48 protein-coding genes and 3 rRNA genes (1 of these 51 only partly in view) are annotated in these 57,671 nt (G+C 64.9%); 36 read left to right on the forward strand and 15 right to left on the reverse strand.

Annotated features, from left to right (window positions below; all coding sequences use genetic code 11):
* The 7 genes in view from IDT60_RS06835 to IDT60_RS06865 are tightly spaced (at most 59 nt apart) and all read left to right on the forward strand, a layout consistent with a single transcriptional unit that may run on beyond the window.
* Window positions 1–853: the 3' portion of a histidinol-phosphate transaminase gene (locus tag IDT60_RS06835; protein WP_191081355.1), read on the forward strand. Its footprint begins 266 nt before the window's first position; only the last 853 of its 1,119 coding nucleotides appear in the window; its start codon lies off the left edge, out of view; the stop codon is at window positions 851–853.
* 59 nt (window positions 854–912) lie between these two features.
* Entirely contained in the window at window positions 913–1,539 is a 627-nt protein-coding gene (hisB, locus tag IDT60_RS06840; RefSeq protein WP_164201063.1) for an imidazoleglycerol-phosphate dehydratase HisB, read from the forward strand.
* Complete coding sequence (gene hisH, locus IDT60_RS06845) at window positions 1,536–2,267, forward strand: imidazole glycerol phosphate synthase subunit HisH (RefSeq protein ID WP_164201061.1); 732 nt, start codon at window positions 1,536–1,538, stop codon at window positions 2,265–2,267. The genes hisB and hisH overlap by 4 nt, the downstream gene beginning before the upstream one ends.
* Window positions 2,268–2,426, forward strand: a complete 159-nt coding sequence (locus tag IDT60_RS06850; protein ID WP_191081356.1) for a hypothetical protein — start codon at window positions 2,268–2,270, stop codon at window positions 2,424–2,426. It begins immediately after the preceding gene.
* A 53-nt stretch (window positions 2,427–2,479) separates the two neighbouring features.
* Window positions 2,480–3,226 (forward strand): bifunctional 1-(5-phosphoribosyl)-5-((5-phosphoribosylamino)methylideneamino)imidazole-4-carboxamide isomerase/phosphoribosylanthranilate isomerase PriA, encoded by a 747-nt coding sequence (priA, locus tag IDT60_RS06855; protein WP_191081357.1) that lies wholly within the window; start codon window positions 2,480–2,482, stop codon window positions 3,224–3,226.
* Between the two features lie 8 nt (window positions 3,227–3,234).
* Window positions 3,235–4,131: an SseB family protein gene (locus IDT60_RS06860; protein WP_191081358.1), complete on the forward strand. Its 897-nt coding sequence runs from the start codon at window positions 3,235–3,237 to the stop codon at window positions 4,129–4,131.
* Between the two features lie 59 nt (window positions 4,132–4,190).
* A complete protein-coding gene (locus IDT60_RS06865; RefSeq protein WP_191081359.1) occupies window positions 4,191–5,510 on the forward strand; it encodes an MFS transporter in 1,320 nt (439 codons plus the stop codon).
* A gap of 178 nt (window positions 5,511–5,688) precedes the next feature.
* On the opposite strand, the gene IDT60_RS06870 is transcribed toward IDT60_RS06865, so the two are convergent.
* Window positions 5,689–6,075, reverse strand: coding sequence for a DUF1844 domain-containing protein (locus tag IDT60_RS06870; RefSeq protein ID WP_191081360.1), 387 nt, complete (start codon window positions 6,073–6,075; stop codon window positions 5,689–5,691).
* Between the two features lie 388 nt (window positions 6,076–6,463).
* On the opposite strand from IDT60_RS06870, the gene infC reads away from it, so the two are divergent.
* The 4 genes from infC to IDT60_RS06890 all read left to right on the forward strand — a co-directional run bounded on the left by infC (window position 6,464) and on the right by IDT60_RS06890 (window position 9,320).
* Window positions 6,464–7,516: a translation initiation factor IF-3 gene (gene infC, locus IDT60_RS06875; RefSeq protein ID WP_370590727.1), complete on the forward strand. Its 1,053-nt coding sequence runs from the start codon at window positions 6,464–6,466 to the stop codon at window positions 7,514–7,516.
* Window positions 7,517–7,631: 115 nt separating this feature from the next.
* The gene (gene rpmI / locus IDT60_RS06880; protein WP_009358635.1) at window positions 7,632–7,826 is read left to right on the forward strand and encodes a 50S ribosomal protein L35; all 195 of its coding nucleotides are present in this window, start codon (window positions 7,632–7,634) and stop codon (window positions 7,824–7,826) included.
* Between the two features lie 118 nt (window positions 7,827–7,944).
* Window positions 7,945–8,328, forward strand: a complete 384-nt coding sequence (gene rplT, locus IDT60_RS06885) for a 50S ribosomal protein L20 (RefSeq protein WP_164201051.1) — start codon at window positions 7,945–7,947, stop codon at window positions 8,326–8,328.
* 50 nt (window positions 8,329–8,378) lie between these two features.
* Entirely contained in the window at window positions 8,379–9,320 is a 942-nt protein-coding gene (locus tag IDT60_RS06890) for an RNA methyltransferase (RefSeq protein WP_191081361.1), read from the forward strand.
* A 76-nt stretch (window positions 9,321–9,396) separates the two neighbouring features.
* Here the strand turns inward: IDT60_RS06890 and IDT60_RS06895 are convergent, their stop codons facing one another.
* Together IDT60_RS06895 and IDT60_RS06900 are read right to left on the reverse strand one after the other, a co-directional pair.
* Window positions 9,397–9,672: a GlsB/YeaQ/YmgE family stress response membrane protein gene (locus tag IDT60_RS06895; RefSeq protein WP_164201047.1), complete on the reverse strand. Its 276-nt coding sequence runs from the start codon at window positions 9,670–9,672 to the stop codon at window positions 9,397–9,399.
* A gap of 228 nt (window positions 9,673–9,900) precedes the next feature.
* Window positions 9,901–11,109, reverse strand: a complete 1,209-nt coding sequence (locus IDT60_RS06900) for an MFS transporter (RefSeq protein ID WP_164201045.1) — start codon at window positions 11,107–11,109, stop codon at window positions 9,901–9,903.
* Between the two features lie 216 nt (window positions 11,110–11,325).
* Between IDT60_RS06900 and IDT60_RS06905 the strand changes: the two genes are divergently transcribed.
* Window positions 11,326–11,793, forward strand: a complete 468-nt coding sequence (locus tag IDT60_RS06905) for a (deoxy)nucleoside triphosphate pyrophosphohydrolase (RefSeq protein ID WP_191081362.1) — start codon at window positions 11,326–11,328, stop codon at window positions 11,791–11,793.
* A gap of 17 nt (window positions 11,794–11,810) precedes the next feature.
* On the opposite strand, the gene IDT60_RS06910 is transcribed toward IDT60_RS06905, so the two are convergent.
* From IDT60_RS06910 to IDT60_RS06920, 3 genes are all read right to left on the reverse strand, one after another.
* Entirely contained in the window at window positions 11,811–12,926 is a 1,116-nt protein-coding gene (locus IDT60_RS06910) for an Rv2578c family radical SAM protein (RefSeq protein WP_191081363.1), read from the reverse strand.
* A gap of 84 nt (window positions 12,927–13,010) precedes the next feature.
* Window positions 13,011–13,655, reverse strand: a complete 645-nt coding sequence (locus IDT60_RS06915; RefSeq protein WP_191081364.1) for an SIMPL domain-containing protein — start codon at window positions 13,653–13,655, stop codon at window positions 13,011–13,013.
* Between the two features lie 2 nt (window positions 13,656–13,657).
* Entirely contained in the window at window positions 13,658–14,155 is a 498-nt protein-coding gene (locus IDT60_RS06920; protein WP_191081365.1) for a hypothetical protein, read from the reverse strand.
* A 236-nt stretch (window positions 14,156–14,391) separates the two neighbouring features.
* On the opposite strand from IDT60_RS06920, the gene pheS reads away from it, so the two are divergent.
* Genes pheS through IDT60_RS06935 form a run of 3 tightly spaced genes read left to right on the forward strand, consistent with a single transcriptional unit; the run spans window position 14,392 to window position 18,806 of the window.
* Window positions 14,392–15,453: a phenylalanine--tRNA ligase subunit alpha gene (gene pheS / locus IDT60_RS06925; protein WP_191081366.1), complete on the forward strand. Its 1,062-nt coding sequence runs from the start codon at window positions 14,392–14,394 to the stop codon at window positions 15,451–15,453.
* A gap of 2 nt (window positions 15,454–15,455) precedes the next feature.
* Window positions 15,456–17,999 (forward strand): phenylalanine--tRNA ligase subunit beta, encoded by a 2,544-nt coding sequence (gene pheT, locus IDT60_RS06930; RefSeq protein ID WP_191081367.1) that lies wholly within the window; start codon window positions 15,456–15,458, stop codon window positions 17,997–17,999.
* Between the two features lie 12 nt (window positions 18,000–18,011).
* Entirely contained in the window at window positions 18,012–18,806 is a 795-nt protein-coding gene (locus IDT60_RS06935; RefSeq protein WP_223883915.1) for a 4'-phosphopantetheinyl transferase superfamily protein, read from the forward strand.
* Here IDT60_RS06935 and IDT60_RS06940 read toward each other — a convergent pair.
* The 4 genes from IDT60_RS06940 to IDT60_RS06955 form a co-directional block, all read right to left on the reverse strand.
* Window positions 18,709–20,088: a M1 family metallopeptidase gene (locus IDT60_RS06940; RefSeq protein WP_191081368.1), complete on the reverse strand. Its 1,380-nt coding sequence runs from the start codon at window positions 20,086–20,088 to the stop codon at window positions 18,709–18,711. The genes IDT60_RS06935 and IDT60_RS06940 overlap by 98 nt on opposite strands.
* 52 nt (window positions 20,089–20,140) lie before the next feature.
* Window positions 20,141–24,016, reverse strand: coding sequence for a Pls/PosA family non-ribosomal peptide synthetase (locus IDT60_RS06945; RefSeq protein WP_191081862.1), 3,876 nt, complete (start codon window positions 24,014–24,016; stop codon window positions 20,141–20,143).
* A gap of 186 nt (window positions 24,017–24,202) precedes the next feature.
* On the reverse strand, window positions 24,203–25,165 hold the full coding sequence (locus tag IDT60_RS06950) for a quinone oxidoreductase (RefSeq protein WP_191081369.1): 963 nt from the start codon (window positions 25,163–25,165) through the stop codon (window positions 24,203–24,205).
* 143 nt (window positions 25,166–25,308) lie between these two features.
* Window positions 25,309–26,400 carry an acyl-CoA desaturase gene (locus IDT60_RS06955; RefSeq protein WP_191081370.1) on the reverse strand — a complete coding sequence of 364 codons (1,092 nt, stop codon included), beginning with the start codon at window positions 26,398–26,400 and terminating at the stop codon, window positions 25,309–25,311.
* 173 nt (window positions 26,401–26,573) lie between these two features.
* Here IDT60_RS06955 and argC point away from each other — a divergent pair, with 173 nt between their 5' ends.
* The 10 genes from argC (at window position 26,574) to IDT60_RS07005 (ending at window position 36,803) form a co-directional block, all read left to right on the forward strand.
* The gene (argC, locus tag IDT60_RS06960; protein WP_191081371.1) at window positions 26,574–27,605 is read left to right on the forward strand and encodes an N-acetyl-gamma-glutamyl-phosphate reductase; all 1,032 of its coding nucleotides are present in this window, start codon (window positions 26,574–26,576) and stop codon (window positions 27,603–27,605) included.
* Window positions 27,602–28,768: a bifunctional glutamate N-acetyltransferase/amino-acid acetyltransferase ArgJ gene (gene argJ / locus IDT60_RS06965; protein WP_191081372.1), complete on the forward strand. Its 1,167-nt coding sequence runs from the start codon at window positions 27,602–27,604 to the stop codon at window positions 28,766–28,768. The genes argC and argJ overlap by 4 nt, the downstream gene beginning before the upstream one ends.
* 31 nt (window positions 28,769–28,799) lie before the next feature.
* The gene (gene argB / locus IDT60_RS06970; RefSeq protein WP_164201021.1) at window positions 28,800–29,753 is read left to right on the forward strand and encodes an acetylglutamate kinase; all 954 of its coding nucleotides are present in this window, start codon (window positions 28,800–28,802) and stop codon (window positions 29,751–29,753) included.
* The gene (locus IDT60_RS06975) at window positions 29,750–31,030 is read left to right on the forward strand and encodes an acetylornithine transaminase (protein WP_191081373.1); all 1,281 of its coding nucleotides are present in this window, start codon (window positions 29,750–29,752) and stop codon (window positions 31,028–31,030) included. Before argB ends, IDT60_RS06975 begins: the two co-directional genes overlap by 4 nt.
* On the forward strand, window positions 31,027–32,055 hold the full coding sequence (gene argF, locus IDT60_RS06980) for an ornithine carbamoyltransferase (RefSeq protein ID WP_191081374.1): 1,029 nt from the start codon (window positions 31,027–31,029) through the stop codon (window positions 32,053–32,055). The genes IDT60_RS06975 and argF overlap by 4 nt, the downstream gene beginning before the upstream one ends.
* A complete protein-coding gene (locus IDT60_RS06985) occupies window positions 32,055–32,594 on the forward strand; it encodes an arginine repressor (RefSeq protein ID WP_164201015.1) in 540 nt (179 codons plus the stop codon). Before argF ends, IDT60_RS06985 begins: the two co-directional genes overlap by 1 nt.
* A gap of 93 nt (window positions 32,595–32,687) precedes the next feature.
* Window positions 32,688–33,893, forward strand: coding sequence for an argininosuccinate synthase (locus IDT60_RS06990; RefSeq protein ID WP_191081375.1), 1,206 nt, complete (start codon window positions 32,688–32,690; stop codon window positions 33,891–33,893).
* Window positions 33,894–35,309, forward strand: a complete 1,416-nt coding sequence (gene argH, locus IDT60_RS06995) for an argininosuccinate lyase (protein ID WP_191081376.1) — start codon at window positions 33,894–33,896, stop codon at window positions 35,307–35,309.
* Window positions 35,310–35,512: 203 nt separating this feature from the next.
* The gene (locus tag IDT60_RS07000; RefSeq protein ID WP_191081377.1) at window positions 35,513–36,049 is read left to right on the forward strand and encodes a pyridoxal 5'-phosphate synthase; all 537 of its coding nucleotides are present in this window, start codon (window positions 35,513–35,515) and stop codon (window positions 36,047–36,049) included.
* 10 nt (window positions 36,050–36,059) lie between these two features.
* Window positions 36,060–36,803, forward strand: a complete 744-nt coding sequence (locus tag IDT60_RS07005) for a maleylpyruvate isomerase family mycothiol-dependent enzyme (RefSeq protein WP_191081378.1) — start codon at window positions 36,060–36,062, stop codon at window positions 36,801–36,803.
* 4 nt (window positions 36,804–36,807) lie between these two features.
* Here the strand turns inward: IDT60_RS07005 and IDT60_RS07010 are convergent, their stop codons facing one another.
* Both IDT60_RS07010 and IDT60_RS07015 read right to left on the reverse strand, forming a co-directional pair.
* Entirely contained in the window at window positions 36,808–37,329 is a 522-nt protein-coding gene (locus IDT60_RS07010) for a methylated-DNA--[protein]-cysteine S-methyltransferase (RefSeq protein WP_191081379.1), read from the reverse strand.
* Window positions 37,326–38,873, reverse strand: a complete 1,548-nt coding sequence (locus IDT60_RS07015) for a DNA-3-methyladenine glycosylase 2 family protein (protein WP_191081380.1) — start codon at window positions 38,871–38,873, stop codon at window positions 37,326–37,328. Before IDT60_RS07015 ends, IDT60_RS07010 begins: the two co-directional genes overlap by 4 nt.
* Before the next feature lie 78 nt (window positions 38,874–38,951).
* Here IDT60_RS07015 and IDT60_RS07020 point away from each other — a divergent pair, with 78 nt between their 5' ends.
* The 6 genes from IDT60_RS07020 to rrf all read left to right on the forward strand — a co-directional run bounded on the left by IDT60_RS07020 (window position 38,952) and on the right by rrf (window position 49,376).
* Window positions 38,952–39,641 carry a DNA-3-methyladenine glycosylase gene (locus tag IDT60_RS07020; RefSeq protein WP_191081381.1) on the forward strand — a complete coding sequence of 230 codons (690 nt, stop codon included), beginning with the start codon at window positions 38,952–38,954 and terminating at the stop codon, window positions 39,639–39,641.
* A gap of 85 nt (window positions 39,642–39,726) precedes the next feature.
* Entirely contained in the window at window positions 39,727–41,955 is a 2,229-nt protein-coding gene (locus IDT60_RS07025; protein WP_191081382.1) for an AAA family ATPase, read from the forward strand.
* Between the two features lie 81 nt (window positions 41,956–42,036).
* Window positions 42,037–43,350 carry a tyrosine--tRNA ligase gene (gene tyrS, locus IDT60_RS07030; RefSeq protein WP_191081383.1) on the forward strand — a complete coding sequence of 438 codons (1,314 nt, stop codon included), beginning with the start codon at window positions 42,037–42,039 and terminating at the stop codon, window positions 43,348–43,350.
* Between the two features lie 506 nt (window positions 43,351–43,856).
* Window positions 43,857–45,380, forward strand: a 16S ribosomal RNA gene (locus IDT60_RS07035).
* Between the two features lie 504 nt (window positions 45,381–45,884).
* Window positions 45,885–49,023: ribosomal RNA gene (locus tag IDT60_RS07040) — 23S ribosomal RNA — on the forward strand.
* Between the two features lie 236 nt (window positions 49,024–49,259).
* Window positions 49,260–49,376 (forward strand): 5S ribosomal RNA (gene rrf, locus IDT60_RS07045).
* The 16S, 23S and 5S rRNA genes sit together here, the layout of an rRNA operon.
* A gap of 459 nt (window positions 49,377–49,835) precedes the next feature.
* Here the strand turns inward: rrf and IDT60_RS07050 are convergent.
* Entirely contained in the window at window positions 49,836–50,006 is a 171-nt protein-coding gene (locus tag IDT60_RS07050) for a dihydrofolate reductase family protein (protein WP_223883916.1), read from the reverse strand.
* A 225-nt stretch (window positions 50,007–50,231) separates the two neighbouring features.
* Between IDT60_RS07050 and IDT60_RS07055 the strand changes: the two genes are divergently transcribed.
* From IDT60_RS07055 to IDT60_RS23510, 3 genes are read left to right on the forward strand one after another with little or no spacing between them, the layout of a single operon-like run.
* Complete coding sequence (locus IDT60_RS07055; protein ID WP_223883800.1) at window positions 50,232–50,678, forward strand: hypothetical protein; 447 nt, start codon at window positions 50,232–50,234, stop codon at window positions 50,676–50,678.
* Window positions 50,642–51,496 carry a DDE-type integrase/transposase/recombinase gene (locus tag IDT60_RS07060; RefSeq protein WP_191081384.1) on the forward strand — a complete coding sequence of 285 codons (855 nt, stop codon included), beginning with the start codon at window positions 50,642–50,644 and terminating at the stop codon, window positions 51,494–51,496. Before IDT60_RS07055 ends, IDT60_RS07060 begins: the two co-directional genes overlap by 37 nt.
* Window positions 51,445–51,684, forward strand: coding sequence for a hypothetical protein (locus tag IDT60_RS23510; RefSeq protein ID WP_370590728.1), 240 nt, complete (start codon window positions 51,445–51,447; stop codon window positions 51,682–51,684). Before IDT60_RS07060 ends, IDT60_RS23510 begins: the two co-directional genes overlap by 52 nt.
* A 49-nt stretch (window positions 51,685–51,733) precedes the next feature.
* Here IDT60_RS23510 and IDT60_RS07070 read toward each other — a convergent pair whose 3' ends face one another.
* Window positions 51,734–52,990, reverse strand: coding sequence for a D-arabinono-1,4-lactone oxidase (locus IDT60_RS07070; protein ID WP_191081385.1), 1,257 nt, complete (start codon window positions 52,988–52,990; stop codon window positions 51,734–51,736).
* 149 nt (window positions 52,991–53,139) lie between these two features.
* Here IDT60_RS07070 and IDT60_RS07075 point away from each other — a divergent pair, with 149 nt between their 5' ends.
* Window positions 53,140–54,495, forward strand: a complete 1,356-nt coding sequence (locus tag IDT60_RS07075) for a glycoside hydrolase family 27 protein (protein ID WP_191081386.1) — start codon at window positions 53,140–53,142, stop codon at window positions 54,493–54,495.
* A 48-nt stretch (window positions 54,496–54,543) separates the two neighbouring features.
* On the opposite strand, the gene IDT60_RS07080 is transcribed toward IDT60_RS07075, so the two are convergent.
* Complete coding sequence (locus tag IDT60_RS07080) at window positions 54,544–55,998, reverse strand: glycoside hydrolase family 43 protein (protein ID WP_191081387.1); 1,455 nt, start codon at window positions 55,996–55,998, stop codon at window positions 54,544–54,546.
* Window positions 55,999–56,307: 309 nt separating this feature from the next.
* On the opposite strand from IDT60_RS07080, the gene IDT60_RS07085 reads away from it, so the two are divergent.
* Window positions 56,308–57,639, forward strand: a complete 1,332-nt coding sequence (locus IDT60_RS07085; RefSeq protein WP_191081388.1) for a sugar ABC transporter substrate-binding protein — start codon at window positions 56,308–56,310, stop codon at window positions 57,637–57,639.
* Window positions 57,640–57,671 lie beyond the last annotated feature (32 nt).

Raw genomic sequence — 57,671 nt, forward strand, 5'->3', positions numbered from 1 at the left:
CATCTGGGCAGCGAACGGATCAAACGAGGTACTCCAGCAGATCCTGCAGGCGTTTGGCGGTCCCGGCCGCAAGGCCCTGGGTTTCCCGCCCACGTATTCCATGTACCCGCTGCTGGCCAGCGGCACCGACACCGAGTACATCGTGGGGAAGCGGGCCGAGGATTACGGGCTCAGTGCCGAATCGGCGGCTTTGCAGGTCAAGGAACTCCAGCCCAACATCGTTTTCCTGTGTTCGCCCAACAACCCCACGGGTACCGGCCTCGGCCTGGACGTTGTGGAAGCGGTTTACGCTGCCGGCGAAGCCAGCCAGACCATCGTCATCGTCGACGAGGCGTACCACGAGTTTGCCCACGACGGCACGCCCAGCGCCCTGACCCTGCTCCCCGGCCGGGAACGACTGATTGTTTCCCGCACCATGAGCAAGGCCTTCGCCCTCGCCGGTGCGCGCCTTGGCTACATGGCAGCCGCGCCCGAGGTCACGGACTCCCTTCGCCTGGTCCGGCTGCCGTACCACCTCTCCGCCATCACGCAAGCGACGGCCCTCGCCGCACTTCAGCACCGGACTGCCCTGATGGCAGACGTCCGCGACATCAAGGAACAGCGGGACCGCATCGTCACGGAGCTGACCCGCATGGGCCTCAAGCCCGCGGCTTCCGACTCCAACTATGTCTTCTTCGGAGGGCTCGATAACCCGCACGATGTCTGGCAGCAGTTGCTTGACGCCGGGGTGCTGATCCGGGACGTCGGGATCCCCGGGCACCTGCGCGTCACGGCGGGAACTGAGACGGAGACCACAGCGTTCCTGACCTCCCTGAAGGGCATCCTGGCCCGCCAGGCCAAGCTCCCAGCCTAAACTTGAAGTACCGGCGCCCCGCGCGCCCCACCACTCCTGCGCTTAAAGGACATATGACCATGAGTTTCACCGGATCGAACACTGCCCAGTCCCGGACTGCCCGCATGGAGCGGGCCACCAGTGAATCGTCAGTGCTCGTGGAGATCAACCTCGACGGCACGGGCGTCTCGGACATCGACACCTCCGTCCCGTTCTACGACCACATGCTCACGGCGCTGTGCAAGCACTCGCTCATTGACATGACGGTCAAGGCTACCGGTGACATCCACATCGACGTCCACCACACGGTGGAGGACGTCGCCATCACCCTCGGTGAAGTCCTGCGCACGGCGCTGGGCAACAAGGCCGGCATCCGCAGGTTCGGCGAGGCCACCGTCCCCCTCGACGAAGCACTCGCCCACGCTGTTGTGGACGTCTCGGGGCGCCCCTACCTGGTGCACGGCGGCGAGCCCGCCGGCCAGGAGTACCACCTGATCGGCGGCCACTTCACGGGATCGCTGACCCGGCACGTCTTCGAGGCCATCACCCTGCACGCCGGCATCTGCCTGCACATGAACGTCATCGCGGGCCGGGACCCCCACCACATCGTCGAGGCCCAGTTCAAGGCCTTCGCCCGCGCCCTGCGCGCCGCCGTCGAACCCGACCCCCGCGTGGAGGGAATCCCCTCCACCAAGGGTGCCCTGTGACCGGCCAGATCCTCCGGGACGGTGCCGTGATCGATCCGGCTACCGGCAAGAAGCCCGTCTCGCCCGAAGGCAAACCCACAGTGACCGTCCTCGATTACGGGTCAGGCAATGTCCGCTCGGCCGTGCGGGCCCTCGAACGGGCCGGAGCCGAGGTTCTCCTCAGCTCCAAAGCCGAGGACGTGCTCAACGCTGACGGCCTCGTGGTGCCCGGTGTCGGTGCTTTCGAAACGGTGATGCGCGAGCTCAAGGCTGTGGACGGAATCCGGCTGATCGGCAGGCGCGTGGCCGGCGGCCGGCCCGTCCTGGCCATCTGCGTGGGCCTGCAGGTGATGTTCGAGGCCGGCGTCGAGCACGGAACGGAAGCCGAAGGCATGGGCGAGTGGCCCGGCAAGGTGGAGCTCCTTCCTGCCGAGGTGGTCCCGCACATGGGCTGGAATACGGTGCAGGTTCCGGAAGGCTCGAAGCTGTTCGCCGGCGTCGAGGACGAGCGTTTCTACTTCGTCCACTCCTACGGCGTCCAGGACTGGAATTTCGACGTGATCCAGCCCAGGATGACCGCGCCGCTGGTGACCTGGTCTGAACATGGTGCCCCCTTTATCGCCGCGGTGGAGAACGGTCCGCTCTGCGCCACGCAGTTCCACCCGGAGAAATCCGGTGACGCCGGTGCCCGGCTGCTGCGAAACTGGGTGGACGGTCTTCGCAAACCGGCCCCCGCTGGTACTGCCTAGATGTGGTCCGTCGTTCTGATGGGCCTGGCCGGGCTCCTGGTGGGCGGTGCCTGGGCCTTCAGGCAGCAGCAGAAACCACTGTGGACCCAAATCAGTTTCTGTGTCCTGGCGCTGATGTCGCTGATCGCCGCTTACCTGCTGACCCTCCCCGGGAACTAGCCCACCCACCCCCCCCAGCCTCCCCGGCACCCCACCACCGAACAGGATTTGAGATGACCTCCGCAACCGATTTGCCGGTACTTGAACTGCTGCCCGCCGTCGATGTCGTCAACGGCCAGGCCGTCCGGCTGGTCCAAGGGGAGGCCGGCAGTGAGACAAGCTACGGCACGCCGTTGGAAGCCGCACTCAACTGGCAGCAGCAGGGCGCCGAATGGGTGCACCTGGTTGACCTTGATGCAGCCTTTGGCCGCGGTTCCAACGCCGAATTGCTCCGCGAAGTCGTCGGCCGGCTGGACATCAAGGTGGAGCTCTCCGGCGGGCTCCGGGACGATGAGTCACTAGAGGCGGCACTCGGCCTCGGCGTGGCCCGCGTCAACCTGGGCACCGCAGCCCTGGAAAACCCCGACTGGACCCGCAAGGCCATCGACCGCTTTGGCGACAAGATCGCCGTCGGGCTTGATGTCCGGGGAACCACCCTGGCCGGCCGGGGCTGGACCAAGGAAGGCGGGGACCTCTGGGAGGTCCTGGGCCGGCTGGAAGAGGCCGGGTGCTCCCGGTACGTTGTCACCGACGTCACGAAGGACGGCACCCTGCAGGGCCCCAACGTGGAACTGCTGCGTCAGATGGTGGAGAAGACCGGCAAGCCGGTGGTCGCCTCAGGTGGTATCTCCAGCCTCGACGACCTGAAAGTCCTCCGGTCGCTGGTGCCGCTGGGCGTTGAAGGCGCGATTGTGGGCAAGGCGCTGTACGCCGGTGCCTTCACGCTGCCTGAAGCCCTCGACGTCGCCGGACGCCGCTAGCCGGCCCGGTGGACAGCACGCACAGCGCGGACGCAACTGGCGGGACGCCGGTCACGCGCCACCTCCCCGGACACATCGCCGCCGCCCTAGCCGGCGCAGGCGGCCCGGCCGATTCGGCCGGGCAGCCCTGGGAGGGCCGTAGCCTGGCCGGGGACGACGGCAAAATCCACAACTTCGAGGACGACGACGGCTCGGCCGATTCCGGCTACCTCGCCGCTGTCGGGGCGTTGGTTGACGGCAGCGGCGACGAAGCGGCCGTCGTGGCGTCCCTCGCGACCGCCCGGGTCTTTATCCCCATCATCGCCCGGCTTGGCGCGGAGGCGGAGGGTGTGGACGGTCTGGCGGTGGACAAACAGGCAGACATGGCCCTGGTCACGTTGAAGGCAGCGGACGGCCGGACTGCCATGCCCGCCTTCTCTTCGGCGGATCAACTGGCTGCCTGGCATCCCGAAGCCCGCCCCGTTGCCGTGTACGCCGCCCGGGCCGCCCTCTCGGCGGTCGCCGAGGGAGCCGAGCTGCTGGTCCTCGATCCCGGCTCGGACGTCACCCTGGTAGTCCGGCGGCCGGCCGTCTGGGCGCTGGCGCAGCAGCAGGACTGGGTTCCTTCGTACACCGACTCCACGCTGGCGGGAGAAATGGCCGCAGCAGCGGCCGGATTCCCAGCCGTCCGGAACATCGAACTCCGCCCCGGCGCCGGAGTGGCGGCCGTCACCCGCGGGGGAGTCGTGCTCTCCGGCGGTGGCGCAGGACCGGAACTGCAGGTGGTGCTCTACCTCGAGGACGGCCTCGATGCAGCCGCGGTGCAGGAACTGGTGTCCGGGCTGCAGTCTGCCTGGTCACGGAATGTATTGTTTGGAGAGCGTGTCGACTCGATCGAAATCAAGTTGCGGCGCGCAGTTCAGTAGCTGACGGTCAGCGGGGAGGACCCCTCGGGCTGCCCGCAGCAGACCCAAAGGATTTTTCCGTGAATTTCGCCCTTTACCGGGAGCTGCTCGCCGTCCAGCCCATCAGGCGGCTCCTGTTCGTGGGCATGGTGGCCCGCATACCGCACTCCGCCGCGGGGGTTCTCCTGACCCTGCACATCGTCCTCACCCTCGACAAGGGCTATGCCGCCGCAGGTGCGGCCGCTGCGGTGATGACCGTCGGCATCGCGGTTGGAGCACCATGGCGCGGGAGGCGGGTTGATATCGTAGGCCTGCGCAGGGCGCTCATTCCGTCCGTGGTATCCGAAGCGGTGATCTGGTCCGTCGTACCGCATGTCAGCTACGAATGGCTCCTGCCGCTGGTGTTCGTCGGCGGCCTGCTTACTCTCCCCATCTTCAGCGTGATCCGCCAGTCCCTCGGCGTCCTCGCAGACGGCGACCAGCGGCGGACGGCCTTTGCGCTGGACTCCATCGCCACCGAGATGGTGTTCATGATCGGGCCCGCAGCCGGAGCCGTCGTGGCCACCAGCGGTTTCACCGTCCTGGGGCTGACCGTCGTGGGCGTCTCCACGTCCCTGGCGGGGCTGTTCCTCATCTGGTTCAACCCGCCCACCCGTACCGCAGCCCAAACCGGGGAAGGTGAGGCGGACCAGCGCCACGCGGCCGAAGTGGCCGTTATTTCCGCGGCTCCGGCCCACCTCCAGGAAGCAGCGGCAGACCTTGTGCCCGCCGGTGCCGCCCGGGCCGGTGCCGCCCGGGCCGGCGGCGGCCGGGCGGGCATGCGGGGCAGGGTGGCCCACAACTTTGCGTGGTTGACGGCCACGGTGGCGGCGGTCTTCGCAGTGGCGGCCGGAACCGGCATGGTCCTCAGCGGCACCGACGTCGGCATTGTTGCCGCACTGGAGACCGGCGGGCATCAAGGCGAAATCGGCATCGTATTCCTCTTCTGGTGCGCCGCGTCGGTGATCGGCGGACTGGTGTACGGTGCCATGCACCGGCCGGTGTCGCCCATTCTGCTGCTGCTGGGCATGGCTGCCCTGACCATCCCGATGGGGTTCGCGCACGATACCTGGACGCTCGCGTTCGTATCGATTCTGCCGGGCCTCCTATGCGCACCGGTGCTGTCGTCGGCCTCCGAAAAAGTGGCTGACCTCGTGCCTGAGGAGCGCCGCGGGGAGGCCATGGGCTGGTACGGTTCCGCGCTGACCGCGGGCGTAGCGCTCGGGGCGCCCCTTGCGGGCGTCTTCATTGACGGGACGGGGCCGTCCGGCGGATTTGTGGCGGTGGGCGCGGCGGGCGTGGTGCTCTGCCTGGTAGGACTGCTGCTCAAGGCCGTGCGGCGCCGCCGGGTGGCCGTCTAAGCTGCTTCTTCCCCGTCGATTGCTCCGTAAGTGCCGTTTAGAACCCTCAATACGGCTGTTACGGAGCAACCGATCGTCACGGAAGGTGCGCGCAACTGCCTAACTAACGACGACGGCGGGCGGACCTTTGTGGTCCGCCCGCCGTCGTCGTGATTGATTTATGCAGTTGCCGTGCCGATCAGTTGACCGCGCCCGTGTACTTTTCGCCGGGGCCCTTGCCCGGGGCGTCCGGAATGACCGACTCTTCGCGGAAAGCCAGCTGCAGTGACCGCAGGCCGTCACGCAACGGTCCGGCGTGCTGGGAGCCGATTTCGGGGGCAGCAGCCGTCACCAGGCCGGCGAGGGCGGTGATGAGCTTGCGGGCTTCGTCCAGGTCCTTCAATTCCTCCGCGTTGTCCTCGGCGGCGAGGCCAAGCTTCACTGCTGCGGCGCTCATCAGGTGAACGGCGGCGGTGGTGATGACCTCGATGGCCGGAACCTCGGAGATATCGCGGATTTGCTGGCTCACGTCAGTCTCGGCAGGGGCGGCCTCGAAAACGTGTGAATTGCTGTCTGGGGTACTCATACTGGTAAGCTTGTCACAGACCGACTGAATGTCGTTATTTTGCTATGTAGAGGTCCCGCCTGCGCCAAGCTGCGTTGTGAGGGATTTTTTCTGTAGAATGACATGCAGTTTGCAAGCGGAGTTCTCTCCCACCCGCGTCAGCCGTTTTCCCACCGGAAGCTTTTCCAGGGAAGCAAGGTTGCCGGGTACCGGTCGGACAGTGCATCACGGCGTAAGCCGGATTAACTGCGCACCGCCTCTTGTCGAGGCCAGTGTTATCCGACCATCGAGGCCTTCGATTGCTCCGGCAATTGGGGGCCTTCTCTATTTGCCGGTGGAATATCATTTCAATCACAGGAGCTTTAACATTAGCGAGCCAAGAATCAATGAGCGTATCCGCGTCCCCGAGGTGCGGCTGGTCGGCCCTGCAGGTGAACAGGTAGGAGTCGTCCGTATTGAGGATGCCCTGCGTTTGGCTGCTGAATCCGATCTTGATCTCGTTGAAGTAGCACCTCAGGCCAAGCCTCCGGTGTGCAAGCTGATGGACTTCGGCAAGTACAAGTACGAGGCCGCAGTCAAGGCACGTGAGGCCCGGAAGAACCAGACCAACACGGTTCTGAAAGAAATCCGCTTCCGCCTGAAGATCGATACCCACGACTACGAGACCAAGCGCGGACACGCCCTGCGCTTCCTCGGCGCCGGTGACAAGGTCAAGGCCATGATTCAGTTCCGTGGCCGCGAGCAGCAGCGCCCGGAGATGGGCATCCGCCTGCTCCAGCGCTTCGCCGACGACGTCGCCGAAGTGGGCGTTGTTGAATCCAGTCCCCGTATTGACGGCCGCAACATGGTGATGGTGGTCGGGCCGCTGAAGAACAAGGCTGAAGCCAAGGCTGAGGCACGCCGCGCATCGCAGCGTGCAGAGGCCAAGGCTCAGAACGAAGCCAAGGCTTCTGGCCGGATCGATGTCACCGGTGACGACCAGGCGCCGCTGACCCAGTCGTTGGCTGATCTTCTTCCGGAAGGGTTCGCCATCACCACGGAGCCCGAAACGGCTGCTCCGGAAACTGAAGCCACTGAGGCGGAGGCTCCGGAAACGGCAGCTCCGGCCGCGGCTGAGGCACCCGTTGCAGCTCCTGCCGCTGAAGCCCCGGCGAAGGAAGCTCCCGTAAAGGAAGCTCCGGCGAAGGAAGCAGCAGCACAGGAGGCGCCGAAGCAGGCCGCCCCGAAGGCCGCTGCTCCCAAGCGGGAAGCCCCCAAGGCAGCTCCGGCTCCGGCCAAGGCTCCCGAAGCCAAGCCCGCCGAGGCAGCCAAGCCCGCTGAAGCAGCCGCTCCGGCAGCGCCGGCAGCTCCGAGGCCGCCGGTACCGATGCCTAAGCCGGTAGCCCGGCCTGCGGCTCCGAAGCCTGCTGCAAGGCCTGCCCCCAAGGCAGCCCCGAAGCCGGCCGGTAAGAAGACTACCTAGTTCAAAGCTGCGGAAGGTTTCCTTCCGCAGTACGCAACCAGCACGCCGCCTGCAGGGGTGGCTGCTCGAAAGAACTGCAGACAATGTCTGTGGACACGTAAGGAGATCGGTTCCCATGCCGAAGATGAAGACCCACAGTGGTGCTAAGAAGCGCTTCAAGCTGACCGGCAGCGGCAAGCTGCGCCGCCAGCAGGCCAACCGCCGCCACTACCTGGAGCACAAGTCCTCCAGGCTGACTCGTCGTCTCGCCGGCGACAAGATTGTCTTCAAGGGTGACGCAAAGGTCATCCGGAAGATGCTCGGCATCTAAGTTCCAAGTTCTCTGACTGATGCCACCTGGCAGCAGTCAACTACCAAAAAGGCTTCTCAGGCCAGCCGGTTGTTCCGGCAGTAGATGCTTGGGATCAGATTTTCGAAGGAGTACGCACGTGGCACGTGTGAAGAGGGCGGTCAACGCCCACAAGAAGCGCCGGGTTATCCTTGAACGCGCAAAGGGCTACCGTGGACAGCGTTCACGCCTGTACCGCAAGGCCAAAGAGCAGCTGCTGCACTCGTTTGTGTACAGCTACGGCGACCGCAAGAAGAAGAAGGGTGACTTCCGCCGCCTGTGGATCCAGCGCATCAACGCTGCATCCCGCGCCAACGGCCTCACCTACAACCGCCTGATCCAGGGCCTGAAGGCCGCTGAGGTCGAGGTTGACCGCCGTATGCTGGCCGAGCTGGCCGTCTCCGACGCCAACGCTTTCGCCGCACTGGTAAAGATCGCCAAGGACTCCCTGCCTGCTGACACGTCGGCTCCGGCTGCCAAGTAGCATCTGAAGGCAGTTCAAGAGCTGGTGGCTGAAGCCACTAAGGTTCTTATATGAACGAAACCGGGCGCCCGCAAGATATTCCACTGTCCAACCCCCGAGCTGATCGGGTGAGGAAGGTGGCGCAACTTGCCGGGCGCCCGGCCCGTTTAAAGCGCAGCGAGTTCCTGGCGGAAGGTCCACAGGCTGTCCGTGAGGCCCTGACGCTGCACCGGAAGAGGATCGCGGCGGGGGAGCCGGGCGTCGTTTACGAGGTCTACGCGAGCGAGGCCTGCCTCGACCGGCACCCGGACCTGGAGGCCCTCGCCGAAGGCATTGACGCCTACCTAACCACCGATGAAGTCCTTGCTGCGATGGCGGACACCGTTACCCCGCAGGGTATTCTGGCTGTCTGCGGTTTCCTGGACGTGAGCCTTGAGCAGGTCCTCGACGCCGGCCCGCGGCTGCTTGCCGTGCTGTGCCAGGTCAGGGACCCCGGCAACGCCGGCACCGTGCTCCGGGCCGCCGACGCGGCCGGCGCGGACGCCGTTATCCTGACCTCATCCAGCGTTGATATCTACAATCCGAAGGCGGTCCGTTCCACGGCCGGCTCCCTGTTCCATCTGCCCGTTGTCCTGGGCGCGGATATCGAGGCCGTGGCAGCCGCCTGCCGGGCGCGCGGGATCGGGATCCTGGCCGCCGACGGCAACGGGGACGTCAACCTGGACACGCTCCAGGACCAAAACGCCGCCCGCCGCATTGCGGCCCCCGGGGTGGAATCGGTTTTTGCATTGGAGGCGCCAACCGCGTGGCTCTTCGGCAACGAAGCCCAGGGGCTCTCCGAGGCCGAACTCGGCCTGGCCGACCATCGGGTGGCTGTGCCGGTCTATGGGGCCGCGGAAAGCCTCAACCTCGGCACGGCGGCAACGGTGTGCCTCTACGCCAGTGCCCGGTCGCAGCACGAGTCCGGTGCGTTGTCCGGGCAGGGCCGTGCCGGTAAGACCCAGGCCGGGTAAGGCCCGCCACAACTTAAAAAGACAGGGCCCCGGTTGTTCCGGGGCCCTTGCTGTATGAATCAGAGATGAGAGGCAATCAGGGTGCGCGGGTGGATCCGCGGCGTCCGGTGATGGCGCCGTAGACGCCGGCAACTACCAGGCCGCCTACGATGGCGAGGATCCAGGTACCCAGATCAAAGAAAGCAAGGTCGCCCTTGCCGAACAGGAGGCTGCCAATCCAACCGCCTACAATCGCGCCGACTACGCCCAGCACGAGGCTCGTTACCCAGCCGCCGCCGACCTTGCCGGGCATCACGGCTTTAACGATGGCCCCCACTATGAGGCCGAGAATAATCCAAGCAAGAAAACCCATGTCTCCTCCTTCATATTCGTCGGGATTTAATTGTCCCGATTAGTGTTCAAGCTAACATAAGGGCGCCCCCTTGTCAGCAGGCTTAGTGCCTGTTTACGGTGCGTGTTGCGAGGCAAAAAGGGACCGGATTTTCGGGCTCAACCCGTGCAGGGCCGCGGTTTGCGCCTGCGGGGTTTGTGGCTTTGTGAAGGAGAACAGGCCGTGGCGGGCAGGTCCGGGTGATTCGGATCAGGCGGCCAATGGTTTTTTGCGTTCCAGCAGGCCGCTGACAATTGCCACCGCAAGCCCCAGGACAGCCAGGACAGCCCCCACAAGTGCGGGCGCCACGAAGCCCCACCCCCAGGCGATCACCACGCCACCCAGGAACGCGCCCAAAGCGTTGGCAACATTGAGTGCCGCATGGTTAAGGGAGGAAGCCAGGGAAGGGGCATCCGGCGAGGCGTCCAGGAGGCGGGTCTGGAGGGCAGGGATCAGCAACGAGCCGGATGCTCCCACCACAAAGACCATCACGAATGCCGACCACGGCCAGTGCACTGCCACGGCGTAAACCACCAGGGCGACTGCGATGCCGGGCAGGACCCAGTAGAGGGTCCCCATCACGGATTTGTCAGCAAGCCTGCCGCCCACCATGGTTCCGGCGACCATGCCCAGACCGTACAGGGCCACCACGATGGGCAGCAGTGATGCGGGAATGCCGGCCACCAACGTCATGGTGTGGGCGATGTAGGTGTAGGTGGCGAAGAAGCCGCCAAAGCCAACGATGCCAATGAGGATCGCGAGCCAGACCTGCAGTCGCTTGAGGGCACCGAGTTCGCGGCGGATGCTCGCGTCCGGATGGGGTGCCTGGTACGGGACGAATTTCCAGAGCAGGACCAGGGTCAGCACGCCGATGGCGCCTACAAGGACAAAGAGGAGCCGCCAGCCGAATGTCTGGCCCACCCAGGTGGCCGCGGGCACGCCGATCACGTTGGAAACCGACAAGCCGGCCATGACCATCGAGATGGCCCAACCGCGCCGGCTGGGCGGAACCAGGGAAGCGGCAATGACGGCGGCGACGCCAAAGAACGCGCCGTGCGGCAGGCCGGCGGCGAACCGGGACACCAGCATGGTGCCGTAATCGGGAGCGATGTAGGACACCAGGTTTGCCAGGGTGAAGAACAGCATGAGGCCGAGCGCGAGGTGCTTGCGTGGCAGCTTGGCTCCTACTGCGGCGAGCAACGGTGCCCCCACCACCACACCGAGGGCATAGGCGGAGATGAGGTGCCCGGCCTCCGGGGTGCTGATGTTGAGGCCCTGCTCCACTTCTTTGAGCAGGCCCATCATGGTGAATTCCGTGACGCCGATTCCGACGCCGCCCATTGCCAGAGCGAAAATGGCCGCACCGATATTGGGCGCCTTGACTGAAGGCGCGGTGGGGGTCTGGACGATGCTGCTCATGTGCCTGCTTTTCACGGGGGGATGCTGGGTTGGTGCCGGGGGCGGGCTGCCGGCCCCTGTACGGAACCTCCAAACGAGTGCAGGTATTCCTGTCCGGCCGGCGGAAAGGCCTGCCGTCCATTGTCCCCTATCCAGGAGGCGGCGCAGCAGGATGCTGTGTGCCTGCCCGGTGCCCAATGCTCTCCGGGGGTCGGGCCTCCCTCATAGACTGGGGCGGTGAGTGAACAGATACAGGTAGTAGGCGCAGCAATACTGGACTCGATGGTGCACCCGGCCCGCATGCTGGTGGCGCGGCGTACGGCTCCCGAGCAGTTTGCCGGCCTCTGGGAATTTCCCGGCGGAAAAGTGGATGCGGGCGAAGAGTGCGAGGCGGCGCTGCACCGTGAGCTCAAGGAAGAACTCGGCGTGACAGCCCGGCTGGGGCGGGAGTTGGAGGCGGCGGAGCCGGCAGGGTGGCGGCTGAACGAACGGGCCAGCATGCGGGTCTGGCTGGCCGAAGTCACCGAGGGGGAGCCGCGCCCTCTTGAGGACCACGATGAACTGCGCTGGGTGGAACTGGCGGACCATCAGGGTGTGCTTGACCTCCCTTGGATTCCTGCTGACTTCCCCATAGTGCAGGCCCTGCTGCACTCCCTCAGCTCACAAGTGAGTACAGGCAACGCGGCACAGGCCCTGAACCCCTAGGGCCTCCGACGCAGGGGTCAGAACAGGGTTGGCTGGCCCGGCGGCGCCACGGTGCCCTGCCGTGTGTCCCGGCCTCCTGTACCGGAGACGGGGAGGATGCCCTCGGGATACTGTGCTTCTTCTGTGCGGGGATCGTCCTCAAGATCGCGGTGGCTGAAGCCGTGGCCGCTTGTGAAGCCGTGCCGCTGCTTGAAGAAGCGGACCTTCGCCGCGAGCCAGCTGCGGTATTCCTTGGAGGCATACGATCCGGTCCCGTACAGGCCACGGTAGCGGCCCGTGAGCTCCGGGTGGTTCCTGGCGATCCACTGCATGAACCATTCCCGGGTGCCCGGCTTCAGATACAGGGCGCCTGCGGTTACTCCGGTGGCGCCGGCTGCGGCCAGCGAGCCGAAGAGGGCATCGAGCGCGTCGTCGCTGTCGGAAAGCCAGGGCAGGATGGGCATGGCCATCACGCCGCAGGGGAGCCCGGCGTCGCGGAGGCGGGAAACCAGCTTCAACCGTGCCCGAGGCCCCGGCGTGCCCGGTTCAACTGCCTCGGAGAGTGCCTCGTCCGTCATGGCGATGGAGATGCCTACGCCCACCGGGACCTGGGTGGCCGCAGATTTGAGCAGCGGGATGTCCCGTGCCAGCAGGGTGCCCTTGGTGAGGATGGACAGCGGAGTTCCGGAGTCCGCCAGCGCTGTAATGATTCCGGGCATGAGCTGATATCTGCCCTCGGCCCGCTGGTACGGATCTGTGTTGGTGCCCAGCGCCACCTGATGGCGGCCCCACGACGGTTTGGCAAGCTCCTTTCGGAGCACCTCCGCGGCGTTGACCTTGACAACCACCTGGCTGTCGAAATCGAGTCCGGCGTCAAAGTCCAGGTACGTGTGGCTCTTGCGGGCAAAACAGTAGACGCAGGCGTGGCTGCAGCCACGGTAGGGGTTCACGGTCCATTCAAACGGCATGCGGGAACCGGCAACCACCTTGTTGAGCACCGATTTGGCGGTGACCTCATGGAAGGTGATGCCGGCGAATTCGGGGGTGGTGACCGAGCGGACCAGCCCGGCGAGGGGCAGCAACGCGGGTGATGCGACGTTTCCGCCGCCGTCGCCGGCAGGCCGCTGCATCAGTGCTTGTGCATCCCATCTCATGCACTCTATTCGAAGATATGTTCGAACTTAAGTCAAGGGCCCGCGCCGTGGTGTGGCGCGGTTTGGCTGAGTCCACGCGCCGGATCAGGCCTGCAGTTCCCAGACCACGGTGACGCTCGCGCCGAGGCTCGCGTGCCCAGCCTCCACGGTGATGGCGTCGGCTGCCACGGCCCGCTCGAGCCTCGCCACGGGAACCGGTCCTGCTGCGAGGGGGCGCTCGGCAACGGACACCACCGCGCCAAGCGTGGCTGATGCGAGGGCGGCGTACTGTTCGGCGGCGGCTGCGGCGTCCTGCCACGCAGCGGCCCGGGCCCGGGCCAGCACGGCCGATTCATCCGCGAAGCCGAGCTCAAGGCCGTTCAGCCGGACGTCGTCGCCGCCCGCCTCAACCACGGCCGCGATGACGGCGGACGCAGCGGCCATCTGCCGGACGCGCACGGTGAGCATGCTGGACGCCACATAACCCGCCACATGCTGGCCCTCACCGTCGCGCCAGACGAGCTCCGGGCGGACGTTCAGCCCGGAAGTCCGGATGTCCGCGTCAGCCACGCCGTACTGGCGGAGCGCACCGGATACGGCAACGGACGCTGTGCCCGCATCAGCGTAGGCGGCACCCACGCCCGCCCGGCGGCATTCGACGCCCACAGAGAGAGTGAGCAGGTCCGGCGGCGCTTCCGCCGTTCCCGTACCTGTCACGGTGACGGTCCTCGTGCTGGATTCGTCTGCCATAATCAGACCTCGATTCCGCCGGGTCCGCTGGGAGCCGGCCTTGGTGTCCTGATGTCAACGTAACCGCCGGCGGCCAGGCCGGCGCGCCGTTCAAAGAAGTTTGCCGACGCCGGGTTGCCTGTCCTGAGCTGTGACCAGCCGGCGGCCAGGAAGTACAGCGGAAGGAAGGGCGCGCCCAGGCACCAGGCATATTGGGTACAGTGCTTTTCCTCGTGCCCCAGGAGAGCCGGGTTGGCCAGAAGCTGTTCAGCCGGCAGCCGGCAGATGACCACGTTCCCCAGGACGAAGGCGCCGGCGAAGGGGACGCGCCACGCATAGCCGGAAGCGATGATCAGCCCGCGTGGCCCCCTGCTGACAGCAGTGCGCGCAGCGCGGGCCACCGCGAGGCCGAGCAACGTGCTGCCGTTAGCTGCGTTCGCGAACTGCCGCAACCGTTGTCCCGCCGATACGTGCACGGAGGAAAGCGGCCGTGATCCTCCCGGGTGCCGCCGTTCTGCCATGAGGCCATGGTAGCCGGAGCGTTCAATTAGACTGGAGGATAGTGGCCGCCGGTATTTCTCCAGTCGGTATTTTCCAACCGGTAATTCCCAGTGGCCCTGACCTGGTCATCGAGTGCGTTCGTTGTGGATGCACGGAATGACCTGCCAGTGACGGATGAGCCGCCGGGAAACCGCGCAGGTCTGCCCTGGTCTTTTGAGGAAATTCATCAGCCCCGACTCGTAGCTAAGAACAGTAGATGACTGAAACTTTGCCGGGCGCCGCCATCCCGAATCCCACGGATGAAGCCGCCATCACTGCCGCTGTAGACCAGGCCATCGCCGCCATTGCCGGCGCGGGCTCCCTTGACGAACTCAAGGCGGTGAGACTGGCGCACACCGGTGAGAAGTCACCGCTGAGCCTCGCCAACCGCGAAATCGGCAAGCTTGCCAAGGAGCAAAAAGCTGTAGCCGGCAAACTCATGGGCTCGTCCCGCGGCAAGGTCAACAAGGCGCTCGCGGACCGGACAGCCGAGCTGGAAGCACAAAACGACGCCCGGATCCTGCTGGAAGAGACCGTTGACGTTACAGCGGCGCCCCGCCGTCGTCGTGCGGGCGCACGTCACCCGCTTTCCACGCTGCAGGACCGTGTGGCGGACATCTTTGTGGGCATGGGCTGGGAAATTGCCGAAGGCCCCGAGGTGGAATCCGAGTGGTTCAACTTCGACGCACTGAACTTCAAGCCGGACCACCCGGCCCGCGAAATGCAGGACACGTTCTTCGTGGAGCCGCCCGAGGCCCACCTGCTGATGCGTACGCATACCTCCCCGGTGCAGGTCCGCTCCATGCTGGAACGCGACGTGCCCATCTATGTGCTGTGCCCCGGGAAGGTGTTCCGGACCGACGAGCTGGACGCCACCCACACCCCGGTGTTCCACCAGTTCGAGGGCCTGGCCATCGACAAGCACCTGAGCATGGCGGACCTCCGCGGCACGCTGGAGCACTTCGCCCGGCAGATGTTCGGCGACGAAGCCCAGATCCGCCTGCGCCCCAACTACTTCCCGTTCACCGAGCCGTCCGCCGAGCTGGACATCTGGCACCCGGGCGCCAAGGGCGGTCCGCGCTGGATTGAATGGGGCGGCTGCGGCATGGTCAACCCCAACGTGCTCCGCGCCGCGGGCATCGATCCGGACATCTATTCAGGTTTCGCTTTTGGCATGGGCATTGAACGCACCCTCATGTTCCGCAACGAGGTAGGCGACATGCGCGACATGATCGAAGGCGACGTACGTTTCAGCGAGCACTTCGGGATGGAGATCTAACAGTGCGTATCCCACTTTCCTGGCTGCGTGAATTCGCAGCAGTACCGGCCGGAGCAACGGCCGAAGACGTGATGGCCGAACTGGTCAAGGTCGGTTTTGAAGAAGAGGACGTCCACCGCCCCACGGACACCCTGCAGGGCCCCGTCGTGGTGGGCCAGGTCCTGAGCATCGTCAAGGAACCCCAGACCAACGGCAAAACCATCAACTGGTGCCAGGTCCGGGTTGTCCCCGAAGGCCAGGCGCAGACCCTGACCGGCGACGGCATCGACCCCTCCGGCGTGCAGGGCATCATCTGCGGCGCCCACAACTTCGTGGAGGGCGACAAAGTAGTTGTCACCCTGCCCGGCGCCGTCCTGCCCGGCGACTTCCGCATCTCCGCGCGGAAGACCTACGGCCACCTGTCCGCCGGCATGATCGCCTCCGTCCGTGAACTGGGCATTGGCGAGGACCACGACGGCATCCTGGTGCTGTCCCGGATCGGGCTGGACCCGGAAATCGGCACTGACGCCATGGACCTGCTGGGCCTGTACGACGAGGCAGCCGAGATCAACGTGACGCCGGACCGCGGCTACGCCTTCTCCATCCGTGGTGTGGCCCGTGAGTACGCCCATGCCACGGGAACCGTCTTCACCGATCCTGCCACCAGGGTGCAGGCCCCGGCGGAGCTCTCCGGCGGCTACGGCGTCAAGCTCAACGACGACGCACCCATCTACGGCAAGCCGGGCTGCGACCGTTTCGTGGCCCGCACGGTCCGCGGCGTGGATGCCACCCGGCCCACCCCGCCGTGGATGACCTCGCGGCTGAGGCTGGCCGGCATCCGCTCGATCTCGCTGCCGGTGGACATCTCCAACTACGTCATGCTGGAGCTCGGCCAGCCCACGCACTGCTATGACCAGGACAAACTGTCCGGTGACATCGTGGTCCGCCGGGCCGTCGCAGGGGAGAAGATCACCACCCTGGATGGCAAGGAACGCACGCTCGACGTCGAGGACCTGCTCATCACCGACGGCTCCGGCGCGATCGGCATCGCAGGTGTCATGGGCGGCGCGGCAACCGAGGTGAGCGGTTCGACGTCGGCCGTCCTGGTGGAGGCGGCCCACTTCGACGAGGTGTCCATCGGCCGTTCCCGCCGCCGCCACAAGCTGCCGTCCGAGGCGTCCAAGCGCTTCGAGCGCGGCGTGGACTGGCATGTGGCCGACATCGCCGCCCAGCGCGTGGTTGACCTCCTGGTGGAGCTCGCCGGCGGCGTCGCTGACCAGGCGGGGACCGACGTCGGCACCGCACCTGACGCCGTGACCATCACGTTGCCTGCGGCCTTCGCCGCCCAGCGGATCGGCATCGACTTCACCGAGGACCAGATCGTCACCTCGCTGGTGGACCTCGGTGCCGTGGTGGACAAGGCCGACGGCGGCTGGACCGTCACCGCCCCCAGCTGGCGCAGCGACCTGGAAACCAAAGAAGACCTCTCCGAGGAAATCGCGCGGCTGGTGGGTTACGACAACATCCCCGCGACCCTCCCCGTGGCCCCTCCGGGACGTGGCCTGACGCGCGTGCAGCAGCAGCGCCGCCGGCTCATCCAGGCGCTGGCTGACGCCGGGCTGACCGAAGTCCTGGCCTACCCGTTCGTCTCCAAAGCGGCCAATGACACGTTCGGCGTCGCGGAGCAGGGCACGGCCCGGAGCGCGGTCAAGCTGGCCAACCCGATCAGCGAGGAACACGGCTACCTGCGGACCTCCATCCTTCCCGGGCTCATCGAGGTGGCCAAGCGGAACCACTCCCGCGGCTTCCGTGACCTGGCGCTCTTCGAATCCGGCCTTGTCTTCCTGCCGGACGGCACCGTGGGAACGCCGTCCATCCCGCCGCTGGGCGTCAAGCCTGCAGACGAGGTACTGGATGCACTGTACGACGGCGTCCCGGACCAGCCGCTGTACGTCGCCGCCGTCCTCACGGGCCACGATTCTCCCGCTGCCGCCGGCCATACGCCGCGCCTGTGGGACTGGTCCGATGCGCTGGACATTGCCCGGCTCGCCGGGGATGTCCTGGGCGTGGAGGTAGTAGTAAGCCAGGGTGCGCACCAGGCGTTCCACCCGGGCCGCGCCGCGCAGCTCTCGCTGCGGACCGGCGAGGTGGTGGGATACGCAGGTGAGCTGCACCCGAAGCTCCTGGCCGCCCACGATATGCCGGCCCGCTCGGTGGCGGTGGAGTTCAACGCCGATGCGCTGTTCGAGGCTGCCGCGGACGTCATTGTGGCCCGCCACATCTCCACGTTCCCCGTCGCCACCCAGGACGTTGCCCTGGTTGTGCCGCAGGACATTCCGGCGGATCAGGTCCTCGAGGCGCTCCGCGAGGGCGCCGGCGAGCTGCTGGAGGATGTTGCGCTGTTCGACGTCTACGCCGGCAAGGGCATTGAGGAAGGCAAGAAGTCGCTGGCCTTCGGCCTGCGGTTCCGTGCGACGGACCGCACGCTGACGGCCGACGAGGCGTCGGCTGCCCGTGAGGGCGCCGTGGCACTGGCTGCCGAGCGCTTCGGCGCCGTCCAGCGCTAGGCGCTGATCTCCGTGGCGGGGCCGGCGGCACTGCGTCCGGTCCTGCGTTCCTGCCCTCCCGGTCATCCGGGAGGTCAGGACGCGGAGCTGCTGGGGCCCACCGAGCTGGAGCGGGCTGCCGCCCTGGCACTTGGTCCCCGGGCAACTTTCGTGGCCGGCCGGCTGGCGCTGCGAAGCTTCGCCGCAGACCTGCTGGGTGTCCCGGCGTCAGAGCTCGCCACACACTTCAGCTGTCCCCGGTGCGGTACCGGTCCCGGGTTATCCCATGGCCGGCCAGGGTACTCTTTGCGCGGGAAACCGGTACCGCTGGCCTTGAGCCTGGCCCGGAGTTCCGGCTGGATCCTGCTCGCAGCCGTGGTGGAACCGCCTGAAGGCCTAACCATCGGCGTGGACCTGGAGGACCCGGCCCGCCTGGATTTTGACGGGTTCGATGCTGTAGCCCTGACCGAGGCAGAACGTGGAGCCCTCGCCGGACTGTCCGGGCAGGCCTTGGTCCAGGAACGGGCGCGACTGTGGGCGCGCAAGGAAGCCTGGCTCAAGATGACCGGAACCGGCCTGACCACCGCACCGGACACCCTGGACGTTCTTCGCCGCCCCGAAATCCGTGACCTGGCGGCAGGCGAGGCGGGCCTGCCGCGGAACTTCCGCGCCGCCGTCGCGCTTTCACCTGCCGGGTATCAGCGCCCGGAACTAACGCAGCACAGCCCCGCTAGCGCACAGGCAGCGGCGGTAGCGCCGTCTCGTGGAGCCAGGGATGCAGCAGTGCCTCGGAGTCCAGCCCCGTGGTTCGGTCAGCGGCCAGGATAAAGGCGGCGGTGGACACCGACCCATGCCGGTGGGTGCTGGTCCAGTCGTGCAGCAGCGCGAAGAATGCGAGGTCGCCGCACTTGACCCGCAGGGCATGCAGGGCCAGGGCTCCGCGTTTGTACACGCGGTCATCAAACATCAGCTCCGGACCGGGGTCGCCCACAACGATGTCCTGGCTGCCGACGGCGAGCTTCCGCCAGGCCGCGGCAGCCCGGTCAGCCACGGTCATAACGCCGGCCTCCTCGGACCAGATCCACTCCGCGTAGCAGGCGAACCCCTCGTGGAGCCAGATGTCCGCCCACGAAGCGGCCGTGAGGGAGTTGCCGAACCACTGGTGGGCGAGCTCGTGGGCGATAAGCCGCTGCGACTCCCACTCCTGCGTCAGGTGGTTCCGGCCCAGAATGGACAGCGTCTGTGCTTCAAGCGGGATCTCCAGCTCGTCCTCAGTCACCACCACGGTGTATTCGGGGAAGGGGTAGGGCCCGAAGCAGCTGGCGAACGTACGCATCATCTCCGGCTGCCGGGCCAGGCCTTCACGGGCCGTTTCGGCCAGGAGCGCAGGGACGGCCGCAAACTGCGGGACCTGCCCTGCTGCGTGGGCCGGAGCCAGGCTGAGGAGCTCGTAGCGGCCGATCTGAACGGTGGCCAGGTAGGTTGCCATGGGCTCCGGCTGCTCGTAGACCCAGGTTTCGCGGCTGGCCCTGGTGCTATGGGAAACCAGCTCCCCGTTGCACACGGCCCGGTAGCCGGCATCGGTGGTCACGCCGATGCGGTAGCTGGCTTTGTCTCCCGGATGGTCGTTGCAGGGGAACCAGGAGGCCGCGCCGTTAGGCTGGCCAGCCACGAGGACGCCGTCGGTCAGTTCCTCCCAGCCCACCTCGCCCCAGAAGCCGCGACGGGGGACAGGGTTGCCCTCGTACCGGATGTCGAGGGTGAAGGCCTCGCCCGCGGGCAGGGCGGCGTCGGGAACTATGACCAGCTGCTCCGCACGCTGGCTGTACTTGCGCACCTTGCGCCCGCTGAGTTGGATCTTGGTGGCCCGCAGCCCGGTCAGGTCCAGCACCAGCGCCGCCGTCGCGTACTGGGTAACAGCGTGCAGGACGGCGCGCCCGCTGAGGCGGTTACTGCTGAGCTTGTAGTCCAGATCCAGTTCGTAACGGGTCACACGGTAGGCGTTGGTGCCATGGCCGGGCATGTAGGGATCGGGCGCCGCAGCGCCTTGCTCCGAGGTGCGTGACGGGCCGGTACTGGCGGCCGTTGGGCTCGGTGCGGGGGAACTCATAAGACAGTATTTCCGATCAACAGAGGCGGCAGTGACAACTGGTGCTGCGGGGCTACCTTGGTTTCGGCGCCGGCACTGCGGGGCCGCTCCAGGGGCTTACCGGGTTGCCCATCCAGTAGGTCGAGGCGGGAACCGATTCGCCCCGCATCACCAGCGACGCGGGTCCTACCGTTCCGCCACGTCCGATGCTTGCCTGGGGAAGGATCACGCCGTGGGGCCCCATGGTTGCTCCGTCTTCGAGGGTAACAGTGTCCAGGCTCATGACCCTGTCGTGGAAGAGGTGCGTTTGGACCACACAGCCACGGTTGACGGTGGAATTCCGTCCCAGGGTGACCAGATCCGCTTCCGGGAGCCAATAGCTTTCGCACCAGGTGCCGCGGCCGATTTTCGCACCGAGCGACCGGAGCCACCAGACCAGTGCGGGTGTGCCCGTTGCCGCCCGGGCGAACCATGGGGCGCTGACCATTTCAATAAACGTGTCCACCACCTCGTTGCGCCAGATAAAGGAACTCCACAGGGGGTGCTCGCCTTCACGGATCCGGCCCACGAGGATCCATTTTGCGACGACGGCGCTGCCCGCTGCCACCGCTCCGGCCACCAGCATGACCACTCCGCCCACCGCGGCGGCAATCCCGTAGTTGTACGTGGCCGCCAGCCAGTCGAAGGCGAGCATCACGCCCGCGGCGATGGCCACCGTGGTCACCACAGGGACGAACCGGCCCAGTTCCCAGAGGCAGCGGGCGAACTTGAGCCGCAGCGGGGGCTCGTACGTGCGGGTGTCGTCCGAGGCGATCGCCGTGCGGCGGAGCCGCACGGGCGGGCTGCCCAGCCAGGATGTTCCGGACTTGGCCTTGGCCGGCGTGGCGGACAGGACGGCGACGAGTGAATTCTTGGGGACGTTCCGGCCGGCCGCGGTCATGCCGGAGTTGCCCAGGAAGGAGCGTTTGCCGATTTTTGCCGGCGCAATCCGCAACCACCCGCCGTCGAGCTCGTAGGACGCCACCATGGTGTCATCCGCGAGGAAGGCACCCTCGCCCACCGTGGTCATCTTGGGGATGAGCAGGACGGTGGAGGCTTCGACGTTTTTGCCGATCTTCGCCCCGAGCAGGCGGAGCCAGACCGGGGTGAAGAGGCTGGCGTAGACAGGGAAGAGCAGGTCACGGGCCAGGTCCAGGACCCGTTCGGTGGCCCAGACCTGCCAGCCGATCCGGCTGCGGACGCGGTAGTAGCCCTCCTTAAGGCCAATGCCAAGCAGCCGCGTGGTGGCCAGGATGAGCAGCAGGTTGACCACGAACCAGACCAAGGCCGCCGGCGCGAGGGCAAGCAGGAGCTGGGGGACCGCCGCGGACAGCGAGTCGCTTCCCCGGATGAAGGTGAAAACCACCACGGCAGCGGCCGCGGCCGAGATATAAGGGATGAGTGCGAGGATGGCCGAGGCGAGGGCGAATCCGGTGAACCAGAGCCTGCCAATCAGCCGGTGTTCAGCGGGCATGTCCGGCACCGTGTGTTTGGCCTTGCCGCGGCGGACGGCCGGCGAGCCGGCCACGTGGTGCCCGGCCTTGACTTTGCCAAGCACGGCCGAGCCCGGCTCCACCTGGGCTCCGGCGCCGATCGAGGCGCCGGGCATCAGCGTGCTGCGCGCCCCGACACTGGCACCTGAGCCGATGCGCACGGCACCGATGTGGACAACGTCACCGTCAATCCACCAGCCGGAAAGATCCACCTCAGGCTCCACGTTGGAGCCGCTGCCGAGGGAAAGCAGTCCGGTGACAGGCGGGAGCGAGTGCAGCTGGACGTTGTTGCCGATCGTGGCACCCAAGGCCCGGGCGTAGTACGGCACCCACGGTGCGCTGGCCAGGCTGATGGCGCCGGCCAGGTCCTGGATCTGTTCCGCCAGCCACAGGCGCAGGTGTACGCGTCCGGAGCGCGGGTACGTGCCCGGCACCACCTTGCGGAGCAGGATCCGGGCGGCAGCGATGGAGATCAGCATGCGGCCGGCAGGAGAAACGAACACCAGCCAGGACGCGGCCACCCACCACCAGGACAGAGTGGGGGCAGCGCTGAAGCCCGCGAAAGCGGACAGCAGGTTATTGGCCACCATGAGATAGGTCAACCAGCGCATCCCCACGAGGATGTGCAGCGGAATGCCCATCAGCGTCTGGAAGACCTGCGACTTGAACGCGGTGGGGCGGACCGTCCTATCCGGCACCGGCCCGGCGGCCATCCCTTCCGGAAGGGATTGGCGGGCCGTATCAATCAGCGCACCGATTCGGGGCGTTGCATAAATGTCCGCCACCGTGATGGTGGGATAGCGCACCCTGAGGGCCGAAACCAGCTGGGCGGCCGACAGGGAACCGCCGCCGTACGCGAAGAAGTCGGCGTCGAGGCTGGTGACCGGGCTGCCCAAGACGGCGGCCCACTGCCCGGCAACCCAGGCGGCGTCCTCGGGGAGGTTCAGCGGTGCGGCGTCCGCATCTGCTGCACCGGACCCGGTCAGCGGCCAGGGCAGCGAGTGGCGGTCCACCTTGCCGCTGGTCTTGGTGGGCAGCGATTCCACCACAGTCAGCAACGGGATGAGCGGGGCCGGCAGGCTTGCCGCCAGGTGTTCGCGGGCAGCCACCAGGTCCAGGTCCGCGTCGGCGGCGGCCAGGTAGCCCACCAGGATCTGGTTGCCGGCCGCGGTGGTCTTGACGGCCGCGGCAGCTCCGGCGACATGGGGGAGGGCCTGGAGGGCAGCGTCAATTTCACCCAGTTCGATCCGGCGTCCGCCGAGCTTGACCTGTTCATCGGCGCGGCCCATAAAGATCAGGCCTTCGGCTTCGTAACGGACAAGGTCGCCGGAACGGTAGGCGCGCGCCCAGCCGAAGGTGGGCATCGGCGCGTACTTCTCCCGGTCCTTTGCCGGGTCCAGGTAGCGGGCCAGTCCGACGCCGCCGATGATCAGCTCACCGATTTCGCCTTCACCGACCGGCAGGCCGGCGGTGTCCACCACGGCCAGGTCCCAGCCGTCCAGCGGCAGGCCGATGCGAACGGGACCAGGGCCGCCCAGGGGAGCGGCGCAGGCCACCACCGTGGCCTCGGTGGGGCCGTAGGTGTTCCAGACTTCGCGGCCGGGGACGGCAAGGCGCTCCGCGAGTTCAGGCGGGCAGGCCTCGCCGCCAAAGATCAGCAGCCGGACATTCTCCAGGGATTCGGCCGGCCACAGGGCGGCAAGGGTGGGGACTGTGGACACAGCCGTGATGCCGTGGTTAATGAGCCAGGGACCGAGGTCCGTGCCTGTCCTGACCAGCGCACGCGGGGCGGGCACCAGGCAGGAGCCATGGCGCCAGGCCAGCCACATCTCTTCGCAGGAGGCGTCAAAGGCAACGGAGAGTCCTGCCAGTACCCTGTCCTGCGGGCCGAGTGGTTCCTCCTGGAGGAAGATCCTGGCCTCGGCGTCGACGAAGGCAGCGGCGGAACGGTGCTGGACCGCGACACCCTTGGGAGTGCCGGTGGATCCGGAGGTGAAGATGATCCACGCGTCATCGTCCGGCCCGGCGGAACGGCGCGGCGCTGCTGTGCCCCGGGCGGTGGCGGGGTCTGTTGCGTCCTTGGGCTCGGCAAACGTGACGGCGTCCCCGCCGGTCAGAACTGCTGCAACACGGGCCTCACCGAAGACCAGCCGGGCACGCTCCTCGGGGTCGTCGGCGTCGACCGGCACGTAGGCGGCGCCGATGTGGAGGATGGCCAGGATCGCGATGTAGAGCTCGTTCGTCCCGGAGGGGATACGCACGCCGATCCTGTCGCCGGCCCCCAGTCCTGCCGCCTGCAGCTCACGCCCCTTGGCCCGGATGGCGGCCATCAGGTCTGCGTAGCTCAGGGACCGCCGGCCGTCGTCGAGCGCGGACGCCTCAGGAAAACGGGCAGCCGAGCCTTCCAGGATGGCCATCAGGGTCCGCTCGGGCGGTGCCAGGCGCAGGCCGGCCAGCTGGGGGCGGTACAACTCTGCCGGCAGGGATGCTACGACGTTCGACAAGTGCTCACTCACCGTCAGATTGTGCCCGGTCAAGGTGAACGGAAGGTGTCCCCAATTTGTTGAAGGTTCACATTCCGTTCACCTTGACCCGCGCGGATGTCAGGGAACCAGCAGCACCTTGCCTGTGGTTCGCCTGCCTTCGAGGTCTTCATGCGCGCGCCGGGCTTCGGCCAGGGGATAGGTTCCACCGATCCGGACGTCCAGGCTGCCGTCCGCCACGGCGCCGAAAATCTCGCTGGAACGCCACACCCGTTCCTGCGGATTGCCGAGGAAATCGGCCAGCTTGGGCCGCGTCAGGGACAGTGATCCGCCGGCGTTGAGCCGTTGGGGATCCACCGGTGGCACCGCGCCGGACGCCGCGCCGAACAGGACGAGGAAGCCCCGGGTGCGCAGGCTGGCCAGCGAGCTGTCGAACGTCTCCTTCCCCACGCCGTCGTACACCACATCCACGCCCACGCCGTTGGTGAGTTTCCGCACCTCGTCCGCAAATCCCTCGTAGCGGAGCACCTCGTCCGCGCCGGCGGCACGCGACAGGTCCTCCTTTTCGGCGGTGGAGACGGTGGTGATGACGCGTGCGCCCCGGATTTTCAGGAGCTGGGTGATGAGCAGCCCCACGCCGCCGGCGCCGGCGTGGACCAGGACGGTATGCCCGGGCTCCACCCTGAAGGAGGAGTTGATGAGGTAGTGGGCGGTCATGCCCTGCAGGGGCAGTGCCGCGGCGGTGTGCAGGTCAACGCCGTCGGGGACAGGCAGCGCTTTGTCCGCGTCCAGGACGGTGTATTCCGCGTAGCATTTCTGGCCCTCGGCGGTGGCGACACGGCTGCCAACGGCGAAGCCGTCGACGCCCTCGCCCACTTCCTCAACGGTGCCTGCTGCTTCCGAGCCGGGCGTGAAGGGGTAGGCAACTTTGTACATGCCGCCGCGCTGATAGGTCTCGATGAAGTTGACGCCTGTGGCCGCCACTTTGACCAGCAGCTGGCCCGGTCCGGGCGTCGGACGCTCAACCTCTGCGAACTCGAGGACTTCCGGACCGCCGGACTGGCGGGCAAGGATGGCATGCATAAAGGGTCTCCTCTCCGGGGCGGGGATTTCCCGGGCCGGTTTCTCTGACCATCCTAGGGATACCGCTACCGACGACGAAGCGACGGCCGGTAGCCGGCCGTCGCTTCAGGTCATGCGGGGTGTCGCGAAGTGTTCAGCCGGCGCTAGTAGCGCCGGGTCACCGTGGCCATGGGGCACTCGAAGTGGCGTCCGGCGGAGAGGCCTACGTTGTTGAGGTAGCGGACGATGATGCCGTAGGACTGGAGGAGCGTGGTTTCCGTGTAGGGAACCTGGTGCTTTGTGCAGTACTCACGGACGATCCTGGCGGCCTTGTCCAGCTGGGGCCGCGCCATGTCCGGGAACAGGTGGTGCTCGGCCTGGCGGTTCAGGCCGCCGAGGAGGATGTCCATAAAGCGGCCGCCGGAGATGTTCCGGGAGGTCAGGACCTGGCGGCTGAAGAAGTCCACCCGGCTGTCTGCCGGCAGGACGGGCATGCCCTTGTGATTCGGCGCAAAGGAAGCGCCCATATAGAAGCCGAAGACGGCCAGTTGCACACCGATGAACGCGAACGCCATTCCCAGCGGCAGGAAGGTGAAAGCCAGGACGGGCAGGGCGCTGAGGCGGACCAGCAGGATGGGCAGTTCCACCCAGCGGTGGGTCACCTTGGCGCGGCGGAAGACAAACTTGACCGAGTCAATCTGGAGTCCCAGGCCAACCAGGAACAGGAGCGGGAAGAAGAACCAGCCCTGCTTGCGGGTCAGGAACGAGAACCGGCCCTGGCGGTCGGCAACGGCTTCGGTGTGGAACGCGATGGGGCCGGGGGCGATGTCCGGATCCTTGGAGATGACGTTGGGGTGGTTGTGGTGGGCGCCGTGCTTCTGCTCCCACCAGGAGTAACTCATGCCGGCAACCGAGGTGGCCAGGATACGGGCGGTCCAGTCATTGGCTCGGCGGGACGCAAAGATCTGGCGGTGCCCTGCCTCGTGCGCCAGAAAGCTCAGCTGGGTGCAGAGGACGCCCACGGCTGCGGCAATGAGGAGCTGGAACCAGCTGTCACCGATCAGGGCGAAGCCGAACCAGGCCGCCGTCATCAGCAGGACAAGGCTGGAGAATAAGGTGATGTAGAAGCCGACGCGGCGTTCCAGCAGGCCTTCAGCCTTGACGGTCTTCAGCAGCTCCGAGTAGCTCAGGACAACGGCGTTGGGCTTCCGGACACGCGATTGAGGGCGCTCAGCTGCGGGGAAAGTGGTGGACATGGAGCGGGGCCTCGTAACTATTACGGGCAACGCTGCAGCCGACATTCGGTCTGCACGGTCAGGATCACCCTCATCAAGCATACGCCCGGGTGTCCGGCCGGCTCCTCAAAGCACGAGGAGATGTATGCATAAATATCGGGCGTAATGAATAGTTTTGCTGTAAGATTCAGTGCATGACTATTTCTGTTGCCGTCTCCGGGGCCAGCGGTTACGCCGGGGGAGAAGTCCTGCGCCTGCTTGCGGGCCATCCGGATGTGACCATCGGTGCCATCACCGCGCACAGCAATGCAGGTTCCCGCCTGGGCGAGCTGCAGCCGCACTTGCTCGGGCTCGCCAGCCGCATCCTCGAAGACACCACGGTCGAAAACCTTACAGGCCACGACGTCGTCTTCCTGGCGCTGCCGCACGGTGCGTCCGCCGAGATCGCGGCGCAACTCCCCGAAGGCACCATCGTCATCGACGCCGGCGCAGACCACCGGCTCGAGGATGCGGCCGCGTGGGAAAAGTTCTACGGCTCCGCGCACGCCGGAACGTGGCCTTATGGCCTGCCGGAACTGCCGGGTCAGCGTGACGCACTCAAGGGTGCCACCCGGATCGCCGTTCCCGGCTGCTACCCGACGTCGGCCCTGCTGGCGCTGACACCCGGGTTTGCCGCCAACCTGCTGCAGCCCGACGACGTTGTCATCGTTTCCGCCTCCGGCACCTCGGGTGCGGGCAAGGCTGCGAAGGTGAACCTGATCGGCTCTGAGGTCATGGGTTCCATGAGTCCCTACGGAGTGGGCGGCGGCCACCGCCATACGCCGGAGATGGAACAGGGACTCTCCAATGCCGCCGGCGAACGCGTCACTGTCTCCTTCACCCCCACGCTGGCACCGATGAGCCGGGGCATCCTCACCACCGCCACCGCCAAGGTCAAGCCGGGCACTGCAGCCGCGGAGCTCCGCCAGGCCTGGATGGACGCCTACGACGACGAACCGTTTGTCCATCTGCTTCCGGAAGGGCAGTGGCCCGCCACCAAGTCCGTTGTTGGGTCCAACCATGCAGCCATGCAGGTGGCGCTGGATGAACACGCCGGCCGCGTGATCGTCACGTGTGTCATTGATAACCTCACCAAGGGGACTGCCGGCGGCGCTGTGCAGTCCATGAATATTGCTCTTGGCCTGCCTGAAATGGCCGGCCTCAACCTGCAGGGAGTTGCCCCGTGACCGTTACCGCCCCCTTGGGATTCCGGGCCGCCGGCGTCACCGCCGGCCTCAAGGCATCCGGCAATCCGGACCTAGCCCTGGTAGTCAACGATGGCCCCTCCAAGGCGGCAGCCGCCGTCTTCACCAGCAACCGGGTGGCAGCTGCCCCCGTCCACTGGTCCCGACAGGTAGTTTCGGACGGCCGGGTGGACGCCGTGGTGCTCAACTCCGGGGGTGCCAACGCCTGCACCGGTCCCCAGGGATTCCAGAACACCCACAGCACCGCAGAGAAGGTGGCAAAGGTCCTCGGCATTTCGGCAACGGACGTTTTTGTCTGCTCCACCGGCCTGATCGGCGAGCAGCTGCCCATGGACAAGATCCTGCCGGGCATTGAGGCCGCATCCGCGGCCCTGAGCACCGACGGCGGCCCGGAGGCAGCCACCGCGATCATGACCACGGACTCCGTGCCGAAGTCCGCGCTGTTCATCGGCTCTGATGCAGACGGCCAGGAATTCACCATCGGCGGGATCGCCAAGGGAGCCGGCATGCTGGCGCCCGGGCTGGCCACCATGCTGGTGGTCCTCACCACTGACGCCGTGGTGGAACCCGAACTGCTCGACGTCGTCCTCCGCGACGCCACGCGCGTCACCTTTGACCGGGCTGATTCGGACGGCTGCATGTCCACGAACGACACCGTGGTGCTGATGGCTTCGGGCGCGTCCGGGGCAGTTCCGTCCGCCGAAGCCTTTGGTGAGGGGCTGACCAAGGTCTGCGCGGAACTGGCACGCAAGCTCATCGGGGACGCCGAGGGTGCCAGCCACGACATCGCCATCCGCACATTCAACGCAGCAACAGAGCGCGACGCTGAAACCGTCAGCCGCTCCGTGGCCCGGTCCAATCTGTTCAAGGCGGCAATCTTCGGCAAGGATCCCAACTGGGGCCGCGTGCTGTCGGCCGTGGGCACAACGGACGCCGTGTTCGAACCTGACCAGCTGAACGTGGCCATGAACGGCATCCAGATCTGCCGCAACGGCAGCATCGGTGACGACCGCAACCTGGTGAACCTGGAACCCCGCGAAGTCCTGGTAGAGATCGACCTGCAGTCCGGTAAGGCTGAGGCGACCATCTGGACCAACGACCTCACGCATGATTACGTCCACGAGAACAGCGCCTACTCAAGCTAGATCCGCCGGCAACCCTGGAGATACCTGCAGCATGAACACCCAGACCCGCGAGACCACGTCCATGAGTGATGCCCAAAGCAAGGCCGGCACGCTGATCGAGGCGCTGCCCTGGATCCAGCGTTTTGCCGGCACCACAATGGTGATCAAGTACGGCGGCAACGCCATGGTCAACGACGAGCTGCGGCGTGCGTTCGCCGAAGACGTGGTCTTCCTCCACCATGTGGGCATCCACCCCGTGGTGGTCCATGGCGGCGGACCCCAGATCAACTCGATGCTGGCGCGCCTGGGCATCGAGTCAGAATTCAAGGGCGGACTCCGTGTCACCACTCCCGAGGCCATGGACGTCGTCCGCATGGTCCTCACCGGCCAGGTGGGCCGCGAACTGGTTGGCCTGATCAACTCCCACGGGCCCTACGCAGTGGGTATGTCCGGCGAAGACGGCGGCCTGCTTCAGGCCGTCCGCACCGGAACCGTCATCGACGGCGAGGAAGTGGACCTGGGCCTGGTGGGCGAAGTGGTGGGCGTGAACCCGGAGGGCATCCTGGACATCCTGGCCGCGGGCCGCATCCCGGTCATCTCCACGGTGGCCCCGGAAATCGAGTCCGACGGCGAGACAGCGGCCGGCGAGGTCCAGACCACCGGTCAGGTCCTCAACGTCAACGCCGATACGGCAGCGGCTGCCGTGGCCGAAGCTCTCGGAGCATCCAAACTGGTGATCCTCACCGACGTCGAAGGCCTCTACGCCAACTGGCCGGACAGGTCCTCACTCATCTCCTCCCTGACGGCTACGGAATTGCGCGAGCTGCTGCCGTCCCTCGAATCAGGAATGATCCCGAAGATGGAAGCGTGCCTCAAAGCCATCGACGGCGGAGTGGAACGCGCGCACATCGTGGACGGCAGGCTGCCGCACTCCATGCTCCTGGAAACTTTCACGACCGCAGGCATTGGCACGCAGGTCGTCCCCGACGAAGAGGTGAATGCATGAACGAAATCCAGCAAACCCCCGTGGCTGAACTAACCGACACCCCGGTCACCGAGCTGGTCGAAACCTCGGGACACACCAGTGGCGCCGAGTGGCTGGCCCGCTACTCGACCTCGCTGATGGGTGTTTTCGGGACGCCCCAGCGTGTGCTGGTCCGGGGTGCCGGCTGCCTCGTGTGGGACGCCGACGGCAAGGAATACCTGGATCTCCTTGGTGGCATTGCCGTCAATGCCCTGGGCCACGCCAACCCGTTTGTCACGTCCGTGATTTCCAGCCAGCTCGCCACCCTGGGGCACGTCTCCAACTTCTTCACCAGCCCCACCCAGATCGCGCTGGCCGAGAAACTGCTGGCCCTGGCGCACGCCCCGGCCGGCTCCAAGGTGTTCTTCGCCAACTCCGGCACCGAGGCCGTCGAGGCGGCCTTCAAACTGGCACGCCGGAACGCGGGTACAGACGCTGCGCCCCGGACCAAAATCATCGCCCTCGAGGGAGCCTTCCACGGGCGCACCATGGGAGCCCTGGCCCTGACAGCCAAGGAAGCCTACCGGGCGCCGTTCGAGCCCCTGCCCGGCGGCGTGGTCCACATCCCGTTCGGCGATGCCGCAGCGCTGGAAGCCGCCATCGACGAGACGGTGGCCGCCGTCTTCCTGGAACCCATCCAGGGCGAAGCCGGCGTCCGGCCCCTGCCGGCCGGTTACCTGAAGGCAGCCCGCGAGGCGACCACCAAGGCGGGCGCCCTGCTGATCCTGGACGAGGTCCAGACCGGCATCGGCCGCACCGGCAAATGGTTCGCCAGCGAGGACGCCGGAATCGTTCCGGACGCCATCACCCTGGCCAAGGGCCTGGGCGGCGGGTTCCCCATCGGTGCGCTTCTCACCTTCGGCGACGAGACGTCCTCGCTCCTGTCCGCAGGCCAGCACGGCAGTACCTTCGGCGGCAACCCGGTGGCGACGGCGGCCGCGCTGGCCACGCTGCACGCGATCGAAAGCCAGCGGGTGCTGGAGAACGTCGCAAAGGTGGGGGAGTACCTCCGCGCCGGGCTGGCCGACGTCGACGGCGTCACGGAAGTCCGCGGCGAAGGCCTGCTGATCGGCTTCGACCTCGATGCCGAGGTGGCTCAGGCTGTTGTGACCGCCGGGCTGGATGCCGGGTTCATCGTCAACAGCCCGGGACCGCGCACCATCCGGCTTGCCCCGCCGCTGGTCCTCACCACGGAACAGGCCGGCACGTTCCTTGCCGTCCTGCCGGCCCTCCTCCAGACAGCTAAGGACGCGCAGTGACCCCTGTAGTCTCTTCCACCGGCACTGCCGGCACCACCCGCCACTTCCTGAAGGACACCGACCTCAGCCCGGCCGAGCAGGCTGAGGTCCTGGACCTTGCCGTCCGGATGAAGGCGGCGCCGTACAGCGTGCAGCCTTTCGCCGCGGAGGGGAACGGCCGCAAGACCGTGGCTGTCATCTTCGACAAAACCTCCACCCGCACCCGGGTGTCCTTCGCCACCGGCATCGCCGACATGGGCGGCAACGCGCTGATCATCAACCCCGGCGAGGCGCAGATCGGCCACAAGGAATCGGTGGAAGACACCGCGAAGGTCCTGGAGCGCATGGTCTCCACCATCGTGTGGCGCACCGGTGCGCACTCCGGGCTGGTGGCCATGGCGGAAAACTCCAAGGTGCCGGTCATCAATGCCTTGTGCGATGACTACCACCCGTGCCAGCTCCTCGCAGACCTTCTCGCCGTCAAGGAACACAAGGGCGAGCTGGCGGGCCTGACCATGGCCTACCTCGGCGATGCCGCGAACAACATGGCCAACTCCTACCTGCTGGCCGGGGTCACCGCCGGCATGCACGTCCGCATCGCCGGCCCTGCAGGCTACCTCCCGGCGGACGAAATCGTCGCTGCCGCAGAGGAACGGGCCGCCCTGACCGGCGGGTCCGTCCTGGTCACCACCGACGCCGCGGCGGCCCTCAAGGGTGCCGACGTTGTTGCCACGGACACGTGGGTCTCCATGGGCCAGGAAGCCGAGAAGGAAGCCCGGCTGCAGCTGTTCCGCGAGTACTCCGTCGATGAGGCGGCCATGGCACACGCAGCGGATGACGCCGTCGTGCTTCACTGCCTGCCCGCGTACCGCGGCTACGAGATCTCCGCCGGCGTCATCGACGGCCCGCAGTCGATCGTCTGGGACGAGGCCGAGAACAGGCTGCACGCCCAGAAAGCGCTGATGGCGTGGCTCATGCACCGGTCCGGGCTGGCCGTTGTAGAGGGCCTCGCTCCGGTTGAAGGCACCGGGGAGAGCACGTACTAATGTCCGTTCCGTCCGCTGCGCCGGGCTCCAGCCCGGCCACCAAAACCGCCCGCCAGGCGCGCATCACCGCCATCCTCACGGGTGAATCGGTGCGCTCCCAGGCGGAGCTGGCCGCGTTGCTGGCGGACGACGGCGTCCAGGTCACCCAGGCCACGCTGTCGCGGGACCTCGTGGAACTCGGCGCCGTCCGCGTCCGCGGCAAGGAAGGCGTGCTGGTCTACGCCGTCCCTGGCGAAGGCGGCGAGCGTGCGGCCAAAAGCGGTGTGAGCCAGGAAATCCTGGATGCCCGGCTGGCCAGGCTCTGCAGCGAACTGCTGGTCACGGCGGAAGCATCGGCCAACATCGCCGTGCTCCGGACCCCGCCCGGTGCGGCGAACTTCCTGGCCCTGGCCATCGACCACTCGGTGATGCCGTCCATCCTGGGGACCATCGCCGGTGACGACACCGTGCTGCTGGTCTCCCGGGATCCGCAGGGCGGGCAGGACCTCGCCGCCCGGTTCCTGCAGCTGGCCGAAGAAGCAGGCGGCAGCCAGCAATAGCCCGCTGCTCCGGACCCGCCCGCGTTGTGACAGGCTTTCCCTAGAAGAATTTCCCGAACAGAAATCCCAACCCCCAATAAGAGGAGCATTTTCGTGACTGAGCGTATTGTTCTGGCCTACTCCGGTGGCCTTGATACTTCCGTAGCCATCGGCTGGATCGGTGAAGCCACCGGCGCCGAGGTCATCGCCGTAGCGGTCGACGTCGGACAGGGCGGCGAGTCGCTGGAGACCATCCGCCAGCGCGCCCTGGGCTGCGGCGCCGTCGAAGCCTACGTCGCCGACGCGTCCGACGAGTTCGCCGACGAGTACTGCATGCCGACGCTGAAGGCGAACGCCCTCTACCAGGGCCACTACCCGCTGGTCTCCGCCATCTCCCGCCCGGTCATCGTCAAGCACCTGGTCAAGGCCGCCCGCGAATTCGGCGCCACGACTGTTGCCCACGGCTGCACCGGCAAGGGCAACGACCAGGTCCGCTTCGAAGTGGGCATCCAGACCCTCGGCCCGGACCTGAAGTGCATCGCCCCGGTCCGCGACCTCGCCCTGACCCGCGACAAGGCCATCGCCTTCGCCGAGGAGAAGGGACTGCCGATCGAGACCACCAAGAAGAACCCGTACTCCATCGACCAGAACGTCTGGGGACGCGCCGTCGAAACCGGCTACCTCGAAGACATCTGGAACGCCCCCACCAAGGACATCTACGACTACACCGCCACCCCGGAATTCCCGCCGGCACCGGATGAAGTCACCATCTCCTTCGAAGCCGGCATCCCGGTAGCGATCGACGGCGTCCGGGTCACCCCGCTGCAGGCCATCAAGGAACTGAACCGCCGCGCCGGCGCCCAGGGCGTGGGCCGCATCGACGTCGTCGAGGACCGCCTCGTGGGCATCAAGTCCCGCGAAATCTACGAAGCCCCCGGCGCCATGGCGCTGATCACCGCGCACAAGCACCTCGAGGACATCACCGTCGAGCGCGAGCAGGCCCGCTTCAAGGCCACTGTTGGCCAGCGCTGGGCCGAGCTGGTCTACGACGGCCAGTGGTTCTCGCCGCTCAAGCGCTCCCTCGACGCCTTCATCGAGGACACCCAGAAGTACGTCTCTGGCGACATCCGTATGACCCTTCACGGTGGCCAGGCAGTGGTCAACGGACGCCGCTCCGACACCTCGCTGTACGACTTCGACCTCGCCACCTACGACACCGGTGACACGTTCGACCAGTCGATGGCACGCGGCTTCATCGAGCTGTGGGGCATGTCCGCCAAGGTTGCCTCCGGCCGCGATATTCGCGTCGCAGGTCAGTAAGTGGCTTCCGCTACAAACGAAGGTGCACTGTGGGGCGGCCGCTTTGCCGGCGGCCCCGCCGACGCCCTCGCGGCGCTGAGCAAGTCCACGCACTTTGACTGGCGGCTGGCCCGCTACGACATCGCTGGATCCAAGGCGCACGCCCGCGTGCTGCACAAGGCCGGGCTGCTGGACGACGCCGAGCTCGAGGGCATGCTTGACGCCCTGGGCCGGCTGGACGACGACGTTGCTTCCGGTGCCTACCTGCCGGCAGAGTCCGATGAGGACGTTCACGGGTCACTGGAACGCGGACTGATCGAGCGCGCCGGTACCCAGCTGGGCGGCAAGCTCCGCGCAGGACGGTCCCGCAACGACCAGGTGGCCACGCTGGGCCGCATGTTCCTGCGCGACCACGCCCGGATCATCGCCCGCGGTGTCCTCGCCACCATTGAGGCGTTGGTGGACCAGGCCAAGGCGCACCGTGGCGTGGCCATGCCCGGACGCACCCACCTGCAGCACGCCCAGCCGGTCCTGCTCAGCCACCACCTGCTCGCCCATGCCTGGGCGCTGCTGCGCGATGTGCAGCGGCTCCAGGACTGGGACAAGCGCGCCGGCGTTTCGCCCTACGGTTCGGGTGCCCTCGCGGGTTCCTCCCTGGGGCTGGACCCGGAAGCGGTTGCAGCTGACCTGGGCTTCTTCTCCGCAACCCACAACTCGATCGACGGCACCGCCTCCCGCGATGTCTTCGCCGAGTTCGCCTGGGTTTGTTCGATGATCGGGGTGGACCTGTCCCGTGTCTCGGAGGAAGTCATCCTGTGGGCAACGAAGGAGTTCTCCTTTGTCACCCTGCACGATTCCTACTCCACAGGTTCGTCGATCATGCCGCAGAAGAAGAACCCTGACGTGGCTGAGCTGGCCCGCGGCAAGGCGGGGCGCCTGATCGGCAACCTGACCGGGCTGCTGGCGACGCTCAAGGGTCTGCCGCTCGCGTACAACCGCGACCTGCAGGAGGACAAGGAGCCGGTCTTCGACGCCGCCGACACCCTGGAGCTGCTACTCCCGGCGGTCTCGGGCATGATCGCGACGCTGAAGTTCAACACCGGGCGGATGGAGTCCCTGGCACCCCAGGGCTTCGCACTGGCCACGGACATTGCCGAATGGCTGGTCCGGCAGGGCGTTCCGTTCCGCGAGGCGCACGAGCTCTCCGGAGCGGCCGTGAAGCAGGCCGAAAGCCGGGACGTTGAGCTATGGGATCTGACGGACGAGGAATACGCTGCCATTTCGGAGCACCTCACTCCTGAGGTCCGCACGGTCCTGTCCACGGAGGGGTCCCTCAACAGCCGCAACTCCCAGGGCGGAACAGCACCCGCCGCCGTCGAACGCCAGCTGCTTGCTCTGGAAGCCGAACTCGCCGGCGTCCGGGAGTACGCGCACTAACCCTCACGCGAAGGGGCCCACACCGGCAGGGTTCCCTGGCCGAGCTTGCGAGGCTAGGGTGCCGGTGGGGACTTAATGTGGGTTTTCCGGCAACGCTCTCTCACTTTCTTCAAGAAAGTGAGAGAGCGTTGCCGAATTTCCTGCGTTAAGTGAGAGAACGTTTTGCGTTAAGGTGCGTTAACTCTGTCGGCTACCATTGCGCCATGAGTGACGCCTTCCGCAGCCACCTGCGTGCCCTTCCGGACTTCCCTGAAAACCTCCCTAACTTCGACCCCGCCACGGCCCCTGCCGATCCGGTGGCGCTGTTCAAACTGTGGCTGCAGGAGGCGCTGGCTGCAGGCGTGCTGCAACCGCACGCCTGCAGCCTGGCCACGGCCGACGGAAACGGACAGCCGTCCGCCAGGATGCTGATCCTGAAGGACATCGACGACGACGGCTGGCACTTCGCCACGTCCCGCACCTCACGGAAGGGCCGGGAACTCACGGTCAACCCGAGTGCGGCCCTCAACTTTTACTGGCCCCGGCAGGGCCGCCAGGTCCGGGTTGCCGGCCCGGTGGTTGAGCTGTCGGACGAGGCGTCGGCGGCAGACTGGGATGCCCGGCCCGCAGCGGACGGCAGCCACAATCCGGACTGGCAGCTCTACGCGGTCCGGCCAACGGAACTTGAGTTCTGGCAGGCACGCCACGACCGGCGGCACATCCGGCACCGCTTCGGCCCGGACGGAATCCCGCTCGGTTAGGATGGGCGCCATGACCGCTCCTGCACCGGATGCCCTGCTCGCCGAACTGCACAAAGCCGCCGACGTCGTGGCCGCCACCGCCGCGAAATTCACCGATGAGGACATCAAGGCGCCATCAGCGCTTCCGGGCTGGACCAGGGGGCACGTCCTGGCGCATCTCGAAGGCATTTCCCATGCCATGGCCCGGCAACTGGAATATGCGGCCCGCGGTGAAACCGTTGAACTGTACGACGGAGGCCAGGACGGACGGAATAAGGCGATCGAGATGGCCGCAGGCCACAGTGCAGACGCCCACCGCGACGATCTGGCGGCGGGCTTGGACCGCGCCCTGGGGGCTTTTGATTCGCTGGCGGGAGACACAACCCGCTGGCAGGCGCGCATCGCCTATCGCGGGGGAGTGGTGCTCGACGGCGGGCTCGCGCTGTGGCGTGAAATCGTCATCCATACTGCCGACCTGGATGTTGGATACGGTCCGGAGACCTGGAGCAGGCAATTCTGCGAGCACCTCTTCGACTTCCTGTCGGCCAGGATAGCGCCGGGCGACAAACTGGTGGTGCAGCCACTCGCGCTTCCGCCCGTAACCCTTGGCAACGGCGGCCGGTCCACCGTCATCAGCGGCATGATCACGGACATCGCGGCCTGGCTGGCCGGCCGCGAACCGTCACTCGGCAGCCTCCGGGCATCGGCCGCTGCGGACGGCGTGGACCTGCCGGAACTGTTGCCCTGGCCTGCCGGGACGCCCGAAGCGAAGTAGGGGGCTACACCGCTTCGCGGGCCAGCAGGCCTTCTGTGGCCTCCCGCGCCAGCAGGCTCTCCTTCACTGCCATCCCCCACCGGAAACCGCCCAAAGAGCCGTCGGTGCGGATCACGCGATGGCACGGCACAAACAACGCCGCGGCATTGAAGGCGCAGGCGCTGGCCGCGGCCCTGACCGCCTTGGGATTGCCGGACAAATCAGCGTACTCGGTGTACGTCACCGGCGCCCCGGGACGCACCGTCCTCAGCACATCCCAGGCATGGGACCTGAACGGCCCCGACTTCTGCAGCACGGGGACCGCCATGGCGGGTGTGGGGTCGCCGGCATAGAAAGCCTCCACGGCCTGTGAGATCGTGCCCAAATCGGTCACGGCCTCTACCTCGGCCGGGCGCAGGTCGGGATGGATCTGCCCGGTCAGCTTGCCAAGCTCGGCGGTCCAGCCGGAAGCCAGGACCACGCCGTCCCGGGCGAGGATGGTGAAGGGACCGTCCGGGGTGGACATCGTCAACAGCTGGGCTTTCATGGCATCGCTTTCTCTGGAACGTTGGGTTCACGAACAACGTTGGGTTCCCGAACAAGGGGCTTCGGCGCGGCTGCGGCGCGCCACAGGTGCATGGTGGCGTAGGACCGCCACGGGCTGACTTCCCGGTAATCCGGAGCATGACCGCCGGAACCCGGCGTGCCGGCTCCGGGCCCGATGCCGTCCAGTGCGAGGGCGCGGACGCCGTTCCTGACCGCAGCGTCGTTGGCCAGGAACACGTCCGGGGCGCCGAGCACACGCATGGCAACGTAGCCCACCGTCCAGGGACCAACACCGGGCAGCGGAAGAAGTTTGGCCTCGAGCCCGGGCAGGTCGTCGCCGTAGCCAAAATCCAGCCGGCCGCCGGCAAGGGCGGAGGCAGCTGAACGGAGGGCGTCAATCCGCCGTTGCGGACCGCGCAGCAGCGAGTAGCCGGAATCCGCTATCTCGGACGCGGTGGGAAACAACCGGTCCAGCCCGTCGCCGGGCACCAGGCTGGGACTGCCGGCGGCGGACAGTTGCGTCAGCGCCGTCCGGGCCGCGGCCACTGTGATTTGCTGCCCGATCATGGCCCTGATGAGGAGCTCCTGCGGATCCACGGCCCCGGGCATCCTCATGCCCGGAACGCGTGCCACGGCGGCGGCCAGCCGGGGGTCGGCAGCCAGGGCGTTGTCAATCGCGACCGGATCGGCGTCGAGGTCGAAAAGCCGCCGCACCCTGCTCAGCAGGGCCGGCAGGTCGCGCAGGTCCACCGCGCCGATGGTGAGGGTCAGCGGCCGCCCCGGCGCGCCGCCGTCGTAATTCACGCTGAAGCGGGCATCGCCGTGCGGGAGCCGCAGGGTACGGGCGTACGACGCCGGTGTCCCCGCCTCGATCCCGGGGATGGCGCGGACTGCGAGGAAGGAAAATATGCCGGGATCGAACGGTTCGCGGTACGGCAGGCTTAGCGTCAGAGACGTCGCGGCGACGGGCGCCGTTCCGGGACGGTGGTGCCGGGCGGTTGCCCGCAGCGCGGTCGGTGTCATGGCGAAGACCTCCACCATGGTGTCGTTGAACTGCCGGACGCTGCTGAAGCCGGACGCGAAGGCGATGTCTGCCAGCTTCATGGCCGTGGACACCAGCAACGTGCGGGCGGTCTGGGCGCGGCTGGCCCGGGCCAGGGACAGCGGGCCCGCGCCCAGTTCGTGGCTGAGGATCCGGTTCAGCTGGCGCGCCGAATAGCCCAGCCGTGCGGCCAGACCCTCCACCCCGTCCCGATTGATCACGCCGTCGTTAATTAGGCGCATGGCCCGGCCTGCGATGTCCTGCCTGACGTTCCATGCCGGTGTCCCGGGGACCGCTTCGGGGAGGCAGCGCTTGCAGGCCCGGTAGCCGGCGTCGTGCGCTGCGGCGGAGGTTTCGTAGAACGTGACGTTGGCTGCTTTGGGGGTCCGGGCCGGGCAGGACGGACGGCAGTAGATGCCGGTGGTGCGGACAGCGGTGTAGAACTGCCCGTCGAAACGGGTGTCCCGCGCGTCGATCGCACGGTAGCGCTGCCAGAAGTCCATCCCCCTATCCTGCCAGCCGCAGGCCAGGCCTGCTAGCGGAAATCGGACATCGCCGTGCGCGTTCGGTAGAGTCGGTGCATGACCGTCAGCAGCAGTCCCACCGGGCCGGAGCAGGCGCCGGAACAGCTCCGCGAGTTCCTGTCCGGTGATGCGCGGAGGATAGCTCCGCTGCTGCTGGGGTCCGTTCTCCGCCATAGCAGCCACGAGGGGACGGTGGCCATCCGGATCACCGAGCTGGAGGCCTATATGGGCCCCGGCGACTCGCTGCACCCGGATCCCGGGTCCCACACGTTCCGCGGCCCCACGCCACGCAACGCCCCCATGTTCGGGCCCGCAGGGCACCTCTATGTCTACTTCACGTACGGGATGCACTACTGCGCCAACCTTGTCTGCGGCCCGGCGGGCGCGGCATCCGCCGTCCTGCTGCGGGCCGGCGAGGTGGTAGAGGGGCAGCACCTCGCACATGTTCGGCGGCCGACGTCGAAATCACCAGTCGACCTTGCGAGCGGTCCCGCGCGTCTCGCCACAGCCCTGGCCCTCACGACTGCGGACAGCGGACGCGACGCACTGGCGGAGCCCTTCGAACTGCAGCTCCCGGCGGTTCCGGCGCCCGTCTACAGTTCCGGACCCAGGGTGGGCGTGGCCGGCGACGGCGGTTCCACCGATTATCCGTGGCGTTTCTGGCTGCCGGGGGATCCCACCGTGTCGCGCTATAAGGCCGTGAAGGTCCGGCAGGCGAAGACCGGCGCAAATATGAACATTGAATGACATCGGAGGTAGCGGGACCGGCGGGCACGTTAACCGAAATGGTTGTAGAATGGTAGGTCTGTCTTTTGCGATAGGGGAACGTTTAATGCTCGACGCCGATTTGGCCCACGAACGCGATTATGTTGCCGGCTTGTATGCACGGCTGGAAGAGCTTCGTGATGAAAAGCGCAAGCAGTTGGCGCAGGTCCGCCGGGCCGGTGCCGTGGGCACCATGCAGAATGTTTCCGAGCGTGACGCCTTCGCCGCGCTCTATGAGGACCGCCTGGCCCAGCTGGATGCTGTGGATGACCGGCTGGTTTTCGGCCGCCTGGACCTGGATTCCGGCGAGGCCCAGTACATCGGACGCATCGGCCTGACCACCGATGACCTCCAGCGACTCATGGTGGACTGGCGCGCGCCCGAAGCCGGCCACTTCTATCAGGCAACGGCATTTGACCGGCAGGGCGTCCGGCGCCGCCGCCACCTCATCCTCCAGGGCCGCGAAGTCAAGGCCATTGAGGACGACGTCCTTGACGCGGACATGCTGGCGGACGACGCTTCGCTCCAGGGCGAAGGAGCGTTGCTCGCCGCCCTGGACTCTAAGCGCACCGGCCGGATGTCGGACATTGTCGGAACCATCCAGTCTGAGCAGGACCGCATCATCAGGTCCTCCATCTCCGGCGCCCTGGTGGTGCAGGGCGGTCCCGGCACCGGCAAAACCGCCGTCGCACTGCACCGTGCCGCCTACCTGCTTTACACACACCGGGAACGGCTGAAGACTGCCGGCGTACTGCTGGTGGGGCCGTCGTCGTCGTTCATGAAGTACATCGAACGTGTCCTTCCGTCCCTCGGTGAGACCGGCGTGGTCATGGCCAGCGTCGGCCGGCTCATGCCGGGCATCCACGCCGTCCCGGAGCCGGAAGCGGACGTCGCCGCCATCAAAGGACGGCTGGACATGGCGAAGGTTGTGGCCAACGCCGTGGCGAACCGGCAGCGCATCCCGGCCGAGGACCGCATTCTTGAGGTGGACGGCCGCAAGCTGGTCCTGACGCCCCGGCAGGTAAGCCGCGCCCGCGAACGGGCCCGGTCCACCGGCAAGCCCCACAACGAGGCACGCCTGACGTTCGTCAAGATCCTGCTCCGCGAGTTGACGGAACAGCTGACGGAGCTGGTGGAGGCCGGGAGCATCGGCAACAATGCCGACCGTTCCTACCTTGCGGAGGACGTCCGGACAGCCCGCGACGTACGGATCGCGCTGAACCTGTGCTGGATGCCCATGACACCGGAGAAGCTGATCACCGAACTCCTGAGCAAGCCCGCGGTGCTGGCAGCCTGCACGCCGCACCTGAGCCTCGAAGAGCAGAAGCTGCTCCTGCGCCCGGCTGATGCTCCGTGGACGGAGGCGGATGTACCGCTGTTGGACGAGGCAGCCGAGCTTCTGGGCGAACTCGATCCTGCGGCGAACCGCGGCCTGGCCCAGCAGGAGCATGACCGTGCCCGTGACCTCGCCAATGCCAAGCAGACGCTGGTGAACATGGAACACATGGGCGTGGACGTCATGATGACTGCGGAGGAGCTGGCCGACCAGAACCAGGAGCGCGAGAACCGGCAGACCGCCGCCGAGCGTGCCACAACCGACCGCACATGGGCTTTTGGGCACATCGTGGTGGATGAGGCGCAGGAACTCTCGCCGATGCAGTGGCGGCTCCTGGTCCGCCGTTGTCCGCTGAAGTCCTTCACGATCGTGGGGGACATTGCGCAGACGAGTTCCGTCGCCGGAGCCAACTCCTGGCACGGTGCTTTGGCGCCCATGTTCGGTGACCGCTGGCAGCTGGAGGAGCTGACGGTCAATTACCGGACGCCCTCGCAGATTGCCGAAGCGGCCGCCCGCATGGCCAACGCCGCCGGACTTGTTGTGTCTGCGCCAAAGGCCGTCCGGGAGGGGCGCTGGTCGCCGATTATTGACAAGGTTGATTCCGGGCAGGTGGTGGAACGCCTTGTGGAGGTGCTCCCCAATGAACTGGACGCGCTCGACGGCGGTCTGCTCGCCGTTATTGCCGACGGGGACCTTCTCCCCGCGGCAACCTCAGCCCTCCGAGCCGTTTACGGCCGGCGCATCGGCAATGGAGCGGGCAGTTACGAACAGGACATCGTGGTCATCAGTCCGCGTGAGGCCAAGGGTCTCGAGTTCGACGGTGTTGTGGTGCTGGAACCGTCCGAGATGCTCAACCACGAGCACGGCCGGGTGGGCGACCTGTACGTGGCCATGACAAGGCCTACGCAGCGACTTCGGCTGATCGCTGCCAAAGGTATTCCCGCAGGAATAGAACGCTGAGCCGACCCGCTTTTGCTCTTCTAACGCCCGGTGCCGTCCATGACGGCGCCGGGCGTCGTCGATCCTGCTAACTTAGAAGTCGTGTCAGAACTCAACGATCTTGAATCCCAGCAGAACGACCCCACCTTCGCCAATATTTGGCAGGAGCTGAAGTGGCGCGGCCTGGTCCACGTCTCCACCGATGAAGCGGAGCTGGAAAAGCTCCTCGCCGGTGAGCCGGTCACCTATTACTGCGGGTTCGATCCCACGGCACCGAGCCTGCACCTGGGCAACCTGGTACAGCTCCTGGTGATGCGCCGCCTGCAGCTGGCCGGCCACAAGCCGTTGGGGCTCGTTGGTGGGTCCACCGGGCTGATCGGTGACCCGCGGCCTACTGCCGAGCGCACACTGAACACCAAAGACACCGTCAACGAGTGGGTGGGCTACCTTCAGGCCCAGGTCCGCCGCTTCCTGAGTTTCGACGGCGCCAACGCGGCACGCATGGTGAACAACTTGGACTGGACCGCGCCCCTGAGCGCCATTGATTTCCTGCGCGAGATCGGCAAGCACTACCGGGTGGGCACGATGCTCCGCAAGGATGCCGTGGCGTCCCGCCTGAGCTCCGACGAGGGCATCAGCTACACGGAGTTCAGTTACCAGATCCTGCAGGGCATGGATTACCTGCAGCTCTTCCGCGATTACGGCTGCATGCTGCAGACCGGTGGTTCCGACCAGTGGGGCAACCTCACCAGCGGCACCGAACTGATCCGTAAGGTGGAGGGCAAGACTGTCCACGCCCTGGGCACACCGCTGATCACCAACTCCGACGGAACCAAGTTCGGCAAGAGTGAAGGCAACGCGATCTGGCTGGACGCCGGTATGTGCAGCCCCTACGCCTTCTACCAGTTCTGGCTCAACACCGCCGACGCCGACGTGGTGGACAGGCTGAAAGTCTTTACGTTCCTGAACCGCGCCGAGATCGAAGCCCTTGCCGCGTCCGTGGCTGAGCGTCCGTTCGCGCGTGAAGGCCAGCGGAAGCTCGCGTTCGAGGTCACTTCGCTGGTGCATGGGGTTGAAGCAACGGAGAAGGTCATCGCCGCCTCGGCTGCCCTCTTCGGCAACGGTGACCTGTCCGCCCTCGACAGGCCGACTCTCGAAGCCGCAACGTCAGAGCTGCCGTCCGCCCGGATCCAGGTGGACGGGCTCGGCATTGTTGATTTGCTGGTGGCTTCGGGCCTGTCAGACAGTAAGTCTGCCGCCCGGCGAACCGTCAGCGAAGGCGGTGCCTACGTGAACAACGAGAAGGTGTCCGATCCGGAAGCTGTCATCTCCGAAGATGAACTGCTGCACGGGCAGTACCTGCTGTTGCGCCGGGGTAAAAAGAACCTTGCGACGGTGGAGGTCCTGGTCCCCTAGACCGTTTCCACGTCAAAAGCACGCTCCTCCGCAGCTGATTTGCACGGCCGCGGGGGAGCGTGTATTGTTTTCTGAGTCGCCGCCGCTGAGTGGCGACAAACCCCCTTCAAAAAGAAGCGATTCATCATGTGCAAGGCACAAAGATGATGGAAAGCTTCTTATTCTGCTGGGCGGATTCAGCTTATTGAGTGAATATCCGGAAAATAACCGGGATTTGCAAAGTAAACTTGAATGAACTAAAGTATAAACATCGCAGCGAAGAAAAACGAAACAAAAGAATTCATTTACTGAATTGTTTCGGGAAGTATTCGAAATGTGTCTGTTGTTTGAGAACTCAATAGTGTGCCAAGTTTGTTGATACCAATTTATTGTATTGAATTGGTTGAATTTGCCGGGTCATGCCGCCCCTGTGGTGTGGTCTGGTTTTTACAGCTGGTTTCAAATTTTGCAGTGCGGTTGCCGCGTTATTTCCGTGGTTTCTGTGTTGTGTTCGTTTTTGTTTTACTTCAACGGAGAGTTTGATCCTGGCTCAGGATGAACGCTGGCGGCGTGCTTAACACATGCAAGTCGAACGATGAACCTCACTTGTGGGGGGATTAGTGGCGAACGGGTGAGTAACACGTGAGTAACCTGCCCTTGACTCTGGGATAAGCCTGGGAAACTGGGTCTAATACCGGATATGACTCCTCATCGCATGGTGGGGGGTGGAAAGCTTTTTGTGGTTTTGGATGGACTCGCGGCCTATCAGCTTGTTGGTGAGGTAATGGCTCACCAAGGCGACGACGGGTAGCCGGCCTGAGAGGGTGACCGGCCACACTGGGACTGAGACACGGCCCAGACTCCTACGGGAGGCAGCAGTGGGGAATATTGCACAATGGGCGAAAGCCTGATGCAGCGACGCCGCGTGAGGGATGACGGCCTTCGGGTTGTAAACCTCTTTCAGTAGGGAAGAAGCGAAAGTGACGGTACCTGCAGAAGAAGCGCCGGCTAACTACGTGCCAGCAGCCGCGGTAATACGTAGGGCGCAAGCGTTATCCGGAATTATTGGGCGTAAAGAGCTCGTAGGCGGTTTGTCGCGTCTGCCGTGAAAGTCCGGGGCTCAACTCCGGATCTGCGGTGGGTACGGGCAGACTAGAGTGATGTAGGGGAGACTGGAATTCCTGGTGTAGCGGTGAAATGCGCAGATATCAGGAGGAACACCGATGGCGAAGGCAGGTCTCTGGGCATTAACTGACGCTGAGGAGCGAAAGCATGGGGAGCGAACAGGATTAGATACCCTGGTAGTCCATGCCGTAAACGTTGGGCACTAGGTGTGGGGGACATTCCACGTTTTCCGCGCCGTAGCTAACGCATTAAGTGCCCCGCCTGGGGAGTACGGCCGCAAGGCTAAAACTCAAAGGAATTGACGGGGGCCCGCACAAGCGGCGGAGCATGCGGATTAATTCGATGCAACGCGAAGAACCTTACCAAGGCTTGACATGGACTGGAAATACCTGGAAACAGGTGCCCCGCTTGCGGTCGGTTCACAGGTGGTGCATGGTTGTCGTCAGCTCGTGTCGTGAGATGTTGGGTTAAGTCCCGCAACGAGCGCAACCCTCGTTCTATGTTGCCAGCGCGTAATGGCGGGGACTCATAGGAGACTGCCGGGGTCAACTCGGAGGAAGGTGGGGACGACGTCAAATCATCATGCCCCTTATGTCTTGGGCTTCACGCATGCTACAATGGCCGGTACAAAGGGTTGCGATACTGTGAGGTGGAGCTAATCCCAAAAAGCCGGTCTCAGTTCGGATTGGGGTCTGCAACTCGACCCCATGAAGTCGGAGTCGCTAGTAATCGCAGATCAGCAACGCTGCGGTGAATACGTTCCCGGGCCTTGTACACACCGCCCGTCAAGTCACGAAAGTTGGTAACACCCGAAGCCGGTGGCCTAACCCCTTACGGGGAGGGAGCTGTCGAAGGTGGGACTGGCGATTGGGACTAAGTCGTAACAAGGTAGCCGTACCGGAAGGTGCGGCTGGATCACCTCCTTTCTAAGGAGCACCTACAGTCACCGTGCCTCACGTTATGTGAGTGTGGCGGGGTTGTCAGGAGTATATGCCCGTTGCGCAGACGTTTGTTCTGCGGCGGGTGCTCACGGGTGGAATATCAGCAAATAGGTGCCTGGTGGCACGGACCGGTTGTTAGTACGGACATTGTTTTTCTTCGGAAGATCAGTTGTCCTGGAACGCTCGCTGGTTCGGGTTGCTGGGTAGTGTTTGGCACACTGTTGGGTCCTGAGGCAACAGGGCCGGGGTTCTTCCCTTGGGGAGGGTTCCGGGTTTGTTTGTTTCTGGTTTCCTGGCTGCATCGATCGCGCATGTTGTGTGTGTGGGGTGTGTGGTTTGGGGTTGTTGTTTGAGAACTACATAGTGGACGCGAGCATCTTTTATAAGAAGCAATTTCCAAGAATATGAACCTGGATCTGTTGTTCTGTCTTTCGGGATGGAGTGATGGTTTTCATGGTTCTCTCGTGAAGTAGTTTTTTGATCTTTTGTGGTCAAGTTTTTAAGAGCACACGGTGGATGCCTTGGCATTAGGAGCCGAAGAAGGACGTAGGAATCTGCGATAAGCCTGGGGGAGTCGATAACCGGACTGTGATCCCAGGGTGTCCGAATGGGGAAACCCCGCCAGGGGAGCGATCTGCCTGGTGACCCGCATCTGAACACATAGGGTGCGTGGAGGGAACGCGGGGAAGTGAAACATCTCAGTACCCGCAGGAAGAGAAAACAATAGTGATTCCGTTAGTAGTGGCGAGCGAACGCGGATCAGGCTAAACCGTTCCATGTGTGATAGCCGGCGGGCGTTGCATGGTCGGGGTTGTGGGACTTTCCATACTGTCTCTGCCGGGACAGTGAGGTGTGATGTGCAGGCATAGGTGAACGGTCTTGAAAGGCCGGCCAGAGAGGGTGTGAGCCCCGTAACCGAAATGTTTTGTGCCGCCTGGAGAGTATCCCAAGTAGCACGGGGCCCGAGAAATCCCGTGCGAATCTGTCAGGACCACCTGATAAGCCTAAATACTCCCTAATGACCGATAGCGGACCAGTACCGTGAGGGAAAGGTGAAAAGTACCCCGGGAGGGGAGTGAAACAGTACCTGAAACCGTGTGCTTACAATCCGTCGGAGCCAGTCTGATTCTGGTGACGGCGTGCCTTTTGAAGAATGAGCCTGCGAGTTAGTGTTACGTCGCGAGGTTAACCCGTGTGGGGAAGCCGTAGCGAAAGCGAGTCTGAATAGGGCGTTGCAGTGGCGTGATCTAGACCCGAAGCGAAGTGATCTACCCATGGCCAGGTTGAAGCGACGGTAAGACGTCGTGGAGGACCGAACCCACTTCAGTTGAAAATGGAGGGGATGAGCTGTGGGTAGGGGTGAAAGGCCAATCAAACTTCGTGATAGCTGGTTCTCCCCGAAATGCATTTAGGTGCAGCGTTGCGTGTTTCTTGCTGGAGGTAGAGCTACTGGATGGCTAATGGGCCCTACAAGGTTACTGACGTCAGCCAAACTCCGAATGCCGGTAAGTGAGAGCGCAGCAGTGAGACTGTGGGGGATAAGCTTCATAGTCGAGAGGGAAACAGCCCAGACCACCAACTAAGGCCCCTAAGCGTGTGCTAAGTGGGAAAGGATGTGGAGTTGCGAAGACAACCAGGAGGTTGGCTTAGAAGCAGCCATCCTTAAAAGAGTGCGTAATAGCTCACTGGTCAAGTGATTCCGCGCCGACAATGTAGCGGGGCTCAAGTACACCGCCGAAGTTGTGGATTTCAAATAGTAGCCAAGCCGCTCCCTTGTGGGGTTGGTTCAGGCGTTTGGAGTGGTAGGGGAGCGTCGTGTGGGCAGTGAAGTCGCGGTGTAAACCAGCGGTGGAGCCTACACGAGTGAGAATGCAGGCATGAGTAGCGAAAGACGGGTGAGAAACCCGTCCGCCGAATGATCAAGGGTTCCAGGGTCAAGCTAATCTGCCCTGGGTAAGTCGGGACCTAAGGCGAGGCCGACAGGCGTAGTCGATGGACAACGGGTTGATATTCCCGTACCGGCGAAAAACCGTCCATGTTGAACAGGGGATACTAACCGCCCGAAACCTGCCTGACCGCCCTTGTGGTGGAAGGGTTTTGGTGGAGCGCGGGACCTGATCCTGGGAGGCAAGCGTATTAACAGGTGTGACGCAGGAAGGTAGCCAAGCCGGGCGATGGTTGTCCCGGTCTAAGGATGTAGGGCGAACGGTAGGCAAATCCGCTGTTCATGATGCCTGAGATCTGATGGGACCCCCGTGAGGGGGGATTTGGTGATCCTATGCTGCCGAGAAAAGCATCGACGCGAGGTTTTAGCCGCCCGTACCCCAAACCGACACAGGTGATCAGGTAGAGAATACTAAGGCGATCGAGAGAATTATGGTTAAGGAACTCGGCAAAATGCCCCCGTAACTTCGGGAGAAGGGGGGCCCCAACCTTGAACACCACGCGCTGGTGGGAGGGGATCGGGGCCGCAGAGACCAGGGGGAAGCGACTGTTTACTAAAAACACAGGTCCGTGCGAAGTCGCAAGACGATGTATACGGACTGACTCCTGCCCGGTGCTGGAAGGTTAAGAGGACCGGTTAGCCGTTCGCGGCGAAGCTGAGAATTTAAGCCCCAGTAAACGGCGGTGGTAACTATAACCATCCTAAGGTAGCGAAATTCCTTGTCGGGTAAGTTCCGACCTGCACGAATGGAGTAACGACTTCCCCGCTGTCTCAACCATAAACTCGGCGAAATTGCAGTACGAGTAAAGATGCTCGTTACGCGCAGCAGGACGGAAAGACCCCGAGACCTTTACTATAGTTTGGTATTGGTGTTCGGAGTGGCTTGTGTAGGATAGGTGGGAGACGTTGAAGCCCGGACGCCAGTTCGGGTGGAGTCATCGTTGAAATACCACTCTGGTCACTTTGGACATCTAACTTCGGCCCGTAATCCGGGTCAGGGACAGTGCCTGATGGGTAGTTTAACTGGGGCGGTTGCCTCCTAAAAAGTAACGGAGGCGCCCAAAGGTTCCCTCAGCCTGGTTGGCAATCAGGTGTCGAGTGTAAGTGCACAAGGGAGCTTGACTGTGAGAGAGACATCTCGAGCAGGGACGAAAGTCGGGACTAGTGATCCGGCGGTACATTGTGGAATGGCCGTCGCTCAACGGATAAAAGGTACCTCGGGGATAACAGGCTGATCTTGCCCAAGAGTCCATATCGACGGCATGGTTTGGCACCTCGATGTCGGCTCGTCGCATCCTGGGGCTGGAGTAGGTCCCAAGGGTTGGGCTGTTCGCCCATTAAAGCGGTACGCGAGCTGGGTTTAGAACGTCGTGAGACAGTTCGGTCCCTATCCGCTGCGCGCGCAGGAAATTTGAGAAGGGCTGTCCTTAGTACGAGAGGACCGGGACGGACGAACCTCTGGTGTGTCAGTTGTACTGCCAAGTGCACCGCTGATTAGCTACGTTCGGATGGGATAACCGCTGAAAGCATCTAAGCGGGAAGCTCGCTTCGAGATGAGATTTCCATACACCTTGTGTGTGAGAGGCCCCCAGCCAGACCACTGGGTTGATAGGCCGGATGTGGAAGCGAGGACTAACGACTCGTGAAGCTGACCGGTACTAATAGGCCGATAACTTACACCACACACTCTCCTCGTGAACGGATTCAAAAGACGTTCACACCCATGGGGAGAGTACAAAGATAACAAGACTGCTTGCGTCCACTATGTGGTTCCCAAACAACAAACCAATTTGTTGCAGGGAACAAAAAACACAACACAATAATCAACACCACACCTGCCCTCACCGGCAGGAAGCATGTTGTAACCACAGATTTCCCACCCCGCCCGGCACAGCCAGGACAGGGTGCGGAGCAAGGGTTACGGCGGTCATAGCGTGGGGGAAACGCCCGGTCCCATTCCGAACCCGGAAGCTAAGACCCACAGCGCCGATGGTACTGCACCCGGGAGGGTGTGGGAGAGTAGGTCACCGCCGGAACACCATTAGGTCGAGACCCCCCAACACACACGTGTCGGGGGGTCTCCCACATTTAACCGTCCAGAGCCTCCAGACACACCCTGGAGGCTCTCCCGCTTCAACCACCCCACGAAAAAACCGGCCAAACCAAGCCCACCCGCAAACGCTCTCTCACTTAACGCGGTAAATCCCGGAACCCTCTCTCACTTAACGCGGTAAATCCCGGAACCCTCTCTCACTTAACGCGGTAAATCCCGGAACCCTCTCTCACTTAACGCGGTAAATCCCGGAACCCTCTCTCACTTAACGCGGTAAATCCCGGAACCCTGTCTCACATAACGCTGTAAAACCCGAAACGCTCCCGCACTCAACGCGGGAAAACACGTCGAACACGCGTGGAATCCTGGCGTATCCGCTCAGATCAGTTTGCGGCGAACCTGTTAGCGCAGGTTGATCTCCCGTTTCCACTGAAGCACCATGTCAGGGGTCCTCCAACAGGGGCTGCGCGTGAACCGACCCGAAGTAGCGCTTGCCGGATCCGAACACGACAGGTGCGGCGTACATGCGCACCTCGTCGGCCAGACCCGCGGCAAGCTCCTGGCCACCGACGTCGCCAGGAGCTGTCTCGACGGTGCGGTCACCCGCGAGCACGACGACGCATTCCAGAAGCGCCACAAACCCGGTGATATCACGGCGACACCGCGTCCTTCATGACGAACCTTGAGAGAGCGACCGCCCAAACCTCACATCAAGTGAGAGAGCGTCCGCCGAAACCCCACATTAAGTGAGAGAGCGTCCGCCGAACCCTGTGTGTCAGGCTCTTGTGTGACAGGTTTCTGTCGGCATGAGCCCGACGCTCGGGACGGGGAAAGGCCCATGATGGACTTTGTTATTCCTGTCCGCCAGTCGAATCGCCACTTCACAACGAGCGAGAAAAACGCGATTCTGGACGAGCATGAGAAATGCCTGGAGATGGGCTCGAAGGCCGCCCTGGCCCGTGCACTCGGAATTCGAACGGCTTTAATCCGGGCATGGGCACGCGCCCGGGAATCCGGGGAACTGCCTGCCGTCGGAGACCTAACCAAGGAGGACCAGCGATTGAGTGCCGGAGACAAACGACAACTCCAACGAGTCCTCAAGGAGAACGAGATTCTCAAAGCCAAACTGGCCCGCTCCGAGGCCGCGGTGGACATCCTGGGAAAAGCTTCCGCGCTCTTGGACGCGATGGCCAAGAGCGCGGCGGCGACCGATCCGCAGCTGGACGCACCGGAGCAAGGGCGCCCGGAGTGGTTGATGCCAAAGCCTGGAAAACCATCGCCCTGACCTTCGCCGGGAAACTGGTGACAGCCGGCTGGTCAGCAGTGAAAGCGTGCGCCCTGGTCGGGGTTCACCGCACCAGCTGGTATCGGCATCTGACCCCGCCGGCTCCGGCCGGGATCACCGTTCCGCACCTCGACCGGGACTATCCGAACCGGATCAGCACGGCCGAGGCAGACGAATTCATGGCGCTGCTCAATTCCGAGGAATACGCCGATCTCTCGGTCACCCAGGCCTATTACCGGATGCTGGACGCGGGCTACTGCCCGTTCTCGATTGCGGCAGCGCACCGAATCGTGGCCCGCCACGGGCAGAACGGCGACCGCCGCGAACAACGCCCCGGCAACGGCCCCAAACGGGCTAAACCCGTCCACGCGGCGACGGCTCCAAATCAGCTCTGGAGTTGGGACATCACCATGCTCCACGGCCCCGGCAAACACACCTACAAGCTCTACACAATCATGGATGTGTTCTCCCGAAAGGTCGTCGGCCACCGCGTCGAACACACCGAAACGGCCGCTCTCGCCTCGGCCCTGATCCGGGACGCCGTCGCCGGCAACAAACGCACGCCTGCCGTGCTCCACGCCGACAACGGAGCCCCGATGCGGGCAGGCACCACGTTGGAACTTGCCCGCGATTTGGGCATCACCCTGTCCTACTCCCGGCCCCGGGTCTCCGATGACAACCCGTACTCGGAATCCCTGTTCAGAACCGTGAAATATGACCTGGATTTCCCCGACGGTTCCAAGACCTTGGGCACGCGCGGGAGCACTTGGCGACGTTCTTCACCAGCTACAACACCCACCACCGCCACAGCGGACTGAACTACTACACCCCGGACACCGTCCACAACGGACTGGTCCAGCAAGCAACCAGGCATCGCCAAGAAACACTCGATGCCTGCTACGCCCGCAACCCACACCGATACCGACGCAGGCCCACCGCACTGGGAGTCCCGCCCGTAGCCGGCATCAACCACAAAGAAACCAACCCGCTGTCACAAACAGCTTGATAAATACCGCGAAACCCCACATTAAGTGAGAGAGCGTCTGATGGGTCGGCTAACGCAGGCTGGCCGCGCGCACGCCGAGGATGTTGTCAAGCAGTGCGTTCCGGAACTTTCCATCCGGATCGTGCATATCTGCCAGAGCCCGGAAATCGGCGAACCTCGGGTACAGAGCCTCCCAGTCGTGAGTGGACGGCGTGAACAGTTTTCCCCAGTGCGGCCTTGCCCCGAAGGGCCGGAGAAGCTCCTCCAAGGCCGGGAGGACCGCTTCGACGTCGGCCTGAAGCGGCTTCCAGGTGAAGTGCAGTGCCACGCTTTGCTGCCTGTAGAAGGGGCTGAGCCAGAACTCGTCGGCTGCCCCGGTGCGGATTTCGGAGACGAACAGCAGCGGGGCCAGCGTGTCCGCGATGCTGCGGACGGCCTGGATGGCTGCGGGTCCGTGCTCCAGGGGCAGGATGTACTCGCTCTGTAGTTCCTCGCCGTTGCTGGGAGTGAATTCGTGCCGAAAATGAGGCAGCCGGTCCAGCCACGGACCGGGTTCATCCAATTGCGTCGTGCAGTTCTCCCCGGACATGCCGGGCAGGGGATGCCTGGGCTGCGTGGCCGGCGTTGCGCCGAACAGCTTGGTCTGGACTGGCTGGGAGTCGAGGGCCTTGAGCCAGACCTGCCTGATGGCGTCTCCCGCGTAATCAGTGAAGAGGCTGACGCTGTACGCGCTTGATACCAGGACCGGGAAGTCGGCCAGAGCCAGCTCCCACGGCACGTTTTCCAGGACCCGCTGCCGCATCGTGAAGCCTGGCCGGACAGCGAGTTCCAGGCCTGTGACAATGCCAAGGGCCCCGAGGCCCACCACGCTGCCCAGGAACTCATCCCCGTCTTCTCGGGAGAGGGACACCTGTTCGCCCGAGGGCCGGACCAACTCAATGCGTTCGACGGCGCCGGCCAGGGAGGGGTTATCCACGCCCGAGCCGTGCGTTCCGGTCTGAACGGCGCCAGCCACCGAGATGTGCGGAAGCGAAGCGAGGTTATGGATCGCGAAGCCGTCCTTGTCCAGCGTGCGGCACAGTGCCCCGTAGCTGACGCCTCCGCTGACCCGGACGATCCGCCGGTCTGAATCGAGCTCGATTTCCTGGGGCAGGGAGTCCATAAGTATGTGCATGCCGTCCGTGTCGCCCACACGGTTGAACGAGTGCCGGGAGCCGAGGGCCTTCACGCGGCCCGAGCCGGCCACCAGATCGGCAAGCCCGGCCACTGAGGTTGGATGGCGGACGTCGGTGGCCGAGTATTCGAGGTTTCCTGCCCAGTTCTTCATCAGTTCTGCTTTCCATGGCGCCTTTTGCTTCCTCTACTGTGAGCGCTAACACTCGCAGTGTCAAGGCGCATCCTGCCGGGGTTGCGGGGTGCTGCCCGCGGCCAAAGCCGAGGTTGCCGTCAGGATTTTTATCGTTGTAAATTTACGCAATGACACTCGCACCGACGCCACCAATGGGCTGGAACAGCTGGGACTGCTACGGGACTACGGTCACTGAGGGGGAGGTGCTTGCCAATGCTGCGTTTATGGCCGAGCACCTGCTCCCTTATGGCTGGGACACGGTGGTGGTGGACATCCAGTGGTACGAGCCCGCTGCGCGGGCGGGCGGCTACAACGACGGCGCGGCCTTGGAACTGGACGCGTTCGGGCGGCAACTGCCCGCCGTCAACCGGTTCCCGTCCGCTCGGGACGGCATGGGATTCAGGCTGCTGGCAGACAGGATTCATGGCATGGGGCTGAAGTTCGGCCTGCATGTCATGCGCGGAATTCCACGGCAGGCCGTCCGGAACAGGCTACCGGTGGAGGGCGCAGGTTTTACCGCCGATCAGATTGCCGACGAATCGTCCGCCTGTGACTGGAACACTGACAACTACGGCCTGAACCACCAGCATCCCGGCGCCCAGGCCTATTACGATTCACAACTGCGTCTCTTCGCCGAATGGGGCGTGGATTTCGTCAAGGCCGACGACATGCTGGGACCCTACTACGCTGCTGAAATTGCCGCGTATCAGCGGGCAATTCAGCGTTCCGGGCGGGAGATGGTCCTGAGCCTCTCGCCGGGCCGCGCACTATCGCTGGCGCACCTTGAGCATCTCCGCGGCAACGCGCACATGTGGCGCGTTTCAGATGACCTGTGGGATGTCTGGGAAGACGTGGAGGCGCAGTTCGCCCGGATGGCCCGCTGGGCGCCCCATCAGCAAGGGGGTTCCTGGGCCGACGCCGACATGCTCCCCGTGGGCCGACTCGCCCTGCGCGCCGAACGCGGCGCTGAACGGCTGAGCAGGCTGACCCTGGACGAACAGCAGACCATGATGACGCTTTGGTGCATTGCCCGGTCGCCGCTCATGCTGGGCTGCGACCTTCCGTCCTCGCCGCCGGAGACACTTCAACTCCTGACCAACCGCGATCTCCTTGCCGTCCTCAATGCGAGCCGCAACAACCGTGAACTCCTGCGCGACGGGGATCTGGTGGTGTGGGCGGCGGAAAGCACGACGTCGGCTGACCGTTACGTGGCGGTGTTCAACACCGGGATGGCCGACTTGGTCCGGACACTTCCGGCGGGGGATCTCGCCCTGCCGTCCGAACCCCCTCAAGGTCACATCGGCGGGGACACCCCGTGGGAGGTGCGGGAGGCCTGGAGTGGTGAGTGTGCCGTGCTGGTCCTGCAGCACGGCACACCTGCTTTGGACATCAAGCTTTCCGGCCACGGCGCGCAGCTCTACAGGTTCAGCCAAGCCTGGGCTGAGGGCGCTGGCGTTGGGCGGCCGGCCGTGCCGCCGCTGTAGTGGTTGCCCCTGGAGGATGGCGCCGACGCCGGCCTTCAGGGGCAACAGTCACTTGACGGAAAGTCCGACGGCGGCGGTGGTCACCTTGCCGTGCGCGTTCCGGAACACTGCGCGGACCTGCACTCCGTCCTGTTCGGGATCGGCCGTGAACTCCAGCGTGGAGCGGTAGGTGCCCTCGTCCGTCCGCCGGGTGGCAGGCTGGGTGCCTGCGGGCTGCCAGGTGGTGCCGCCGTCGGACGATGTTTCCCAGACTGCAACCGGTCCGGGTGTTCCCGTGGCGGTGGCACTGAAGGTAGCTTTCTTGCCTGCCTTCACGGCCGTGGCCTTGGGCTGCTTCTGCACCGCGGGCAGTTCCACCGTCTGGTCAAAGGTCGGCCAGCCGTCCACCCAGTTGATCCTCTGCAGGCCAAGCGTGGGGAAGTAGGGAATCTCCTCATTGGAAGCGTCGTAGTAGTGGAACGCCAGGTAATCGCCAAAGACGGACTGGCCGCCGGGTCCGGTGATCGCGCCGTGCGAATCGAGGACCACCGACCCGCCGCCGCCGAACATGTCCCGGCCGTCCTTGTCCAGGTACGGGCCCTTCACCGAGGCGGAACGTCCCACCGCCACCTTGTAGGTGGAGTCACCGCCGCGGCAGCAGGAGTCGAACGAGACAAACAGGTAGTAGTAGCCGTCGTGTTCGGTGATGTACGGGGCCTCGATGGGGTTGCCGGCCATAAACCGGTCTGCAATATTCACTGTTTGGGACTGCCAGCCGGCCACGGGTTTCCCGGTAGGCCATTCGATGGGGACCAGGAAGATCCCGTACCAGAACGATCCGATCGCCATGTAGGGAGTGCCGTCGGCATCCTCGATGATTCCGGCGTCGATCGCGTTGAACGTTTTGCCGGGGTTGTTGGGATCCAGGCCCGTGGCCGGCGAGGACACCACCAAGCCTTGGTCCACCCACTCATATTCCGGATCGGTGGGATCCAGGGTGGTGTTGGTGGCCAGTGCTGTCAAAGAGTTGCTGCCGCCAAAGCGCGACGCCGAGTAATAGAGATAGTAGGTTCCGTCATGTTCGGTGATTTCCGGCGCCCAGAGATTCCCGGGGAGTTCGCCGTCGGAGAAGTGCTCATCGATCCAAGCGGGGATTTCCTCCCAGACGGTGCCCGTGTACTCCCATGTGGTTCCTTCATCATGCGATGACCACACCTGGATGGTGCCGCCGTTTTCCCGGTTCACGAGGCCGGTGGAGTACACGTACCACGTGCCGTCGTCGGCGATGATCAGGGCGGGATCGTGAATGGGAGAGGTATCACCCACAACAGATTTGCCGCCTGGAAGGTCCGCGGGCAGCGCCTTCCGGACGGCCGGGGCATTAAAAGCCGTTGCAGCGGTGCCCTCCGTCGCTGCCTGGACCGGAGTCGAAGCTGCGGCTGGAGGCAGCGCAAGAGCTGACAGGGTGAGGCCGGTGATCGCCATCAGACCTGATGCGAGCACAGCAAAAGAACGTGACTTCATTATCACGGGGTCCTTTCCGGAAGGGGTTGGGGAGGGCTGGGGAGTTAGCGAGACGCACAAACAGCCAAGCGTGTTTGCAACGTTGTAAGGAGAAATATGGCACGGGTGGCCGCGGCGGTCAAGGGAGTGGGCGGAGGTCGAAAACAAATTCTGCCGCGACCCTTGACGACATCCGACCAGTTGTGTGAAAGTTTCTTACAACGTTGCAAACGAACCGCCATGAATGCGGGTCCGCTACAGCGGACGGCGAGGCGAACCCTGCACCTGCCAATAAACTTGACCCTCAACCCAACCCGGAAGGACTGCGTGATGATGAAGTCACGTCCCATGGCCGCTACCCTGGCGCTCTTTACCGCCGCCGGCCTCATGCTTGGCGGATGTTCCGCCCCCACCGGTGGGGACACCGGCGAAAAGAAGCTGACCTTTATGTTCCGCGGCGGGGAGGACGAGAAGAAGGCCTACGAAAAAGCCGTTGCGCAGTTTGAAACAGAAAACAGCGTGGACGTGGACATCATCGTCACCACCGCCGACCAGTACGCCACCAAGCTGAAGGCCGCCATTGCCGGCAAACAGGTTCCGGACGTGTTCTACATCGGCCCCGGCGACGTCCAGGCCTATGTGCAGAACGGCATCGTCAAGGACATCACCGAATACGTGGAGGGCTCCGACACGATCAACCTGGACAACATCTGGGAATACGGCGTGGACAGCTACCGCTTCGACGGAAAGCGCGTGGGCGAAGGTGCCATTTACGCCCTGCCCAAGGACGTGGGACCGTTCTCTTTCGGCTACAACAAGACCATGCTGGAAAAGGCAGGAATCCCACTGCCGGACAAGGACAAGCCCTACACCTTCGACGAATTTGTTGCTGCAGCCAAGAAGCTCACAGCCGACACCAACGGTGACGGCACGCTGGACCAGTGGGGCACCGGCCTTAACGTCCAGTGGAACCTGCAGCCGTTCGTTTGGTCCAACGGCGCTGACTGGCTCAACGAGGACCGCACCAAGGTCACCGTGGACACCCCGGAGTTCGCCGAATCCCTCCAGTGGTTCGCCGACCTGCAGAACGTCCACGGTGTGACGCCCTCCGTGGCCGAAGCCCAGACCCTCGACACTTACCAGCGCTGGATGAAGGGCGAGATCGGCTTCTTCCCCATCGCCCCCTGGGACCTGTCCACCTACCAGAAGCTGGGCTTCGACTGGGATGTGATCCCCTACCCGGCGGGCGAATCCGGTAAGAGCGCAAGCTGGATCGGCACGCTCGGCATCGCCGTCTCCGAAAACACCAAACACCCGGAGGACGCCGTCAAACTCGTCGAATTCCTGACCGCCAACAAGGAAGCCCAGCAGAGCCTGGTTGACGCCGGGATCCAAATTCCCAACCTGAAGGACATGGCGGAGACCTGGGCCGCTGACACCACCACCAAACCGGCCAACAAGGCCGAGTTCCTGGAGATCGTCAAGGACTACGGCCGCGCCCTCCCCGGCGGCAACACCTTCAACGCCGAGTGGTACGACGAACTGTTCACCAATATCCAGCCCGTGCTGGACGGCAAGCAGACCGCCGCGGACTACCTGAAGGAAGCACAGCCCAGGATGCAGGAATTCCTGGACGCCGCCAACCAGCAGGCCGGCAACTAGCCCAACAGGCCAGGTGCCGCGGCTGTGCCGGA

Source organism: Pseudarthrobacter sp. BIM B-2242, assembly GCF_014764445.1.
Classification (GTDB): domain Bacteria; phylum Actinomycetota; class Actinomycetes; order Actinomycetales; family Micrococcaceae; genus Arthrobacter; species Arthrobacter luteus_A.

Coding starts and splice junctions, on each gene's coding strand:
- hisB (WP_164201063.1), top strand. CDS start 913: ATGAGTTTCACCGGATCGAACACTGCCCAGTCCCGGACTGCCCGCATG.
- IDT60_RS06850 (WP_191081356.1), top strand. CDS start 2,268: ATGTGGTCCGTCGTTCTGATGGGCCTGGCCGGGCTCCTGGTGGGCGGT.
- priA (WP_191081357.1), top strand. CDS start 2,480: ATGACCTCCGCAACCGATTTGCCGGTACTTGAACTGCTGCCCGCCGTC.
- IDT60_RS06870 (WP_191081360.1), bottom strand. CDS start 6,075: ATGAGTACCCCAGACAGCAATTCACACGTTTTCGAGGCCGCCCCTGCC.
- rpmI (WP_009358635.1), top strand. CDS start 7,632: ATGCCGAAGATGAAGACCCACAGTGGTGCTAAGAAGCGCTTCAAGCTG.
- IDT60_RS06890 (WP_191081361.1), top strand. CDS start 8,379: ATGAACGAAACCGGGCGCCCGCAAGATATTCCACTGTCCAACCCCCGA.
- IDT60_RS06895 (WP_164201047.1), bottom strand. CDS start 9,672: ATGGGTTTTCTTGCTTGGATTATTCTCGGCCTCATAGTGGGGGCCATC.
- IDT60_RS06900 (WP_164201045.1), bottom strand. CDS start 11,109: ATGAGCAGCATCGTCCAGACCCCCACCGCGCCTTCAGTCAAGGCGCCC.
- IDT60_RS06910 (WP_191081363.1), bottom strand. CDS start 12,926: ATGAGATGGGATGCACAAGCACTGATGCAGCGGCCTGCCGGCGACGGC.
- IDT60_RS06915 (WP_191081364.1), bottom strand. CDS start 13,655: ATGGCAGACGAATCCAGCACGAGGACCGTCACCGTGACAGGTACGGGA.
- IDT60_RS06920 (WP_191081365.1), bottom strand. CDS start 14,155: ATGGCAGAACGGCGGCACCCGGGAGGATCACGGCCGCTTTCCTCCGTG.
- pheS (WP_191081366.1), top strand. CDS start 14,392: ATGACTGAAACTTTGCCGGGCGCCGCCATCCCGAATCCCACGGATGAA.
- IDT60_RS06940 (WP_191081368.1), bottom strand. CDS start 20,088: ATGAGTTCCCCCGCACCGAGCCCAACGGCCGCCAGTACCGGCCCGTCA.
- IDT60_RS06945 (WP_191081862.1), bottom strand. CDS start 24,016: ATGGCCATCCTGGAAGGCTCGGCTGCCCGTTTTCCTGAGGCGTCCGCG.
- IDT60_RS06950 (WP_191081369.1), bottom strand. CDS start 25,165: ATGCATGCCATCCTTGCCCGCCAGTCCGGCGGTCCGGAAGTCCTCGAG.
- IDT60_RS06955 (WP_191081370.1), bottom strand. CDS start 26,400: ATGTCCACCACTTTCCCCGCAGCTGAGCGCCCTCAATCGCGTGTCCGG.
- argC (WP_191081371.1), top strand. CDS start 26,574: ATGACTATTTCTGTTGCCGTCTCCGGGGCCAGCGGTTACGCCGGGGGA.
- argB (WP_164201021.1), top strand. CDS start 28,800: ATGAACACCCAGACCCGCGAGACCACGTCCATGAGTGATGCCCAAAGC.
- IDT60_RS06975 (WP_191081373.1), top strand. CDS start 29,750: ATGAACGAAATCCAGCAAACCCCCGTGGCTGAACTAACCGACACCCCG.
- IDT60_RS06985 (WP_164201015.1), top strand. CDS start 32,055: ATGTCCGTTCCGTCCGCTGCGCCGGGCTCCAGCCCGGCCACCAAAACC.
- IDT60_RS07000 (WP_191081377.1), top strand. CDS start 35,513: ATGAGTGACGCCTTCCGCAGCCACCTGCGTGCCCTTCCGGACTTCCCT.
- IDT60_RS07005 (WP_191081378.1), top strand. CDS start 36,060: ATGACCGCTCCTGCACCGGATGCCCTGCTCGCCGAACTGCACAAAGCC.
- IDT60_RS07010 (WP_191081379.1), bottom strand. CDS start 37,329: ATGAAAGCCCAGCTGTTGACGATGTCCACCCCGGACGGTCCCTTCACC.
- IDT60_RS07015 (WP_191081380.1), bottom strand. CDS start 38,873: ATGGACTTCTGGCAGCGCTACCGTGCGATCGACGCGCGGGACACCCGT.
- IDT60_RS07020 (WP_191081381.1), top strand. CDS start 38,952: ATGACCGTCAGCAGCAGTCCCACCGGGCCGGAGCAGGCGCCGGAACAG.
- IDT60_RS07025 (WP_191081382.1), top strand. CDS start 39,727: ATGCTCGACGCCGATTTGGCCCACGAACGCGATTATGTTGCCGGCTTG.
- IDT60_RS07055 (WP_223883800.1), top strand. CDS start 50,232: ATGATGGACTTTGTTATTCCTGTCCGCCAGTCGAATCGCCACTTCACA.
- IDT60_RS07070 (WP_191081385.1), bottom strand. CDS start 52,990: ATGAAGAACTGGGCAGGAAACCTCGAATACTCGGCCACCGACGTCCGC.
- IDT60_RS07075 (WP_191081386.1), top strand. CDS start 53,140: ATGACACTCGCACCGACGCCACCAATGGGCTGGAACAGCTGGGACTGC.
- IDT60_RS07080 (WP_191081387.1), bottom strand. CDS start 55,998: ATGAAGTCACGTTCTTTTGCTGTGCTCGCATCAGGTCTGATGGCGATC.
- IDT60_RS07085 (WP_191081388.1), top strand. CDS start 56,308: ATGATGAAGTCACGTCCCATGGCCGCTACCCTGGCGCTCTTTACCGCC.